At 69.5% G+C, this 42,219-nt stretch carries 49 protein-coding genes (1 of these 49 cut by a window edge); 42 read left to right on the top strand and 7 right to left on the bottom strand.

Annotation, left to right across the window (positions count from 1 at the left end):
* The first annotated feature begins 153 nt into the window (after positions 1-153).
* The 38 genes from FH610_RS08285 (at position 154) to truA (ending at position 27,853) form a co-directional block, all read left to right on the top strand.
* Positions 154-4,029: a DNA-directed RNA polymerase subunit beta' gene (locus FH610_RS08285; RefSeq protein WP_139573666.1), complete on the top strand. Its 3,876-nt coding sequence runs from the start codon at positions 154-156 to the stop codon at positions 4,027-4,029.
* A 559-nt stretch (positions 4,030-4,588) separates the two neighbouring features.
* A complete protein-coding gene (gene rpsL, locus FH610_RS08280; protein WP_030508316.1) occupies positions 4,589-4,963 on the top strand; it encodes a 30S ribosomal protein S12 in 375 nt (124 codons plus the stop codon).
* Position 4,964: 1 nt separating this feature from the next.
* On the top strand, positions 4,965-5,435 hold the full coding sequence (rpsG, locus tag FH610_RS08275; protein WP_079319871.1) for a 30S ribosomal protein S7: 471 nt from the start codon (positions 4,965-4,967) through the stop codon (positions 5,433-5,435).
* Positions 5,436-5,519: 84 nt separating this feature from the next.
* A complete protein-coding gene (gene fusA, locus FH610_RS08270) occupies positions 5,520-7,568 on the top strand; it encodes an elongation factor G (RefSeq protein WP_240808835.1) in 2,049 nt (682 codons plus the stop codon).
* Positions 7,569-7,730: 162 nt separating this feature from the next.
* A complete protein-coding gene (gene tuf / locus FH610_RS08265) occupies positions 7,731-8,924 on the top strand; it encodes an elongation factor Tu (RefSeq protein ID WP_036328531.1) in 1,194 nt (397 codons plus the stop codon).
* A 245-nt stretch (positions 8,925-9,169) separates the two neighbouring features.
* A complete protein-coding gene (gene rpsJ / locus FH610_RS08260) occupies positions 9,170-9,478 on the top strand; it encodes a 30S ribosomal protein S10 (protein ID WP_012887830.1) in 309 nt (102 codons plus the stop codon).
* Between the two features lie 13 nt (positions 9,479-9,491).
* Positions 9,492-10,148 (top strand): 50S ribosomal protein L3, encoded by a 657-nt coding sequence (gene rplC, locus FH610_RS08255; RefSeq protein WP_139573664.1) that lies wholly within the window; start codon positions 9,492-9,494, stop codon positions 10,146-10,148.
* Complete coding sequence (gene rplD, locus FH610_RS08250) at positions 10,145-10,795, top strand: 50S ribosomal protein L4 (RefSeq protein ID WP_139573663.1); 651 nt, start codon at positions 10,145-10,147, stop codon at positions 10,793-10,795. The genes rplC and rplD overlap by 4 nt, the downstream gene beginning before the upstream one ends.
* A complete protein-coding gene (gene rplW / locus FH610_RS08245) occupies positions 10,795-11,097 on the top strand; it encodes a 50S ribosomal protein L23 (protein WP_139573662.1) in 303 nt (100 codons plus the stop codon). The genes rplD and rplW overlap by 1 nt, the downstream gene beginning before the upstream one ends.
* A 132-nt stretch (positions 11,098-11,229) precedes the next feature.
* A complete protein-coding gene (gene rplB, locus FH610_RS08240; protein WP_111699908.1) occupies positions 11,230-12,066 on the top strand; it encodes a 50S ribosomal protein L2 in 837 nt (278 codons plus the stop codon).
* Between the two features lie 11 nt (positions 12,067-12,077).
* Positions 12,078-12,356: a 30S ribosomal protein S19 gene (gene rpsS / locus FH610_RS08235; RefSeq protein WP_055506384.1), complete on the top strand. Its 279-nt coding sequence runs from the start codon at positions 12,078-12,080 to the stop codon at positions 12,354-12,356.
* Between the two features lie 33 nt (positions 12,357-12,389).
* The gene (rplV, locus tag FH610_RS08230) at positions 12,390-12,743 is read left to right on the top strand and encodes a 50S ribosomal protein L22 (protein WP_030508325.1); all 354 of its coding nucleotides are present in this window, start codon (positions 12,390-12,392) and stop codon (positions 12,741-12,743) included.
* On the top strand, positions 12,743-13,591 hold the full coding sequence (gene rpsC, locus FH610_RS08225) for a 30S ribosomal protein S3 (protein WP_139573661.1): 849 nt from the start codon (positions 12,743-12,745) through the stop codon (positions 13,589-13,591). The genes rplV and rpsC overlap by 1 nt, the downstream gene beginning before the upstream one ends.
* A gap of 2 nt (positions 13,592-13,593) precedes the next feature.
* Positions 13,594-14,013: a 50S ribosomal protein L16 gene (gene rplP, locus FH610_RS08220; RefSeq protein ID WP_030508327.1), complete on the top strand. Its 420-nt coding sequence runs from the start codon at positions 13,594-13,596 to the stop codon at positions 14,011-14,013.
* A complete protein-coding gene (rpmC, locus tag FH610_RS08215; protein WP_030508328.1) occupies positions 14,013-14,249 on the top strand; it encodes a 50S ribosomal protein L29 in 237 nt (78 codons plus the stop codon). Before rplP ends, rpmC begins: the two co-directional genes overlap by 1 nt.
* A complete protein-coding gene (rpsQ, locus tag FH610_RS08210) occupies positions 14,242-14,529 on the top strand; it encodes a 30S ribosomal protein S17 (protein ID WP_079319862.1) in 288 nt (95 codons plus the stop codon). Before rpmC ends, rpsQ begins: the two co-directional genes overlap by 8 nt.
* Positions 14,530-14,717: 188 nt before the next feature.
* Positions 14,718-15,086, top strand: coding sequence for a 50S ribosomal protein L14 (gene rplN / locus FH610_RS08205; RefSeq protein WP_030508330.1), 369 nt, complete (start codon positions 14,718-14,720; stop codon positions 15,084-15,086).
* A gap of 8 nt (positions 15,087-15,094) precedes the next feature.
* Positions 15,095-15,394, top strand: coding sequence for a 50S ribosomal protein L24 (gene rplX / locus FH610_RS08200; protein WP_205825632.1), 300 nt, complete (start codon positions 15,095-15,097; stop codon positions 15,392-15,394).
* Positions 15,394-15,966, top strand: a complete 573-nt coding sequence (gene rplE, locus FH610_RS08195) for a 50S ribosomal protein L5 (protein ID WP_139573659.1) — start codon at positions 15,394-15,396, stop codon at positions 15,964-15,966. The genes rplX and rplE overlap by 1 nt, the downstream gene beginning before the upstream one ends.
* Positions 15,967-15,968: 2 nt before the next feature.
* Positions 15,969-16,154, top strand: coding sequence for a type Z 30S ribosomal protein S14 (locus tag FH610_RS08190; protein WP_030451489.1), 186 nt, complete (start codon positions 15,969-15,971; stop codon positions 16,152-16,154).
* Between the two features lie 111 nt (positions 16,155-16,265).
* Positions 16,266-16,664 (top strand): 30S ribosomal protein S8, encoded by a 399-nt coding sequence (gene rpsH, locus FH610_RS08185; RefSeq protein WP_139573658.1) that lies wholly within the window; start codon positions 16,266-16,268, stop codon positions 16,662-16,664.
* An 18-nt stretch (positions 16,665-16,682) separates the two neighbouring features.
* Complete coding sequence (gene rplF / locus FH610_RS08180) at positions 16,683-17,225, top strand: 50S ribosomal protein L6 (RefSeq protein WP_139573657.1); 543 nt, start codon at positions 16,683-16,685, stop codon at positions 17,223-17,225.
* 2 nt (positions 17,226-17,227) lie between these two features.
* Complete coding sequence (rplR, locus tag FH610_RS08175; RefSeq protein ID WP_079319860.1) at positions 17,228-17,611, top strand: 50S ribosomal protein L18; 384 nt, start codon at positions 17,228-17,230, stop codon at positions 17,609-17,611.
* A 64-nt stretch (positions 17,612-17,675) separates the two neighbouring features.
* The gene (rpsE, locus tag FH610_RS08170) at positions 17,676-18,308 is read left to right on the top strand and encodes a 30S ribosomal protein S5 (protein WP_030508336.1); all 633 of its coding nucleotides are present in this window, start codon (positions 17,676-17,678) and stop codon (positions 18,306-18,308) included.
* Between the two features lie 2 nt (positions 18,309-18,310).
* Entirely contained in the window at positions 18,311-18,493 is a 183-nt protein-coding gene (gene rpmD / locus FH610_RS08165) for a 50S ribosomal protein L30 (RefSeq protein ID WP_079319858.1), read from the top strand.
* 2 nt (positions 18,494-18,495) lie between these two features.
* Positions 18,496-18,951 (top strand): 50S ribosomal protein L15, encoded by a 456-nt coding sequence (rplO, locus tag FH610_RS08160; RefSeq protein ID WP_139573656.1) that lies wholly within the window; start codon positions 18,496-18,498, stop codon positions 18,949-18,951.
* 181 nt (positions 18,952-19,132) lie between these two features.
* Entirely contained in the window at positions 19,133-20,440 is a 1,308-nt protein-coding gene (secY, locus tag FH610_RS08155) for a preprotein translocase subunit SecY (protein ID WP_139573655.1), read from the top strand.
* Entirely contained in the window at positions 20,440-21,093 is a 654-nt protein-coding gene (locus tag FH610_RS08150; protein ID WP_139573654.1) for an adenylate kinase, read from the top strand. Before secY ends, FH610_RS08150 begins: the two co-directional genes overlap by 1 nt.
* 86 nt (positions 21,094-21,179) lie before the next feature.
* Positions 21,180-22,010, top strand: a complete 831-nt coding sequence (gene map, locus FH610_RS08145) for a type I methionyl aminopeptidase (protein ID WP_139573653.1) — start codon at positions 21,180-21,182, stop codon at positions 22,008-22,010.
* A 69-nt stretch (positions 22,011-22,079) separates the two neighbouring features.
* Positions 22,080-22,529: a DUF1707 SHOCT-like domain-containing protein gene (locus tag FH610_RS08140; protein ID WP_139573652.1), complete on the top strand. Its 450-nt coding sequence runs from the start codon at positions 22,080-22,082 to the stop codon at positions 22,527-22,529.
* Positions 22,530-22,949: 420 nt separating this feature from the next.
* Entirely contained in the window at positions 22,950-23,171 is a 222-nt protein-coding gene (gene infA / locus FH610_RS08135) for a translation initiation factor IF-1 (protein ID WP_030508344.1), read from the top strand.
* 45 nt (positions 23,172-23,216) lie between these two features.
* Positions 23,217-23,330 carry a 50S ribosomal protein L36 gene (gene rpmJ / locus FH610_RS08130; RefSeq protein ID WP_003956441.1) on the top strand — a complete coding sequence of 38 codons (114 nt, stop codon included), beginning with the start codon at positions 23,217-23,219 and terminating at the stop codon, positions 23,328-23,330.
* 224 nt (positions 23,331-23,554) lie between these two features.
* Positions 23,555-23,935 carry a 30S ribosomal protein S13 gene (gene rpsM, locus FH610_RS08125; RefSeq protein WP_139573651.1) on the top strand — a complete coding sequence of 127 codons (381 nt, stop codon included), beginning with the start codon at positions 23,555-23,557 and terminating at the stop codon, positions 23,933-23,935.
* 36 nt (positions 23,936-23,971) lie between these two features.
* Positions 23,972-24,376, top strand: coding sequence for a 30S ribosomal protein S11 (rpsK, locus tag FH610_RS08120; protein WP_020542285.1), 405 nt, complete (start codon positions 23,972-23,974; stop codon positions 24,374-24,376).
* A gap of 20 nt (positions 24,377-24,396) precedes the next feature.
* Positions 24,397-25,023: a 30S ribosomal protein S4 gene (gene rpsD, locus FH610_RS08115; protein ID WP_139573650.1), complete on the top strand. Its 627-nt coding sequence runs from the start codon at positions 24,397-24,399 to the stop codon at positions 25,021-25,023.
* Between the two features lie 155 nt (positions 25,024-25,178).
* The gene (locus FH610_RS08110) at positions 25,179-26,195 is read left to right on the top strand and encodes a DNA-directed RNA polymerase subunit alpha (RefSeq protein WP_139573649.1); all 1,017 of its coding nucleotides are present in this window, start codon (positions 25,179-25,181) and stop codon (positions 26,193-26,195) included.
* A 148-nt stretch (positions 26,196-26,343) separates the two neighbouring features.
* Positions 26,344-26,868: a 50S ribosomal protein L17 gene (gene rplQ, locus FH610_RS08105; protein WP_139573648.1), complete on the top strand. Its 525-nt coding sequence runs from the start codon at positions 26,344-26,346 to the stop codon at positions 26,866-26,868.
* Between the two features lie 94 nt (positions 26,869-26,962).
* Positions 26,963-27,853, top strand: coding sequence for a tRNA pseudouridine(38-40) synthase TruA (gene truA / locus FH610_RS08100; protein ID WP_139573647.1), 891 nt, complete (start codon positions 26,963-26,965; stop codon positions 27,851-27,853).
* A 122-nt stretch (positions 27,854-27,975) separates the two neighbouring features.
* Here the strand turns inward: truA and FH610_RS08095 are convergent, their stop codons facing one another.
* From FH610_RS08095 to FH610_RS08085, 3 genes are all read right to left on the bottom strand, one after another.
* Complete coding sequence (locus tag FH610_RS08095; RefSeq protein WP_139573646.1) at positions 27,976-31,698, bottom strand: hypothetical protein; 3,723 nt, start codon at positions 31,696-31,698, stop codon at positions 27,976-27,978.
* 106 nt (positions 31,699-31,804) lie between these two features.
* Entirely contained in the window at positions 31,805-32,986 is a 1,182-nt protein-coding gene (locus FH610_RS08090) for a hypothetical protein (protein WP_139573645.1), read from the bottom strand.
* Between the two features lie 41 nt (positions 32,987-33,027).
* A complete protein-coding gene (locus tag FH610_RS08085) occupies positions 33,028-33,753 on the bottom strand; it encodes a CAP domain-containing protein (RefSeq protein WP_161627945.1) in 726 nt (241 codons plus the stop codon).
* 337 nt (positions 33,754-34,090) lie between these two features.
* On the opposite strand from FH610_RS08085, the gene rplM reads away from it, so the two are divergent.
* The 4 genes from rplM to FH610_RS08065 all read left to right on the top strand — a co-directional run bounded on the left by rplM (position 34,091) and on the right by FH610_RS08065 (position 39,354).
* Positions 34,091-34,534: a 50S ribosomal protein L13 gene (gene rplM / locus FH610_RS08080; protein WP_139573643.1), complete on the top strand. Its 444-nt coding sequence runs from the start codon at positions 34,091-34,093 to the stop codon at positions 34,532-34,534.
* 30 nt (positions 34,535-34,564) lie between these two features.
* A complete protein-coding gene (gene rpsI, locus FH610_RS08075; RefSeq protein WP_139573642.1) occupies positions 34,565-35,086 on the top strand; it encodes a 30S ribosomal protein S9 in 522 nt (173 codons plus the stop codon).
* A complete protein-coding gene (gene glmM, locus FH610_RS08070) occupies positions 35,086-36,471 on the top strand; it encodes a phosphoglucosamine mutase (RefSeq protein WP_139573641.1) in 1,386 nt (461 codons plus the stop codon). The genes rpsI and glmM overlap by 1 nt, the downstream gene beginning before the upstream one ends.
* A 105-nt stretch (positions 36,472-36,576) precedes the next feature.
* The gene (locus FH610_RS08065; RefSeq protein ID WP_139573640.1) at positions 36,577-39,354 is read left to right on the top strand and encodes a helix-turn-helix transcriptional regulator; all 2,778 of its coding nucleotides are present in this window, start codon (positions 36,577-36,579) and stop codon (positions 39,352-39,354) included.
* 43 nt (positions 39,355-39,397) lie between these two features.
* Here the strand turns inward: FH610_RS08065 and FH610_RS08060 are convergent, their stop codons facing one another.
* The 4 genes in view from FH610_RS08060 to FH610_RS08045 are tightly spaced (each overlapping or abutting the next) and all read right to left on the bottom strand, a layout consistent with a single transcriptional unit that may run on beyond the window.
* Complete coding sequence (locus FH610_RS08060; RefSeq protein ID WP_139573639.1) at positions 39,398-40,114, bottom strand: ABC transporter permease subunit; 717 nt, start codon at positions 40,112-40,114, stop codon at positions 39,398-39,400.
* A complete protein-coding gene (locus FH610_RS08055) occupies positions 40,111-41,064 on the bottom strand; it encodes an ABC transporter ATP-binding protein (RefSeq protein WP_240808825.1) in 954 nt (317 codons plus the stop codon). The genes FH610_RS08060 and FH610_RS08055 overlap by 4 nt, the downstream gene beginning before the upstream one ends.
* Entirely contained in the window at positions 41,061-41,927 is an 867-nt protein-coding gene (locus FH610_RS08050; protein WP_139573638.1) for an ABC transporter permease, read from the bottom strand. Before FH610_RS08050 ends, FH610_RS08055 begins: the two co-directional genes overlap by 4 nt.
* Positions 41,924-42,219, bottom strand: partial view of an ABC transporter ATP-binding protein gene (locus FH610_RS08045; protein ID WP_139573637.1) — the final stretch only. The gene runs 631 nt beyond the window's last position; only the last 296 of its 927 coding nucleotides appear in the window; its start codon lies beyond the right edge, outside the window; its stop codon occupies positions 41,924-41,926. Before FH610_RS08045 ends, FH610_RS08050 begins: the two co-directional genes overlap by 4 nt.

The following is a 42,219-nucleotide window of genomic DNA, read 5'->3' as shown; positions in this document are numbered from 1 at the left end:
AGGTTCTCTCCAGCGACGGCATGTCGATCGAGATGAGGGACACCGACGAGGACGTCTTCCGCGCGGCGGAGGAGCTCGGCATCGACCTGTCCCGGCGTCCCCACGAGGGCGCGATGACCGTCGACGAGGTCTGATTCAAAAGGGGATTATCTAGTGCTCGACGTCAACTTCTTCGACGAGCTGCGCATCGGCCTCGCGACCGCCGACGACATCAGGCAGTGGTCGCACGGCGAGGTGAAGAAGCCGGAGACCATCAACTACCGGACCCTCAAGCCGGAGAAGGACGGGCTCTTCTGCGAGAAGATCTTCGGTCCGACCCGGGACTGGGAGTGCTACTGCGGCAAGTACAAGCGCGTCCGCTTCAAGGGCATCATCTGTGAGCGCTGTGGCGTCGAGGTCACGCGCGCCAAGGTGCGCCGCGAGCGGATGGGCCACATCGAGCTTGCCGCTCCGGTCACCCACATCTGGTACTTCAAGGGTGTCCCGTCGCGCCTCGGTTACCTGCTCGACCTGGCCCCGAAGGACCTGGAGAAGGTCATCTACTTCGCGGCGTACATGATCACGCATGTCGACACCGAGATGCGTGACCGCGACCTGCCGTCGCTGGAGGCGAAGATCTCCGTCGAGCGGCAGCACATCGAGCAGCGCCGCGACGCCGACATCGAGGCCCGCCAGAAGAAGCTCGAGGCCGACCTGGCCGAGCTGGAGGCCGCCGGCGCCAAGGGCGACGCCCGCCGCAAGGTGCGTGAGGGCGCCGACCGTGAGATGCGCCAGCTCCGCGACCGGGCCCAGCGCGAGCTGGACCGGCTCGAGGAGGTCTGGAGCCGCTTCAAGAACCTCAAGGTCCAGGACCTGGAGGGCGACGAGCTGCTCTACCGCGAGATGCGCGACCGGTTCGGCCGCTACTTCCGCGGCGGCATGGGCGCCCAGGCCATCCAGGAGCGGCTGACCGGCTTCGACCTGGAGGCCGAGGCGGAGAACCTGCGGGAGACCATCCGCAGCGGCAAGGGCCAGAAGAAGGCCCGCGCCCTCAAGCGGCTCAAGGTCGTCGCGGCGTTCCTCAACACCCGCAACTCGCCGAGCGGCATGGTCCTCGACTGCATTCCGGTGATCCCGCCGGACCTGCGGCCGATGGTCCAGCTCGACGGTGGCCGCTTCGCCACCTCGGACCTGAACGACCTGTACCGCCGGGTCATCAACCGGAACAACCGCCTCAAGCGTCTGCTCGACCTCGGCGCGCCCGAGATCATCGTGAACAACGAGAAGCGGATGCTCCAGGAGGCCGTCGACGCCCTGTTCGACAACGGCCGCCGCGGCCGCCCGGTCACGGGCCCCGGCAACCGTCCGCTGAAGTCCCTCAGCGACATGCTGAAGGGTAAGCAGGGTCGTTTCCGGCAGAACCTGCTCGGCAAGCGCGTCGACTACTCCGGCCGTTCGGTCATCGTCGTCGGCCCGCAGCTCAAGCTCCACCAGTGCGGCCTGCCCAAGCAGATGGCGCTGGAGCTGTTCAAGCCGTTCGTGATGAAGCGCCTGGTCGATCTCAACCACGCGCAGAACATCAAGTCCGCCAAGCGGATGGTCGAGCGGTCCAAGCCGGTCGTGTGGGACGTGCTCGAAGAGGTCATCACCGAGCACCCGGTGCTGCTCAACCGCGCGCCCACCCTGCACCGCCTGGGCATCCAGGCCTTCGAGCCGCAGCTCGTCGAGGGCAAGGCCATCCAGATCCACCCGCTCGTCTGCACCGCGTTCAACGCGGACTTCGACGGCGACCAGATGGCGGTGCACCTGCCGCTGTCGGCCGAGGCCCAGGCCGAGGCCCGGATCCTGATGCTGTCCACGAACAACATCCTCAAGCCGGCGGACGGCAAGCCGGTGACGATGCCCACCCAGGACATGGTCATCGGTCTGTACTGGCTGACCACGCAGAAGGAGGGCGGCGTCGGCGAGGGCCGGGTGTTCGCCACGGTGTCGGAGGCTCTCATGGCCTTCGACCGCCACGAGCTGGACATCCAGGCCAAGGTCCACGTGCGGCTCAAGGACGTCCCGCCGCCGCGCGGCTGGGAGGCCCCCGAGGGCTGGGAGTCCGGCGACCCGATCCGGCTGGAGACCACGCTGGGCCGGTGCCTGTTCAACCAGACGCTGCCCGCCAACTACCCCTTCGTGAACTACCAGGTCGGCAAGAAGCAGCTCTCGGCGATCGTCAACGAGCTGGCCGAGCGGTACCCGAAGGTGGAGGTGGCCAACGCGCTCGACTCGCTGAAGGACGCCGGCTTCTACTGGGCGACCCGCGCCGGTGTCACGATCTCCATCGAGGACGTCGTGGCGCCGCCGAACAAGGCCGAGATCATGGAGTCGTACGAGAGGCGGGCCGACAAGGTCCAGCGGGAGTACGACCGCGGTCTGATCACCGACGAGGAGCGCCGTCAGGAGCTCATCGAGATCTGGACCCACGCGACGGCGGACGTCGAGACCGACATGGTCAACGCGTTCCCGGCGACCAACCCGGTCTGGATGATGGTCAACTCCGGCGCCCGCGGTAACCGCATGCAGGTCCGGCAGATCGCCGGCATCCGCGGCCTGGTGTCCAACACCAAGGGTGAGACGATCCCGCGGCCGATCAAGTCCTCCTTCCGTGAGGGCCTGTCGGTGCTGGAGTACTTCATCTCGACCCACGGTCAGCGGAAGGGTCTGGCGGACACCGCCCTCCGGACCGCCGACTCCGGTTACCTGACCCGTCGTCTGGTCGACGTCGCGCAGGACGTCATCGTGCGCGAGATCGACTGCGGCACCGACCGGGCCGTCCCGCTGCACGTCGGCGAGCGCGACCCCCAGGGCAACCTGGTCAAGGCCGAGAACGCCGAGAGCAACGTGCACGGCCGCATCCTGGCCGAGGACGTCGAGGTGGACGGCAAGCTCATCGCGTCTGCGGGTGTCGACATCAACGACGACGTGGTGACGGCGCTGGTGAACGTCGGCATCGAGACGGTCAGGACCCGCAGCACGCTCGTCTGCGAGGCCAAGATCGGTGTCTGCGCGACCTGCTACGGCCGTTCGCTGGCCACCGGCAAGCTCGTGGACGTCGGCGAGGCCGTCGGCATCATCGCGGCCCAGTCGATCGGTGAGCCCGGCACCCAGCTGACCATGCGTACCTTCCACACCGGTGGTGTGGCGGGTGCGGACATCACCCACGGTCTGCCGCGTGTCCAGGAGCTGTTCGAGGCCCGCATCCCCAAGGGTGTGGCCCCGATCAGCGAGGTCGCCGGCCGGGTCCGGATCGACGAGACCGACAAGACGCGCAAGATCGTTGTCACCCCGGACGACGGCTCCGACGAGGTCGCCTACCCGGTGTCGATGCGGTCGCGGCTGCTGGTCTCCGAGGGGCAGCACGTGGACGTCGGCCAGCTCCTGATCGCCGGTGCGCGCAACCCGAACGAGGTCCTGCGCATCCTCGGCCCGCGCGCCGTCCAGCTCCACCTGGTGGACGAGGTGCAGCAGGTCTACCGCTCGCAGGGCGTGTCGATCCACGACAAGCACATCGAGGTCATCGTCCGGCAGATGCTCAAGCGCGTGAACGTGCTGGAGTCCGGTGACACCGAGCTGCTGCCCGGTGAGCTGGTCGAGCGGCCGCGCTTCGAGGCGCTCAACCGTCAGACCGTGGCGGAGGGCGGCCAGCCGGCCTCCGGCCGTCCGGTCCTGATGGGCATCACCAAGGCCTCGCTGGCCACCGAGTCGTGGCTGTCGGCGGCGTCCTTCCAGGAGACGACGCGAGTCCTCACCGACGCGGCGATCCACGCCAAGTCGGACTCGCTGCTCGGCCTCAAGGAGAACGTCATCATCGGTAAGCTCATCCCGGCCGGTACGGGCATGCCCCAGTACCGCAACATCCGGGTGGAGCCGACCGAGGAGGCCAAGGCCGCGATGTACACGGTCGGCGGCTACGACGGCTCGGCTGCGGACTACACCTTCGGCTCCGGCAGCGGCGAGGCCGTCCCGCTGGAGGAGTACGACTTCGGTCAGTACGGCCGTTGACAGGTCGCCGCGGTGAGCGATCGCCGCGGCGGGGACGTACGGAAGCGGCCCGGGGCATCCCGTCCCGGGCCGCTTTCCGTTGTCCGCGTCCGCGTACGCGGGCGGTGCCGGGCGGGGACGGCGTGGAAACCGTGAGAAGCCGCTCGTGGGGACGGTATGATGGGAGGCCGAGTCCTTCGGCGGTCCTGCTTGGGCCGTCGGCGCAGCGACACGTCGAGACAGCGGGGCACGTCCCTCCGGGGCGTCCTCCTCTGTTTTGACGTGTTGTACGGGGGCGGGTAGGCTTTACCTTCGTGCCCGTCTGTGGGCTCGCATGCGTGCGCTTGAATGCCACTTCTCGACGAGAGGGGTGTGCGGGGGCGCCGTGTGACTCCTCCAGATCGACCGGGTCCGCCCGGGTGTGATGCGACAAGAGCGCGACACGCCCGAGCGCGGGGGTCGAAGGGGATGGAAAACCAGCAGGTCATGACACCGGCAGTACCTGCAAGCCTGTGAGAGGCGGCATCGCCACCTCGATCGGGTTCTACGTATCACCGGCTAGGCACGAAACGGAGACGCGGTGCCCACCATTCAGCAGTTGGTCCGTAAGGGCCGGCAGGACAAGGTCAGCAAGACCAAGACTCCTGCCCTCAAGGGGAGCCCGCAGCGGCGCGGCGTTTGCACCCGCGTTTACACGACGACCCCCAAGAAGCCCAACTCGGCGCTGCGCAAGGTGGCCCGTGTTCGGCTCACCAACGGCATCGAGGTCACGGCTTACATCCCTGGGGTGGGCCACAACCTCCAGGAGCACTCGATGGTGCTCGTGCGTGGTGGTCGTGTGAAGGACCTGCCGGGTGTTCGCTACAAGATCATCCGTGGTTCGCTGGACACCCAGGCCGTCCGCAACCGCAAGCAGGCCCGCAGCCGTTACGGCGCTAAGAAGGAGAAGAGCTGACATGCCGCGCAAGGGTTCCCCTGGCCGCCGCCAGCTGGTCGCTGACCCGGTGCACAACTCGCCGCTGGTCACCGCGCTTATCAACAAGGTTCTCCTGGACGGCAAGCGCTCCCTCGCGCAGTCGATCGTCTACGGCGCCCTCGAGGGCTGCAAGGACAAGACCGGCAACGACCCGGTCGTCACCCTCAAGCGCGCCCTCGACAACGTCCGCCCGACGCTCGAGGTGAAGAGCCGCCGCGTCGGTGGCGCCACCTACCAGGTGCCGGTCGAGGTCAAGGCCTCGCGCAGCACCACGCTGGCGCTGCGGTGGATCGTCCAGTACTCCCGCGCGCGCCGCGAGAAGACCATGACCGAGCGGCTCATGAACGAGCTGCTCGACGCGAGCAACGGCCTCGGCGCCAGCGTCAAGCGGCGCGAGGACACGCACAAGATGGCCGAGTCCAACAAGGCCTTCGCCCACTACCGCTGGTAGTGAGCACCGACGACGAGTTAAGGACGCGAAGAAGTGGCCACCACGACCGCTCTTGACCTGGCCAGGGTCCGCAACATCGGGATCATGGCCCATATCGACGCGGGCAAGACCACGACGACTGAGCGCATCCTGTTCTACACCGGCATCAACTACAAGATCGGTGAAGTCCATGAGGGCGCTGCCACCATGGACTGGATGGAGCAGGAGCAGGAGCGCGGCATCACCATCACCTCCGCCGCGACCACCTGCAGCTGGCTTGATCACACGATCAACATCATCGACACGCCCGGACACGTGGACTTCACCATCGAGGTCGAGCGGTCGCTGCGTGTTCTCGACGGCGCGGTCGCGGTGTTCGATGGCGTCGCCGGCGTGGAGCCGCAGTCGGAGACGGTCTGGCGCCAGGCCGACCGGTACGGCGTGCCCCGCATCTGCTTCGTGAACAAGATGGACCGGGTCGGCGCGGAGTTCCACCGCTGTGTCGACATGATGATCAACCGGCTGGGCTCCACCCCGGCGGTCATCCAGCTTCCCTGGGGCGTCGAGGCCGACTTCAAGGGCGTCATCGACCTGGTGAAGATGAAGGGCCTGCTCTGGAGCGCCGAGGCGGCCAAGGGCGAGATGTACGACACCGTCGACATCCCGGCCGACCACGCCGACGCGGCCCGCGAGTGGCGCGACAAGCTGGTCGAGACGGTCGCCGAGAACGACGACGAGCTCATGGAGCTCTTCCTGGAGGGCGTCGAGCCCACCGAGGAGCAGCTCGTCGCGGCCATCCGCCGGGCGACGGTCGCCGGCGCGATCAACCCGGTCCTGTGCGGCACCGCTTTCAAGAACAAGGGCGTGCAGCCCCTGCTCGACGCGATCGTCGCCTACCTCCCCGCCCCCACCGACATCCCGGCCTTCAAGGGCCACGCGGTGGGCAAGGAGGAGGAGATCGTCGAGCGCCACGCAGACCCGAACGAGCCCTTCGCGGCGCTGGCGTTCAAGATCATGAGCGACCCGCACCTGGGCAAGCTCACCTACATCCGCGTCTACTCCGGAACGCTCGAGACCGGCACCACCGTGGTGAACTCGGTCAAGGGCAAGAAGGAGCGGATCGGCAAGATCTACCAGATGCACGCGAACAAGCGCGAGGAGCGCCCGTCCGCGATCGCTGGTCAGATCGTGGCCGTCATGGGTCTGAAGGACACCACCACCGGTGACACCCTCTCGGACCCGGTCAAGCAGGTCGTCCTCGAGTCGATGACGTTCCCGGCGCCGGTCATCAACGTGGCCATCGAGCCCAAGACCAAGGGCGACCAGGAGAAGCTGTCGACCGCGATCCAGCGGCTGGCCGAGGAGGACCCGTCCTTCCAGGTCCGCCGTGACGAGGAGACCGGCCAGACGGTCATCTGGGGCATGGGTGAGCTCCACCTGGAGATCCTCGTCGACCGGATGCGCCGCGAGTTCAAGGTCGAGGCGAACGTCGGCCGCCCGCAGGTCGCCTACCGGGAGACCATCCGCCGCAAGGTGGCGAAGGTCGAGTACACGCACAAGAAGCAGACCGGTGGTTCCGGCCAGTTCGCGCGCGTGATCATCGACCTGGAGCCGCTGGGCGAGGGCAACGACGGTTACGAGTTCGAGAACAAGGTCACCGGTGGCCGCATCCCGCGGGAGTACATCCCGTCGGTGGACGCGGGCGCGCAGGAGGCGGCCGAGTTCGGCGTGCTCGCCGGTTACCCGATGGTCGGCGTCAAGGTCACGCTTCAGGACGGTGCCTTCCACGAGGTCGACTCGTCGGAAATGGCCTTCAAGATTGCCGGCTCGATGGCCTTCAAGGAGGCCGCGCGCAAGGCAGACGCCGTACTCCTCGAGCCGATGATGGCCGTCGAGGTCACCACGCCCGAGGACTACATGGGAGACGTCATCGGCGACCTGAACGGTCGTCGCGGACAGATCCAGGCAATGGACGAACGGTCCGGCGCCCGTGTGATCAGGGCGCTCGTTCCGCTCTCCGAGATGTTCGGCTACGTGGGCGACCTGCGCAGCCGCACTCAGGGGCGGGCGAGCTACAGCATGCAGTTCGACTCCTACGCGGAGGTGCCCCCGGGCATCGCCAAGGAGATCGTCGCGAAGGCTCGGGGCGAATAGTTCCGCACCACTGTGGCGGGGCGCCGTAGAGATCGTCGCTCCGTAGCCAGAGGGGCTCGGGACGAATTGTTCCGCTCGGTGTACGGCGGGGGAGTGCCTCCGCCGTGCACAGCCTGAGGTAAAAGACGCAAGTCAAGTCAGAATCTCTAAGGAGACAGACCAGTGGCCAAGGCCAAGTTCGAGCGGAACAAGCCGCACGTGAACATCGGCACCATTGGGCACATCGACCACGGCAAGACCACTCTGACCGCGGCGATCACCAAGGTGCTTCACGACCGTTTCCCGCAGCTCAACGAGGCGACCCCGTTCGACAAGATCGACAAGGCGCCCGAGGAGAAGGCTCGCGGAATCACCATCTCCATCGCGCACGTCGAGTACCAGACCGAGAAGCGCCACTACGCCCACGTGGACTGCCCCGGTCACGCCGACTACGTGAAGAACATGATCACCGGTGCCGCCCAGATGGACGGCGCGATCCTGGTGGTCGCGGCGACCGACGGTCCGATGCCGCAGACGAAGGAGCACGTCCTCCTGGCCCGCCAGGTCGGCGTCCCCTACATCGTCGTGGCCCTCAACAAGGCCGACATGGTGGACGACGAGGAGATCCTGGAGCTCGTCGAGCTCGAGGTCCGCGAGCTGCTGTCCGCCCAGGAGTTCCCGGGTGACGACCTGCCGGTCGTGCGCGTATCGGCGCTCAAGGCGCTCGAGGGCGACGAGAAGTGGGGCGACTCCATCATCGAGCTCATGAACGCCGTGGACGAGAACGTCCCCGAGCCCGTTCGTGACACCGACAAGCCGTTCCTCATGCCGATCGAGGACGTGTTCTCGATCACCGGTCGTGGCACCGTCGTCACGGGCCGTATCGAGCGCGGTGTCGTCAAGGTCAACGAGACCGTCGACATCATCGGCATCAAGGAGAAGAGCACCACGACGACCGTCACCGGCGTCGAGATGTTCCGCAAGCTCCTCGACGAGGGCCAGGCCGGTGACAACGTCGGTCTGCTCCTGCGCGGCATCAAGCGCGAGGACGTCGAGCGCGGCCAGTGTGTCATCAAGCCGGGCACGACCACCCCGCACACCGAGTTCGAGGCGCAGGTCTACATCCTGTCCAAGGACGAGGGTGGCCGCCACACGCCGTTCTTCAACAACTACCGGCCGCAGTTCTACTTCCGTACCACGGACGTGACCGGTGTCGTGAACCTGCCGGAGGGCACCGAGATGGTCATGCCCGGTGACAACACCGAGATGACCGTCCAGCTCATCCAGCCGATCGCGATGGAGGAGGGCCTCAAGTTCGCGATCCGCGAGGGTGGCCGCACCGTCGGCGCCGGCCGTGTGACGAAGATCATCAAGTAGTAGCACCGCTGGGCGGCGGTCGGGCCCGTGAGGGCCTGACCGCCGCACCACGGAGGGGCCGGAAACGGTCCCCCACGGACGACGAGACCGTGATCTCGCAGTGCTTTCGGCCGCACCTCGACCGAAGCCACTGCCAGATCACGGAGCACCGGACGGGATCCGGAACGTCGGTCGCGTGGAAACGACCTGCGGCACCAGGCCGCGTGAAGCTTTATAGGACGACAGCGAAGGACACCGAGGCCATTATGGCGGGACAGAAGATCCGCATCCGGCTCAAGGCGTATGACCACGAGGTCATCGACAGCTCGGCCAAGAAGATCGTCGAGACGGTGACGCGGACCGGCGCCAAGGTCGCTGGCCCGGTGCCGCTGCCGACCGAGAAGAACGTGTACTGCGTCATCCGGTCGCCGCACAAGTACAAGGACAGCCGCGAGCACTTTGAGATGCGTACGCACAAGCGGCTGATTGACATCATCGACCCGACGCCGAAGACGGTCGACTCGCTCATGCGTCTCGACCTTCCCGCCGGCGTGGACATCTCGATCAAGCTCTAAGGAACGCACTGACATGGCTAAGCAGATCAAGGGCGTCCTGGGCAAGAAGCTCGGCATGACCCAGGTCTTCGATGAGGCGAACCGGGTGATCCCGGTCACCGTCGTCGAGGCCGGTCCGTGCGTGGTGACCCGGGTCCGCACTCCGGAGAAGGACGGCTACTCCGCCGTCCAGCTCGGCTACGGACAGATCGACCCGCGCAAGGTGAACAAGCCCCTGGGCGACTACCTGCGCAAGCACGACATCACCCCGCGCCGCTACTTCGCCGAGGTTCGCACCGAGGACGCCTCCGAGTACACGGTCGGCCAGGAGCTCCTCGCCGACACCTTCGAGGCCGGGCAGTACGTCGACGTCACGGGCAAGAGCAAGGGCAAGGGCTACGCCGGTGTCATGAAGCGCCACAACTTCCGTGGTCTGAGCGCTTCGCACGGTACCCAGCGCAAGCACCGCTCCCCGGGCTCCATCGGTGGCTGCGCCACCCCGGGCCGGGTCTTCAAGGGCCTGCGCATGGCCGGCCGGATGGGCAACGTCCGCACGACGGTCCAGAGCCTCAAGGTGCACGCCGTGGACGCCGAGAAGGGCCTCATCCTGATCAAGGGTGCGATCCCCGGCGCCAACGGCAGCCTGGTCCTCCTCCGCACCGCTGCCAAGAAGGGGGTTGCTGCGAAGTGACCACGACCATTGACGTCCTCGACGCCAGCGGCGCCAAGACGGGGACCGTCGACCTCCCCGAGGAGGTCTTCGGGACCAAGGTCAACGTCCCGCTGATCCACCAGGTGGTCGTCGCCCAGCTCGCCGCTCGCCGGCAGGGCACCCACGCCACCAAGACCCGCGGCAACGTCTCCGGCGGCGGCAAGAAGCCGTACCGGCAGAAGGGCACCGGCCGCGCCCGCCAGGGCTCGACCCGCGCTCCGCAGTTCGCCGGCGGTGGCGTCGTCCACGGCCCGCAGCCGCGCTCGTACGAGCAGCGCACGCCCAAGAAGATGAAGGCGGCCGCCCTCAAGGGCGCGCTGTCCGACCGCGCCGGCGGCGGCCGCGTCCACGTGGTGAGCAGCCTGGTCACGGGTGACACACCCAAGACCAAGGCCACTCTGGAGGCGCTGCGGAAGATCACGCAGGCCCGCAGCGTGCTCGTCGTGGTCGACGAGAACGACGAGCTCACCTGGCTCAGCCTGCGCAACGCGCCCGAGGTCCACCTGCTGGACGCGGGACAGCTGAACACCTACGACGTGCTGTGCCACGACGACGTGGTCTTCACCCGTGAGGCCTACGACCAGGTCGTGGCCCGGCTGGCGAACAGCGGGAAGGAAGAGGCCTGATGCAGAAGATCGCCGACCCGCGTGACATCATCCTCAAGCCGATCGTCTCTGAGAAGAGCTACGGCCTGATCGATGAGCACAACAAGTACACGTTCCTGGTGCGCAAGGGTGCCAACAAGACGCAGGTGAAGATCGCCGTCGAGCAGATCTTCGGCGTCAAGGTGACCGGCGTGAACACGATCAACCGCCAGGGCAAGCGCAAGCGGACCAAGCACGGCTACGGCCAGCGCCCGACCACCAAGCGTGCGATCGTGAGCCTGGCCGAGGGCGAGCGGATCGACATCTTCGGTCAGATCGGCTAGCACACCTGCCGCAGCGGGGAGAGGGGCCCCTCGCCACAGTGCGAGGGACCGGCCCCGAGGAAGAAAGCACCGGGGGGACCGCCGTGAGGCGGACCCCGACCGGTACGAACCGACGAAGGATGAACGAAAAAGATGGGCATCCGTAAGTACAAGCCGACGACTCCGGGTCGGCGCGGCGCGAGCGTCTCGGACTTCGCCGAGATCACGCGCAGCACGCCGGAGAAGTCGCTGCTTGCCCCACTGCACAGCAAGGGCGGCCGCAACGTCCACGGCCGGGTGACCGCCCGGCACCAGGGAGGCGGGCACAAGCGCGCCTACCGGATCATCGACTTCCGCCGCCACGACAAGGACGGGATCCCGGCCAAGGTCGCGCACATCGAGTACGACCCGAACCGCACCTCCCGCATCGCGCTGCTGCACTACGCCGACGGTGAGAAGCGCTACATCCTCGCCCCGGCCGGCCTCAAGCAGGGGGACCAGGTCGAGAACGGCCCCACGGCCGACATCAAGCCGGGCAACTGCCTGCCGCTGCGCAACATCCCGACCGGTACCTTCATCCACGCGGTGGAGCTGCGCCCCGGTGGCGGTGCCAAGCTCGGCCGCAGCGCCGGCGCGCAGATCCAGCTGCTCGCCAAGGAGGGCATGTACGCCACGCTGCGCATGCCGTCCGGAGAAATGCGCCAGGTCGACGTGCGGTGCCGGGCCTCGGTGGGCCAGGTGGGCAACGCCGAGCAGTCCAACATCAACATCGGCAAGGCCGGCCGCAACCGCTGGAAGGGCAAGCGCCCCACGGTCCGCGGTGTCGCCATGAACCCGGTCGACCACCCGCACGGTGGTGGTGAGGGCAAGACCTCCGGTGGTCGCCACCCGGTGAACCCGAAGGGCAAGCCCGAGGGCCGCACGCGCCAGCCGAACAAGCCGAGCGACCGGCTGATCATCCGTCGTCGGAGCAAGAGGAAGAAGCGGTAGGAGCAGCCGATATGCCACGTAGTCTTAAGAAGGGTCCCTTCGTGGACGACCACCTGCAGAAGAAGGTGGACGCCCAGAACGAGAAGGGCACCAAGAACGTCATCAAGACGTGGTCGCGGCGCTCCATGATCGTGCCCGACATGATCGGCCACACGATCGCCGTGCACGACGGCCGCAAGCACGTTCCGGTGTTCGTCACCGACTCGATGATCGGTCACAAGCTCGGTGAGTTCGCCCCCACGCGGACATTCCGCAGCCACGTCAAGGAAGACCGCCGCAGCCGGCGGTAAGCGCCTTCAAGCCAGCAGTTAGAGGAGAAAGCGATGGAAGCCAGGGCACAGGCGCGGTACGCGCGCCACACGCCCCGGAAGGCCCGCCGTGTGGTGGACCTCATTCGCGGGCTGCCCGCTTCGGAGGCGCAGGCCGTGCTGCAGTTCGCTCCCCAGTCGGCGAGCGAGACCGTCTACAAGGTGCTCTCGAGCGCGATCGCGAACGCTGAGCACAACTTCAAGCTCGACCGTGAGACGCTCTTCGTGAGCCGCGCGTGGGTCGACGAGGGGCCGACCCTCAAGCGTTTCCGCCCGCGCGCCCAGGGTCGTGCCTATCGGATCAACAAGCGGACCAGCCACATCACCGTGATCGTGGAGTCCCGCGAGCCGAAGGGAAGGACCCGCTAGTGGGCCAGAAGGTTAACCCGCACGGGTTCCGCCTCGGCATCACGACCGACTTCAAGAGCCGGTGGTACGCCGACAAGCTGTACAAGTCGTACGTCGCCGAGGACGTGGCGATCCGTCGCATGCTGCAGAAGGGCATGGAGCGGGCCGGCATCTCCAAGGTCGAGATCGAGCGCACGACCGACCGCGTTCAGGTCGACATCCACACCGCCCGGCCGGGCATCGTCATCGGCCGCCGCGGCGCCGAGGCCGACCGCATCCGCGGCGACCTGGAGAAGCTGACCAAGAAGCAGGTCCAGCTGAACATCCTCGAGGTGAAGAACCCCGAGATCGACGCGCAGCTCGTCGCGCAGGGCGTGGCCGAGCAGCTGTCCAGCCGCGTCTCGTTCCGCCGGGCCATGCGCAAGGCCATGCAGTCCGCCATGAAGAGCGGCGCCAAGGGCATCCGTGTCCAGTGCTCCGGTCGTCTGGGCGGCGCCGAGATGTCGCGCTCGGAGTTCTACCGCGAGGGCCGCGTGCCCCTGCACACGCTCCGTGCCGACGTGGACTTCGGCTTCTACGAGGCCCGCACCACCTTCGGCCGCATCGGCGTGAAGGTGTGGATCTACAAGGGCGAGGCCCCGACCAGCCGTTCCGAGCGGGAGGCGGCCGCGGCCGGCGCCCGCGCGGGCCAGCGTCGTGAGCGCGACGACCGTCGTGGTGGCGCGGGCGAGCGTCCGCGTCGTGGCGGCGGCGACCGTCCCCGTCGTGGCGGCGCGGGCCGCGGCGACCGTGCACCCAGGAATGAGGCGGCCGCGCAGGCCGCCCCCGAGACCGGCCCGGCGGAGCAGCCGGGTGCTGAAGGGAGCTGACCATGCTGATCCCGCGCAGGGTCAAGCACCGCAAGCAGCACCGGCCCGACCGCAGCGGCGCCGCCAAGGGCGGCACCCGGGTCGTCTTCGGCGAGTTCGGCATCCAGGCGCTTGAGCACTCCTACGTGACCAACCGCCAGATCGAGGCCGCGCGTATCGCCATGACCCGGCACATCCGCCGTGGCGGCAAGGTGTGGATCAACATCTTCCCGGACCGTCCCCTGACGAAGAAGCCGGCCGAGACCCGCATGGGTTCCGGTAAGGGCTCTCCGGAGTGGTGGATCGCCAATGTCAAGCCCGGCCGTGTCATGTTCGAGCTGTCCGGTGTCGCCGAGCCCGTGGCCCGCGAGGCCATGCGGCGCGCGATGCACAAGCTCCCCATGAAGTGCCGTTTCGTCAAGCGTGAAGTGGGTGAGGCGTGATGGCTAAGGGTCTGACCGCCGCGGAGCTGCGTGTCGAGGACCAGGAGGTGCTGGTCCAGAAGCTGAAGGAAGCCAAGGAGGAGCTGTTCAACCTCCGCTTCCAGTCGGCGACGGGTCAGCTGGAGAGCCACGGGCGGCTGCGCGCCGTCCGCCGCGAGATCGCCCGCATCTACACCGTGATGCGCGAGCGCGAGCTCGGAATCGTCACGGTCGAGAAGGAGCCGAGCGATGTCTGAAGCAACCGAGACCCCGACCACTGAGACGCAGCGGAACTACCGCAAGACCCGTGAGGGCCTGGTCGTCAGCGACAAGATGGACAAGACCGTCGTCGTCGCCGTCGAGGACCGCGTCAAGCACCCGCTGTACGGCAAGGTCATCCGCCGTACGACCAAGTACAAGGCGCACGACGAGCAGAACGCCTGCGGCGTCGGCGACCGCGTCCTCCTGATGGAGACCCGGCCGCTGTCGGCCACCAAGCGGTGGCGGGTCGTCGAGATCCTCGAGAAGGCCAAGTAACACCACAGACGCGCCTCGTGGGGGGTGGGAGACCGCCCCCCATGATGGTGTCCAAGGGGCGGGGCCGGCCATCGGTCCCGTCCGCCCGCGGCGGCGGTCGTACGGCTGTCGCCGAGGGAAAAAGACCACATCAGGTTCGGCCAGGCTCACCGCGAGGGTGAGAACCGGCACGACACACAGGAGTAGACGTGATCCAGCAGGAGTCGCGGCTCAAGGTCGCCGACAACACGGGTGCCAAGGAGATTCTTTGCATCCGCGTGCTCGGCGGCTCGGGTCGGCGCTACGCGGGAATCGGCGACATCATCGTGGGCACGGTGAAGGACGCCATTCCCGGCGGGGGCGTTAAGAAAGGCGACGTTGTCAAGGCTGTCGTGGTGCGCACCGTGAAGGAGCGCCGCCGCCCCGACGGCTCCTACATCCGCTTCGACGAGAACGCCGCGGTCATCATCAAGGACAGCGGTGACCCCCGGGGCACCCGCATCTTCGGCCCGGTGGGCCGTGAACTGCGCGACAAGAAGTTCATGCGCATCATCTCGCTCGCGCCGGAGGTGCTGTGATGTCGAAGCTGCACGTGAAGAAGGGCGACCTCGTCCAGGTCATCGCCGGCAAGGACAAGGGCGCCAAGGGCCGGATCATCGCCGCCTACCCGCGCGACGAGCGCGTGGTGGTCGAGGGCGTCAACATGATCAAGAAGCACTCCAAGGTCACCAACCAGGGCCCGCGCGGCGCCAAGGAAGGCGGCGTGCAGACCATGGAGGCTCCCATCCACGTGAGCAACGTCAAGAAGCTCAAGGATGACGAGAAGAAGCCCGAGAAGAAGGCCGCCGGCAAGGGCGACGCCGAGGCGACGGGTGAGGACAGCTGATGACCGCGACCACTGAGACCGAGCGCATCGTTCCGCGCCTCAAGCAGCGCTACCGCGAGGAGATCATCGCGAAGCTGCGCGAGGAGTTCGGCATCGAGAACATCATGCAGGTGCCCACGATCACCAAGATCAAGGTGAACATGGGTGTCGGCGAGGCCGCCCGCGACTCGAAGCTCATCGAGGGCGCCGTGCGCGACCTGACCGCCATCACGGGCCAGAAGCCGGCCGTCGCCCGCGCCCGCAAGTCCATCGCGCAGTTCAAGCTGCGTGAGGGCATGCCGATCGGCGCGCACGTGACGCTGCGCGGCGACCGCATGTGGGAGTTCCTCGACCGCCTGCTGTCCCTGGCGCTGCCGCGTATCCGTGACTTCCGCGGCCTGTCGCCGAAGCAGTTCGACGGCAACGGCAACTACACCTTCGGCCTCACCGAGCAGGTCATGTTCCACGAGGTCGACCAGGACAAGGTGGACCGGCAGCGGGGCATGGACATCACGGTCGTGACCACCGCGAAGAACGACGAGCAGGGCCGGGCGCTGCTGAAGCTCCTCGGTTTCCCCTTCAAGGAGGCCTGATCATGGCGAAGACGTCGCTGAAGGTCAAGGCAGCGCGCAAGCAGAAGTTCGAGGTCCGGGCGTACACTCGGTGCTCCCGCTGCGGCCGTCCCCGCGCTGTCTACCGCAAGTTCGGGCTGTGCCGCGTGTGCTTCCGCGAGATGGCGCACCGGGGCGAGCTGCCCGGCATCACCAAGTCGAGCTGGTAAGCCCGCCGCGGGCCAGCCGTACAGAAGTCATATCAACCGGGCGCTGACCGCAGCGCCCACGACCACACCGAAGGTCCCATCGGGAAACCGCGGTGAGGAAGGCCACCGGCCATGACGATGACCGACCCGATCGCAGACATGCTGACGCGTCTGCGTAACGCGAACTCGGCCTATCACGACACCGTGAGCATGCCTTACTCCAAGATCAAGGCGCACATCGCGGAGATCCTCCAGCAGGAGGGCTACATCCAGGGCTGGAGCGTCGAGGACGCGAAGGTTGGCAAGAACCTCGTGATGGAGCTGAAGTTCGGCCCCAGCCGCGAGCGCTCCATCGCAGGCCTGCGCCGGGTGTCGAAGCCCGGTCTGCGGGTCTATGCAAAGAAGGACAACCTGCCCCGCGTTCTGGGCGGTCTGGGCGTCGCGATCATCTCGACGTCCGGCGGTCTGATGACGGACCGGCAGGCGAGCAAGCGTGGAGTGGGCGGGGAAGTCCTCGCCTACGTCTGGTAACGAGGGGAGGCACTCAGCATGTCGCGAATCGGACGGCTGCCCATCCCCGTACCGGCGGGTGTCGACATCACGATCGACGGTCGGGAAGTCCAGGTCAAGGGGCCCAAGGGCACGCTCACTCACACGGTCGCCGAGCCCATCGAGGTCTCGCGCGGCGAGGACGGCGCCATCGCCGTCACCCGCCCGAACGACGAGAACAAGGTCCGTGCGCTGCACGGCCTGTCCCGCACGCTCATCGCCAACATGGTGGCGGGTGTCACGCAGGGCTACACGAAGACGCTCGAGATCGTCGGCGTCGGTTACCGCGTCCAGGCCAAGGGTCCGACGGAGCTGGAGTTCTCGCTGGGCTTCAGCCACCCGGTGATCATCAAGGCTCCCGAGGGCGTCAGCTTCCGTGTCGAGAGGCCGACCCTGTTCCACGTGGACGGCATCGACAAGCAGAGGGTCGGCGAGGTCGCCGCCAACATCAGGAAGCTGCGCAAGCCGGACCCGTACAAGGGCAAGGGCGTGCGCTACCAGGGCGAGGTTGTCCGCCGCAAGGTCGGAAAGGCTGGTAAGTAGGCATGGCTGGAAAGACTGCGTTCGGCAAGCACACGGCCGCCCGCACGGTCTCCCGGGCCCGCCGGCACCGCCGTGTCCGCAAGAACGTCTTCGGCACGGCCGAGCGTCCGCGCCTGGTCGTCAACCGGTCCACGCGTCACCTGTTCGTGCAGATCGTCGACGACACTCAGGGCCACACGCTGGTGAGCGCGTCCACGATGGACGTCTCGCTGCGCGGCGCCGAGGGTGACAAGACCGAGAAGGCGAAGAAGGTCGGCGAGCTTCTCGCTCAGCGGGCCAAGACCGCCGGGATCACCGCTGTCGTGTTCGACCGCGGTGGCAACCGCTACGCGGGGCGAATCGCCGCTCTCGCGGACAGCGCCCGTGAAGGCGGGCTGGAGTTCTGATGGCTCCGGTCCATGGGTCGCGACCGGCGACCCGTCCCAAGAGCAACGAGAAGAGGAACCACTGATGGCTGCAGCTCCGCGTCGCGGTGCCGGCGGCGGTGGCGAGCGGCGTGACCGTCGTGATGACCGCCGCGGCGGCGCCGCAGACAAGGGCGTCTCGTACATCGAGCGCGTCGTGAAGATCAACCGAGTGGCCAAGGTCGTCCAGGGTGGCCGGCGCTTCAGCTTCACCGCGCTGGTCATCGTCGGCGACGGCAACGGTCTCGTCGGGGTCGGCTACGGCAAGGCCAAGGAGGTGCCCGCGGCGATCGCCAAGGGCGTCGAGGAGGCCAAGAAGCACTTCTTCAAGGTTCCGCGGATCCAGGGCACCATCCCGCACCCGGTGCAGGGCGAGGACGCCGCCGGCGTCGTCCTCCTGCGTCCGGCCTCGCCCGGTACGGGCGTCATCGCGGGTGGCCCGGTTCGCGCGGTCCTGGAGTGCGCCGGGATCCACGACGTGCTGTCCAAGTCGCTCGGCTCGGACAACCCGATCAACATCGTGCATGCCACCGTGGCCGCTCTGAAGGGCCTCAGCCGGCCCGAGGAGATCGCGGCCCGCCGTGGTCTGCCGATCGAGGACGTGGCGCCCAAGGCGATGCTGAAGGCTCGCGCCGAGGGTCTGGCCGAGGCCGCGGCGGCCGCGAAGGCGGTGAGCTGACGGTGGCTCGACTGAAGATCACCCAGACCCGCTCCAAGATCGGTGGTCAGCAGAACCAGCGTGACTCGCTGCGCTCGCTGGGTCTGAAGCGAATCGGCGACGTCGTCGTCAAGGAGGACCGCCCGGAGATCCGGGGCATGGTCGCCAAGGTGTCGCACCTCGTCGAGGTTGAGGAGGTCGACTAGTCATGACCGAGAACGCTCCGCTCAAGATTCACGACCTCCGTCCGGCTCCCGGTGCCAACAAGGCCAAGACCCGCAAGGGCCGTGGCGAGGGCTCCAAGGGCAAGACGGCCGGCCGTGGCACCAAGGGCACCCGGGCCCGTACGGCAGTGATGCCGGGCTTCGAGGGTGGCCAGGTCCCGCTCCAGCGGCGGCTGCCGAAGCTGAAGGGCTTCTCCAACGCCCTGTTCAAGACGACCTACCAGGTCGTCAACCTGGACAGGCTCGGGGAGCTGTTCCCCCAGGGCGGCGACGTCACGCTCGACGACCTGGTGGCCAAGGGTGCGGTCCGCAAGAACCAGCCCGTGAAGGTGCTGGGCACCGGCGAGATCTCCGTGGCGCTGAACGTGCAGGCGCACGCCTTCTCCGCCAGCGCGAAGGAGAAGATCGCCGCGGCCGGTGGCTCGGTTTCCGAGCTGTAGGCATGACGCTGCACGAGGCGCGGAGGTTCGTTATGAGCCTCCGCGCCCGTAGTGCGTTAGAGTTCGCCTGGCACGGGGCTCAACCCGTGTCCGACCAAGCACTCTGGCAGGAAGACATGTCGATGGACGCCTTGCGGGCCATCGCCGACCGTTACCGCGTCACTGGCGCGCAGGAGGGACCGTGCTGACCGCGTTTACCCGGGCGTTCCGGACGCCTGACCTGCGCAATAAGCTGCTCTTCACACTGGGCATCATCGTGCTGTTCCGGCTTGGCTCGGTGCTTCCCACTCCGGGGGTCAACGCCAAGAACGTGGCCCTGTGTCTGGAGCAGGCCCAGGCGGGAGACGCTGCCAACATCTACGGGATGGTGCAGCTCTTCAGCGGCGGCGCCCTGTTGAAACTTTCAGTGTTCGCGCTCGGCATCATGCCGTACATCACCGCGAGCATCATCCTGCAGCTGCTGACGGTGGTGATTCCCCGGCTCGAGGCCCTGAAGAAGGAGGGCCAGGCGGGGACGGCGAAGATCACGCAGTACACCCGTTATCTGACCATCGGGCTGGCGGTGCTGCAGTCGACCGCGTTCGTCGCGCTGGCCCGCAGCGGGCAGCTCTTCCAGAACTGCAACCAGGAGATCCTGCTCAGCCAGGACGTCTTCCCGCTGGTCACCATGGTCATCACGATGACCGCCGGCACCGCCGTGATCATGTGGCTGGGCGAGCTGGTGACCGACCGCGGCGTCGGCAACGGCATGTCGATCCTGATCTTCACTCAGGTCATCGCGGTGTTCCCGTCGGAGCTCGTGAACATCTTCCGGCAGAGCCCGTTCAAGTTCGTCGTCGTGATGGTCGTCGGCGTCGTGATGATCGGTGTCGTCGTGTTCATCGAGCAGGCGCAGCGCCGCATCCCGGTGCAGTACGCCAAGCGGATGGTCGGTCGCCGTATGTACGGCGGCACCTCGACCTACATCCCGCTCAAGGTGAACCAGGCCGGCATCATCCCGGTCATCTTCGCCTCGTCGCTGCTGTACCTGCCGCAGCTTCTGGTCACGCTGTTCGGCAACAGCCAGAAGCCCAACATGGTCGTCGAGTGGCTGGCGCAGAACATGATCAGGGGCGACCACCCGGTCTACATGGCCACGTTCTTCCTGCTGATCGTCTTCTTCACGTACTTCTACGTGTCCATCACTTTCAACCCCCCTGAAGTGGCTGACAACATGAAGAAGTACGGTGGGTTCATCCCGGGCATCCGTCCGGGCCGGCCGACCGCTGAGTACCTGAGCTACGTGCTCAACAGGCTCACGGCCGCGGGCGCTCCGTATCTGGGTGTGATCTCGCTCATCCCGATCATCGCGCTGGCGGTGGCCGGAGCGAGCCAGAACTTCCCGTTCGGAGGGACCAGCATTCTGATCATGGTTGGTGTTGGTCTGGACACGGTCAAGCAGATCGAGAGCCAGCTTCAGCAGCGCAACTACGAGGGCTTCCTGAGATAGTGCGCGTCGTCCTGGTAGGGCCCCCCGGAGCGGGTAAGGGGACGCAGGCCCAGTTCATCGCTTCGCACCTGTCGATCCCGAAAATCTCGACAGGCGACATCTTCCGTGCCAACGTCTCGGGCGGCACGGAGCTCGGCAAGCTCGCCAAGGAGTACATGGACCGCGGCGACCTCGTCCCCGACGAGGTGACCGTGGCCATGGTCCGTGACCGGCTGTCGGAGGACGACGCGCAGGAGGGCTTCCTCCTGGACGGCTTCCCCCGCAACGTGCCCCAGGCCGAGGTCCTCAAGAAGATGCTGGCCGAGTTCGGCACGGGGCTCGACGTGGTCCTCAACCTGGTCGTCGAGGACGACGAGGTCGTGCGCCGCCTGGCGGGCCGCCGTACGTGCCGTTCCTGCGGCAAGGTGTGGCATGTCGTGTTCGACCCGCCCGCCGTGGAGGGCGTCTGCGACGCCTGCGGTGGGGAGCTCTTCCAGCGGGACGACGACCGCGAGGAGACCATCAGGCGTCGCCTGGAGGTCTATCAGGAGCAGACGGCGCCGCTGATCTCGTTCTACGCCGACGAGGGAATCCTGCAGGGGGTCGACGCGACCGGGCCGGTCGAGGAGATCACCCAGCGGGCGATGTCGGCGCTGCGGCGGTTCGCCGACTGATTCATTACCGCGGCCGGGAACGCCACTCCACTCCATGGGGTGGCGTTCAGGCTTATATGGGACAATTCCGGGAGGGGGTGCGTTACGTGTTCAAGAAGAATCGGCACGGAATTCAGATCAAGAGCGCCGAGCAGCTGGAGAAGATGCGTGCGGCCGGCCTGGTCGTCGCCCGGACGCTGGAGCTGCTCCGGACGTCGGTCCGGCCCGGGATGACGCCGCTCGACCTCGACGCCATCGCCGAAGAGGCCATCCGGGGCGAGGGCGCGATCCCGTCGTTCAAGGGCTACCAGGGCTTCCCCGCCACGATCTGCGCCTCCGTGAACGACGAGGTCGTCCACGGCATCCCCACCGACCGCCGCCCGCTCCGCGAAGGCGACGTCATCTCGATCGACTGCGGCGCGATCCTCGACGGGTGGCACGGCGATTCGGCGATCACGGTCGGGATCGGCGAGGTCGACCCCGCGCTGACCGAGCTCATGCGGGTGACCGAGGAGGCCATGTGGCGCGGCATCGCCGCCCTGCGGGTCGGCGGGCACCTGTCCGACATCGGCCACCAGGTCGAGCAGTACGTGCGCTCTCAGGGCCGCTACGGCATCCCCCAGGAGTACGGGGGGCACGGCATCGGCACCGAGATGCACATGGACCCCTGGGTGGCCAACCACGGCCGGCCGGGGCGCGGCCCGCGTTTCGAGGTCGGCATGTGCTTCGCGATCGAGCCGATGGTGAACCTCGGCACCGACCGCACCAAGGTGCTGGCCGACGACTGGACGGTCGTGACGCTCGACGGGCGCGCCTCCGCCCATTTCGAGCACAGCGTCGCCGTGACGGAGAACGGCCCCCTGGTTCTCACGGCGCTCGACGGCGGAGCCTCCCGTTTCCCCGGCGTCGGTGCGCAGGCGGGGGAGAGCGCCTCCTGAGCCGGCGCGCCCGTTCCGGCGGCGCGTGAACAATAATGGTCGTATCGCTCGAATGACCGGGAGATGGTGATGGCGGCAGCGCCGGAGATGCGGGCCTCCGACGGCGACCGTGACCGGGTCGCCGCGGCACTGCGCGAGCACGTGGCCGAGGGCAGGCTCACCATCGACGAGTTCAACGAGCGGCTTGAGCAGGTCTACCAGAGCCGTACGTACGGGGAACTGGCCAAGCTCACCTCCGACCTGCCCGAGATCGATCTGCACCGGCTGCCCGCCGCCAGCGAGTCCGTACGACGGCCGCACCCCGCCCGGCGTGACGAGAAGACGCGGGGCAGCCTGAAGGGCGCGTGGTCCGCCTGGGCGGCTGCCAGCGCCGTGAGCTGGATGATCTGGCTCCTCACCATGGTCACTTCGGGTCATATGATCCCTCCCTGGCCGATGTGGGTCATGGGCCCCTGGGGCGTCATCCTCCTCATCAACACGGTTTCCGGCAGGGGTGGACAGTCCCGGCGCGACACCTGAGCGTTCTTTACCGGAGGGCCGCCGTCGCGGGAGCCGCGGGCGGGTAGGTGCCCGGTGTCGCGACGTACGGCCCCGCTCGGGCCGTGCCCCCGCGGTGATCAGGCCGCACCCACCCGCCCCGGCATTTCGGCGGTGCCGGGCGGGCGGGTGCGGCGGCTTCCCCCGGAATCGGCCCGAGGAACGGCCGGCACCGAATTGGCCGGATGCCCCTGTGGGGGGTACCCTGTGATCTGGTTGTGTCGGGACCCCTGCCGTCGTTTCGCAATTCGGCCCGGGTTGTCGTACACTCCTTTGTCGGTTCACTATGACCTTTGCGCCTAGGCGGCCTCGCTGGTCGCCGCTCTCTGGAAGCGCCCCGAAGGTCGCGGCTGCTTAGTGTTCCGAAACCTCAGACGATCCGATCAGTGAAACGCGAGGGCCATGGCCAAGAAAGACGGCGCCATCGAGATTGAGGGCACTGTTATTGAGTCGCTCCCGAATGCCATGTTCCGGGTGCAACTCGACAACGGCCACAAGGTCCTGGCCCACATCAGCGGGCGGATGCGGATGCACTACATCAGGATCCTGCCCGACGACCGGGTTGTCGTGGAGTTGAGCCCCTACGACCTGAGTCGTGGGCGGATCGTCTACCGGTACAAGTAGCCCCCCCGTCAACGGGACGGGCCGTATGCGGAACGAATAAGGACTATGAAGGTCAAGCCGAGCGTCAAGAAGATCTGCGACAAGTGCAAGGTGATTCGCCGGCACGGTCGCGTCATGGTGATCTGCGACAACCTGCGCCACAAGCAGCGCCAGGGCTGAGCCCAGCTCTCAGTACGTCGCCACCGGGCCCCTGCTGAGTCCGTCCCTGCGGCGGGCTCGACCCGCGTGAGGGCCGGAACAACGAAATCGCGTGACACACCCGCGCAGGCGGCGAAAGCCGTACCACGCGGGAGACCCCCGGTCGGAGGCCGGGGCCCTCGCCCGGGCATGGGAGGGGAAGTGTCGCGCTAGACCTCCGCCACACTGAAGGAGAATGCCCGACCATGGCCCGCCTGGTTGGCGTCGACCTCCCCCGCGACAAGCGGCTGGAGATCGCTCTCACCTACGTTTTCGGAATCGGCCGCACCCGCGCCAAGGAGATCCTTGACGCGACCGGTATCAGCCCCGACCTACGCGTCCACCAGCTCACGGACGCCGAGCTCGTCCCGATGCGTGACTACATCGAGGCGAACTACAAGATCGAGGGTGACCTCCGGCGCGAGATTCAGGCCGACATCCGACGCAAGATCGAGATCGGCTGCTACCAGGGCATCCGGCACCGCAAGGGGCTGCCTGTCCACGGTCAGCGGACGCAGACGAACGCGCGCACCCGCAAGGGTAAGAAGAAGACCGTCGCCGGCAAGAAGAAGCCGGGCAAGAAGTAGTCCTTAGCAGCCACATTTCCAGGAGTTAGCGCTTCAATGCCGCCGAAGAGCCGCCAGGGCGCACCGAAGAAGGTGCGCCGCAAGGAAAAGAAGAACGTCGCTCACGGGCACGCCCACATCAAGAGCACGTTCAACAACACGATCGTTTCGATCACCGACCCGAACGGGAACGTGATCTCCTGGGCCAGCGCCGGCCACGTCGGGTTCAAGGGCTCTCGCAAGTCCACCCCGTTCGCCGCGCAGATGGCTGCCGAGAACGCCGCCCGCCGCGCCATGGAGCACGGTATGCGCAAGGTCGACGTCTTCGTCAAGGGCCCCGGCTCCGGCCGTGAGACCGCGATCCGTTCGCTGCAGGCGACCGGTCTCGAGGTCGGGTCCATCCAGGACGTGACCCCGGTCCCGCACAACGGCTGCCGTCCGCCCAAGCGCCGTCGCGTCTGAGCTCAGGAGAGTAGAAAGAAATGGCTCGTTACACGGGTCCGGACTGCAAGCTCTGCCGCCGTGAGAAGACCAAGCTCTTCCTCAAGGGCAAGAAGTGCGAGTCCGCCAAGTGCCCCATCGAGATCCGCCCGTACCCGCCGGGTGAGCACGGCCGCGGCCGTCCGAAGGAGTCGGAGTACCAGCTCCAGCTTCGTGAGAAGCAGAAGACCCGCCGCATCTACGGCGTCCTCGAGAAGCAGTTCCACAACTACTACGAGGAAGCCAACCGCAAGGCCGGCAAGACGGGTGAGAACCTGCTCCAGATCCTGGAGAGCCGTCTCGACAACGTGGTCTACCGCGCCGGCTTCGCCGAGTCGCGTGACGCGGCCCGCCAGCAGGTGCGCCACGGCCACTTCCTCGTGAACGGCAAGAAGGTCGACATCCCGTCGTACCGCGTGCGCGAGCACGACATCATCGAGGTCCGCGAGAAGTCGCGCAACCTCCTTCCGTACGAGGTGGCCCGCGCGAGCGCCGGCGACAAGACCGTCCCGGCCTGGCTGGGCGTCTCCACCGAGAACATGCGCATCCTCGTGCACCAGCTCCCGGTCCGCCAGCAGATCGACACGCTGGTCCAGGAGCAGCTGATCGTCGAGCTCTACTCCAAGTAGTAGGGCCCGAGCAGTTCATGACGCCGTGCGGCCGGTACACTCCCGGCCGTACGGCATCATGGTTGTAGGCGAGCGGCGTCAAATAGCGGGCGTCGCCGTAACCCAGGGGCTCCTCGTCCGCCGTGACGGGGTCGTCCCGGATCCAGGAGATCCTGATGCTCATCGCACAGCGCCCGAGCCTCCAGGAGGAGTCGCTCGAGGAGCACCGGTCCAGGTTCATCATCGAGCCGCTCGAGCCGGGCTTCGGTTACACCATCGGCAACTCGGTGCGGCGGACGCTGCTGTCCTCCATCCCGGGGGCGGCGGTCACCAGCATCCGCATCGAGGGCGTGCTCCACGAGTTCTCGACCGTGCCGGGGGTCAAGGAAGACGTCACCGACATCATCCTGAACCTCAAGTCGCTGGTCGTCTCCTCCGAGCACGACGAGCCCGTGGTGATGTACCTGCGCAAGCAGGGCCCGGGTGAGGTCACCGCCGCCGACATCGCGCCTCCGGCCGGTGTCGAGGTGCACAACCCCGACCTGCACATCGCCACGCTGAACGGCAAGGCGAAGCTGGAGATGGAGCTGACCGTCGAGCGCGGCCGCGGCTACGTCTCCGCCGCCCAGAACAAGCAGCCTGGCCAGGAGATCGGCCGGATTCCGATCGACTCGATCTACTCTCCGGTCCTCAAGGTCACCTACAAGGTCGAGGCCACCCGTGTCGAGCAGCGCACGGACTTCGACCGCCTGATCCTCGACGTCGAGACCAAGCCGTCCATGAAGCCCCGCGACGCGGTGGCCTCGGCCGGCAAGACCCTGGTCGAGCTGTTCGGCCTGGCCCGTGAGCTCAACGTCGAGGCCGAGGGCATCGACATCGGCCCGTCGCCGACGGACGCGGCTCTCGCGGCCGACCTGGCGCTGCCGATCGAGGAGCTCAACCTCACCGTCCGTTCGTACAACTGCCTCAAGCGCGAGGGCATCCACACCGTGGGTGAGCTCGTCGCCCGCAGCGAGCAGGACCTGCTGGACATCCGCAACTTCGGCGCCAAGTCGATCGAAGAGGTCAAGCAGAAGCTGCACGAGATGGGCCTGGCTCTCAAGGACTCCCCGCCCGGGTTCGACCCCTCCGCCGTCGCCGGCGGCGGGTACGACGACGAGGACGGCGGGTTCATCGAGACCGAGCAGTACTGATCGCCCGTCTTCCAGCAGCGGCACCACCGTCTCGTGCCGCCCGTCGAGGGCGGCATGAGGCGGCGATGACAAGTCACGACCGGTACGCCGGTCGGCCCGACCCCGGTACCTGACACGGCCGGAGCGGGTTATCCATGAGGAGCATGAAATGCCCAAGCCCACCAAGGGCGCCCGCCTCGGCGGCAGCCCGGCCCACGAGCGGCTGATCCTGGCGAACCTCGCCACCTCGCTGTTCCAGAACGGCCGGATCACCACCACCGAGGCCAAGGCCAGGCGTCTCCGCCCGCTCGCGGAGAAGCTGATCACCAAGGCGAAGAAGGGCGACATCCACAACCGTCGCCAGGTGCTGACGGTCGTCCGCGACAAGGGCGTCGTCCACCACCTCTTCACCGAGATCGCCCCGACGTACGCCGAGCGTCCCGGTGGCTACACCCGGATCACCAAGCTCGGCCCGCGCAAGGGCGACGCCGCTCCGATGGCGGTCATCGAGCTGGTCACCGAGCAGCTGAACCCGGTCAGGGTCTCCCGTACGGCTCCGGCCGCGCCCGCCGCCGAGGCCGCTCCGGCCGAGGTCGAGGAGACGCCGGCCGTGCAGGACGAGGCCGCCGAGACGGCGGAGGCTCCTGAGGCCGCCGCCGAGGTGGCTGAGGGCGACAAGAAGGACGAAGCCTGATCCCAGGCTCTGTGAGCGGGCTCAGTTTCCCTTCCGGGGATGCTGGGCCCGCTCTTCGTTTGTGCACCGTACGAGGCACCGTACGAGGGATGGCGTGGAGCGAGAACTGCGGCTGAGGCTTGACCTGGGTTACGACGGCACGGACTTCTCGGGCTGGGCGCGCCAGCCGGGGCGGCGCACCGTGCAGGGGGAGATCGAGGACGCGCTGGGCCGCGTCCTGCGCCTGGACGCCCCGCCGTCGCTCACCGTCGCGGGCCGCACCGACGCCGGTGTCCACGCGAGGGGGCAGGTGGCGCACGTCGACCTCCCGCTCGCCGCGCTGGCCGCCGCCTCGTCCGGGCGTGCCCCCGTCCCCGAGGATCCGGAACAGGCGTGGGGGGAGCGCGGCGCTGAGTGGCTCGCTGCGCTGACGAGGCGGCTGGCCGGGGTGCTGCCCCTCGACGTGCGGGTGCACGCCGTCAGCGTCGCTCCCGAGGGCTTCGACGCCCGGTTCTCCGCGCTGTCGCGCCGCTACGGCTACCGCGTCGGCGACGCCCCCGGCGGGGTGGACCCGCTGCGGCGGCGCGAGGTGCTGTGGTATGCCCGGCCGCTGGACGTGGACCTGCTGAACGCGGCGGCCGCCCGCCTGCTGGGCGAGCACGACTTCGCCGCCTTCTGCCGCAGACGCGAGGGCGCGACCACGATCCGTGAGCTTCAGCGGCTCGACTGGGTCAGGGGCGAGGACGGGATCCTCCTCGCGACCGTGGTCGCCGACGCCTTCTGTCACTCGATGGTCCGGGCGCTGGTCGGCTCGCTACTGACCGTGGGGGAGGGCAGACGGCCCGTCGAGTGGCCCGCCGAGGTGCTGGCGACAGCGGTACGGGACTCGGGTGTGCACGTCGCGCCCGCGCACGGTCTCACGCTTGAGGAGGTGCGCTACCCAGGGCCGGAGGAACTGGCGCGGCGGGCCGCCGCCACCCGCCGCGTGCGCACACTGAGTACCTGACCCCTGCGCACCTAAGCTCTGCGCGCCTGACCCCTGAGCACCTGCTCCGACGGCCCCCTGCTCCGATCGCCGGGGCCGGGGCGGCACGTGATCCCCGCATGGGAGGCCACGCGCCGGGGTCGTCAGCGTGAGGCGCGCTTTTCGATCACCTTCGCCATGTTGTCGCGGAAGGCGCCGCTGATCGGCGCGAGGTTCTTGTCGTTCGCGTCCGGCGTGTGCCCGTCGGCGTAGGTGGCGTAGCTGAACACGATGTAGCGTCCCCACACCATGCCGGCGGCGTAGCCGCCGGAGATCGACACCTTGTCCGCTCGGCTCGCCTTGTCGCCGTCGAGGCCGCGGAACCAGACGTTGGCGCCGAGATCCTTGGCCTGGTCCACGGCGAGGGCCTCGGTCTTGCCGGGCAGCACGGCGATGCCCGTGGTCACCGCGTACTGGCGCTTGCCGTCCACGTAGGTGGCCCTGAGCACCCTGCGGCACTGCTGCTCGCTGAGGGCCTGCGCGAACGCGCCCGCCGCCGCCTTCCCGCAGTCGTCGGTCACGTCGACCTTGACCCGGCGGTACGTCGTGCCCGCCAGCGTCACCTTCTCGTCCGGGAACGCCTCTCCCGGCTTCAGGGTCTTGGGGTCGGTCTGCTCCGAGTCGAGAATGACGGAGGAGACCGTGGAAGTCGGCTGCGGCTCGGCTGAGGGGGGCGCCGTGGTGGCCGCCGGCGTACGGGCGGCTCGATCACCGTCAGGCTCGCCCGAGTACGCGAAGTAGGCCGCGGTGCCGATCGCCCCCACGACGACCACCGCACCGGCGGCCATCAGGATCCGCTTGACCTTCCCGCCGGAGGGGGGAGGGCTGGTGGGGCCCAGCGTCGCAGGGAGGTTGCCCTCCGGGGAGGGGCCGCCGGGGGCGGAGGGGTTCGGCCCGAATCCGGGTGGAGGCGTCGGCTTGCCCGCCTTGGCCGGTGTCACCGGCGTGAACGCGAACGGGGTCTCACCGGTCGGCTGCGAGGGCGAACCGGTCGTGGGAGAGGTTGTCGCCATCTGTCCTGAATTGGGGTCGGGGGAGACCGCCCCGGTGACGCCGTCGCTCGTGGACGGGCCCAGGGCCGGCGTGTCGGATGACGCCGCACCCGGGGGCGCGACGGATGGCGGGACATCCGAGGGGGACGTCGCGGACGGCGACTGGAACGGGGACTGAGACGCGGTCTGACCCTGTGTCTCGTCCTGTCTCCCCAGCGGTGTCCCGGACGGTGCGCTGTCCTGCGCCTGACCAGGCGCGTTCGATGTCTGTGTGGGCGCTTGGAACGGCTCCTCGGGCTGCGGCGGGAGCAGCGGCTGCGTCGTCCTGTCGTAGGCCGGGTGCTGCGGTTCGCCGTGCGGAGTGCTCTGTGAGCTGTGCGGAGTGCTCTGTGAGCTGTGCGGGGTGCTCTGTGAGCTGTGCGGAGGGCTCTGTGAGCTGTGCGGGGTGCTCTCTTCGGAGTGCGCGAGGGCCTGGCCGGGTTCGTACGGTGCGCCGGGCACAGGGAACCCCTCGATCGGGGTCACCGAGTGGGCCATCTCGGTCCCGAAGCCCTCGGGCGGCCCGGCGTGACCCGGAGCGGCAGGGTACGACGCCGGCGTGTCCGGTGGGGGGATGCTCCCCGCGGGAGCGTCCTGCCCGGAAGCGCCCGACGCGGGCTCGCCGGCGGGTGCGCCCGTCTGTCCTGATCCTTCGGCGGGCGAACCACCGTCGGCAGGCACATCGGCGTGATGCGCCGTGTCCGCGGGTGTGCCGCTGTGGTCGGGCGCAGTGCCGTGCTCGGGCGGAGTGGTGTGGCCGGGCGTGCCGGTGGGGGTGGGCGCGTCGCCGGACGCGCCGCCTGACTCGGTCGTGCCCGCCCGGTCGCCGGACGGGCCCTCGGGCGCATGCGCCGAGCCGGGCTCGTCCTGGTAGGCGTTCGTCGGGGGCCAGGAGGTGCCCGCGGGCATCTCCCCCTGCGGGTACGGCTCGCCGGGCAGCCGTGGCGGCCACACGGGCACGTCGCCGGGCTCCCCGGGGCGGACCGCCTCCGGGGACACGGCTCCCTGTGCGTACATCTCCGGCGGGCCGGCCGGGAATTCCGGGCCGGGCTGCGGCACGTATTGGGGGCCGTACTGCGGTGGGGCGGCGGGTGGATACCCCTGGTGGGGCACCGGCGCCTGGGGCCAGGCCTCTCCGCCGGACGGCTGCCCCGCGGCGGGGGCGGGCCCCCACTCGGGGAACGTCGGCACGCCGGGCGCCGTCTCGCCGGGCTGGGCGGCCCAGGGACCACCGGCGTTCTGCTGATCCGGTCCGTACGAGGCCGGCGCCGCGGGAGGGCCGCCGGGCTGCGGCCAGGCAGGGGGCCCGGCAGGGGGCCCGGCCGGGCCCTGCCACGCCCCGCCGTGGGATCCCTCGTCGTACGGCGAGGGGGACGCGCCGAAGGCGCCGGGCGCGGCCGGTTCGCCGCCTGGCGGGGTCGGCCACGGGGCAGGGCCGGAGTCGCCCGTTCCGGCCTCAGCGGGGCCCTGCGGCCACTGCGACTCGTTGCCCGGGTGGGGCCAGGAGGTGACGCCGCCGGGCTGGGGACCTGTCTGGGCGCCGTGCTGGGGACCTGTCTGGGCGCCGTGCTGGGGGCCGGGCTGTGCGCCGGGATCGCCGACGGGGGCGGGCCACATGTGCGGGGCTCCCGCTTCCGCAGAGGGCGGCTGCTGCTGCCACGGCTGCGGGGCCGAGCCCGGGGGCGGTGGCTCCCAGGCCGGCGTTCCGGGACCATGCGGAGGCCACGGCTGCGCTCCCGGGTCGGCCGGTGGCTGCCACGCCGGGTTGGGCCCGTCCGCGGGCGGCTGCCATGCCGCCGGGTTCGCACCCTCGGCGGGCGGCTGCCAGGGGTGCGTTCCGGGGCCGTAGGCGGGCTGCTGCGAGCCGGGCGGCGGGGGAGTCTGGGGGTACGCGGGGCCGCCCGCGCTCTGTGCGGGTTGCCAGGGCGGCTGCGCGGGCTGCCAGGACGGCGCGTCCGGGCCCGGGGGGTGCTCCCAGCGCACGGCGTTCGGGTCGGCCGGAGGCTGCCACGAGTGGACTGCCTGGCCCTCGGGCTGCCACGAGGGCGCGCCCGGGCCCGGGGCGGGCGGGCGTGGATCGGGGTGCTCGGCCGGAGGCTGCCACGGAGGCGTGGCCGGAGCCGGGGGCTGCCATGCGGGCGGGCCGTATCCGGGATGTCCCTGTGCGCCGTGGCCGGGCTGCTGCTGGTCGCCGTGGCCGGTCGGCTGCCACGAGTGGATGCCCTGCTGACCCTCGGGCTGCGGCCAGGAGGGCGTGCCCGCGCCGTAGGCGGGCTGCGGAGGCACGGCGCCGTGACCGGCTCCCTGACCGGCTCCGGGGCCGACTCCGTGGCCGGCGCCGGGCTGCGGCTCACCGGGCGCGGGCAGGCCGAGGGCCTCGTCGCCGGGACGGCGCGGTGCGGGAAGCCCTCCGGCTTCCTCCGATGCTTCGGGATTCCCGGGCACGGCGGCGTTTCCCGCTACGCCGGGGGCGGCGGGCGGAGGGCCGTACGCCGGAACGGCCCTGAACCTGTTCGTGCTGTCCGGGTCGTCATCGGGCCGTTCCGGTGCCCCGAGACCGCCAGGAGGGCCGTACCTCGTCGGGTAGGGCACGGCCGGAAGCCGGTCCGCCGCACCGGCGGCGTCCGGGGCCCAGGCCGTGCCGTCGTCCGCCGGAGGCTGCCCGAACCCGGGCGGCGGGGTCTGGCCGAAGCTCGGAGGTGGCGTCGGAGGTGTCGCCGAGCCCTCGGCGTCCGCCTCGCGGCGGGCCCACGCCGTTTCGTGTTCGTGCTCGGAACCGGAATCCTTGCCACGCATAGCCGGAAGCGTAACGGCGCGGGCGCGATCGGCGTGCCCCTATGGGCGTTTCGGTCCGAGCCGCCCCGGGTCGCCCACCGGCTTTCACCTCAGTGAACGCCTGGCCTCAGCTGGGGCCACCGTTGAGCGAACGGGTGTCGAGGGCAGGGAAAACAGTCGCGTCGGTGACGTCCACCGCGGTCTGGTAGAGCCGTTTCAGCTCGTTCTTGGCTGGTTTGTGGCCGTCCTTGAACTGGAACCAGAGCAGCACCGCGTAGTGGCCGTGGGTCCAGCCGCCCGCGTACGCCTCGCCGGTGCCGAGGTGCTTGGTGGCCTCGTCCTTGCCCGGCAGCGGCTTGAGGTAGTCCTTGCGCTCGCCGCCGCCTCCGGCTGAGGCGACCTTCTTCGCCGTGGCGGAGGTTTTGAGGTTGGCGACGCCCACGGTGCCGATGACCGTGCCCTTGGAGTCCGCGAAGCTCGCCCGCAGCAGTTGCGTGCATCCGCCCGCCTTGAGCGCCTTGGTGATTTTGTCGCCGGTGACGCCGTCCGCGCACTTTTTCTCCTTACGGAACGTCGTGCGGACGTACGAACGCTTGTTCTTGACGAATTTGCCCTTGGCGAACAGCTCCCGGAGCGACAGCGGGCTTTTGTCGGTCGCCCGTGAGGCGGTGTAGCCGAACTTGCCCGGGGGCCCCTCGGAGACGAGCGGTGGTGAGGGGCGGGTGGTGGGCGTCGGGGCGGCGACCGGCGGCTTCTCGTTGCGCGCGGCGTACCACAGGCCGGTGAACAGCGCCCCGATGAGGGCCAGCAGGGCGAGGCCGAGGGCCCACGGGCGACGCCACCAGGGGCCCTTCGCGTCCGGATCCCACACGGGCTCCGGCGGCGGAGGCGCCGGCGACGCCGTCGGCTGCCGCCGCACGTCCCAGTCGCCGCCCGCCTGACCGCCGGGCGGGGACGCGTACGGGCCCGACGCGAGCTCCTCGATCCGGTGGGGGCCCTCCTGCTCGTACGGCCCGCGTCCGGCGTACGGCTGCTGCTCGGGCTGCTGCCGGTAGGGCTGCTGCGGGTAGGGCTGGTAGGGCGCCTGCTCGCGTTCGTATGGCGATTGCTCACGTTCGTATGGCGATTGCTCGCGGGCGTACGGCGACTGCTCGCGCTGGTACGGCGGCTGCCCCCCGCCGTAGGGCGGCGCGTCGCGACGGCCGGCGAGGGGAGAGTCGTCCCCGCCGGAGTACGGCGGCAGGTCCCGCCTGCGGGGATCGGGTGGATGATGCGGCGGAGGTGGTTGCTGGTCGCCGGGATAACCCATGGCGCTGAGATTAGTCGGCTATCTGGACAGATGAGGAAGCGTCAGGAATACCCGAAGTCCTCGGTCCACCACGGGCCGCCCTCGCCCGTGCTCACGCCGACCCCGGTCGCGACCAGGCGGCAGTCGAGCAGCGTGGCGCGGTCGCTCTGCCCGGCCATCCAGCCGCGTACGACCGCCTCGGCGGTCTGGTAGCCCCTGGCGATCGTCTCGGCCCCGCCGTCGGAGTAGCCCGCCGCGCCCATGCGGTCCCAGGGAGAGGCGCCCCCGGGGGAGCTGTGCCGGAACAGCCTGCTCGACGCCATCTCGTCCGAGTGCGCGCGGGCGGACTCCACGAGGCGGGGGTCCACGCGCAGAGGCCGGCAGCCGTGCCTGCGGCGTTCGGCGTTGACCAGGCGCACGACCTCGGCCTCCATCGAGGCGGACCGCATCGAGTCGGCGTCGTACGTGTCGTCGCCGCCGTCCGTCCGGGGCGTGAGAACGGTGTGCCGCGAGCCGCTGTCGGAGCCGTCGATCAGCGTGGAGGGTGGCCTTTCCTTCCGGGGCCGGCGCTGCGGCACCTGCCGGGGGACGACCGGAGCCACGGTGCGCAGCACGTGGTCGAGGGTGGGCCGGTCGCGCGGCACCGCGCCCGCCGCGCTCACGCTCGGCGACGGGGACGGCTCCGACTTGCGCAGATAGACGTCGTCGACCTCGCTCGACCGGGTGCTGATCCTGCCGATCACGACACCGGTGAGCAGGATGGCCACGGCGCATGCCAGCAGACCCATCTGAGTCCCCCGTAAGGGGCCACGGAAGGTGTGTTTTTTGTGAGGGGTCTGCCACATACCGCAGTCAAATATAGAGATCTGCGCCATGGGGAAGAAGAGGCGAATGGGTATGGATTTGATGAACGTTCAAATGAGGCGTTCCAATGCCCCGCGCCCCTCGCCGTTTTGACCAGGCCGCGTCGGGTCGGTAGTCTGCTAGTTCGTTGTGTGTGGATCGGTCTGTCCGCAGACCGGTGCACGGCGCGTCCGGCGTCTTCTCCCGTACATGTGGAGACGGAGGTTGTCGCCGTGCCTGCGCAACCTACCGAGAGTTCACATTCCGACAGAAGGCACTGCCGTGCGCACGTTCTCACCGAAGCCCAACGACGTCGAACGTCAGTGGTACGTCATCGACGCGACCGACGTCGTGCTCGGCCGGCTGGCCAGCCAGGTGGCGACCCTGCTCCGCGGGAAGCACAAGCCGATCTTCGCCCCGCATGTCGACACGGGTGACTTCGTCATCGTCATCAACGCCGAGAAGATCGCCCTGAGCGGCAACAAGCTCGAGCAGAAGAAGGCGTACCGCCACTCGGGTTACCCCGGCGGTCTGCGTGCCGTCAGCTACGGCGAGCTCATGGAGAAGCGTCCGGACCGGGCCGTGGAGAAGGCCGTCCGCGGCATGCTTCCCAAGAACGCCCTGGGCCGCAAGATGGCCAAGAAGCTCAAGGTCTACGCCGGCACCGAGCACCCGCACCAGGCCCAGCAGCCGGTGCCCTTCCAGATCACCCAGATCGCCCAGTAATCGCGAGCCAGGAAAGTTAAGAGGAGAACCGTGGCCGAGCCCACCGGTATCGAGACGCTCGTCGAGGGCGAGCCGGAAGACTACACCGCGGAGGAGTTCCCCTCCGAGTACACCACCGAGTCGGCCCCGGCCGGCGAGGGCGCCGTGCGCAAGCCCGTCACCACGGGCAACTCGTACGGCACCGGCCGCCGCAAGGAGGCCATCGCCCGTGTCCGCATCGTGCCGGGCACCGGCAAGTGGACGATCAACGGCCGCTCGCTGGACAGCTACTTCCCGAACAAGGTCCACCAGCAGCTGATCAACGAGCCGTTCGTCGTGCTCGGCGCCGAGGACGCGTTCGACGTCATCGCCCGCATCGACGGCGGCGGCGTGACCGGCCAGGCCGGCGCGCTGCGCATGGGCCTGTCCCGCGCGCTCGCCGTGCTGGACGCCGAGGTCAACCGCCCGCCGCTGAAGAAGGCCGGCTTCCTCACCCGTGACGCCCGCGCCACGGAGCGGAAGAAGTACGGCCTCAAGAAGGCCCGCAAGGCTCCTCAGTACAGCAAGCGTTAATGTCGCAGGAGCCCGTAGGCGCCTCCTCTCGGGGGCGCCTCTTCGGCACCGACGGGGTACGTGGGGTCGCCGGGCGCGACCTCACCGCGGAGCTGGCCATGGACCTGTCCGTGGCCGCCGCGCATGTGCTCGGCGACGCCGGGGCGTTCCATGGCAGTGTCGGGCGGCGCGGCCGCCCGATCGCCGTCGTAGGCCGGGACCCGCGGGCTTCAGGAGAGTTCCTGGAGGCCGCCGTGGTCGCCGGCCTCGCGTCGTCCGGCGTGGACGTCCTGCGACTCGGCGTGCTGCCCACCCCGGCGGTCGCGTACCTGACCAACGCGCTGGGGGCCGACCTCGGCGTCATGCTCTCCGCGTCGCACAACCCCGCGCCGGACAACGGCATCAAGTTCTTCACCCGCGGCGGCTACAAGCTGCCCGACGCGGTGGAGAACGAGATCGAGCAACGGCTCGGGGAGAAGTGGGACCGTCCGGTCGGCTCGTCGGTCGGCCGGGTCCGTGAGGCGTACGGCGAGGCCGATCGATACGTCTCTCACGTGCTGACCACCCTGCCCCACCGGCTCGACGGGCTGCGGGTCGTCGTCGACTGCGCGCACGGCGCGGCGCACATGGTCGCCCCGGAGGCGCTGCTGCGCGCCGGCGCGGCCGTGGAGACCATCGGCGCCGCCCCGGACGGGTTGAACATCAACGACGGCGTGGGCTCGACCCACCTGGCCGCGTTGCGTAAGGCCGTCGTCGAAGGCGGCGCCGACCTGGGCATCGCCTATGACGGCGACGCCGACCGCTGCCTCGCCGTCACCGGCGCGGGCGAGGAGGTCGACGGCGACCAGATCATGGCGATCCTGGCCCTGTCGATGCACGCCGACGGCCGCCTCGCCAAGGACACGGTCGTCGCGACGGTCATGTCCAACCTGGGGTTCAAGCTCGCCCTGCGGGAGGCCGGCCTGTCCGTGGTGGAGACCGCGGTCGGCGACCGGTACGTCCTGGAGGCGATGCAGGACGGCGGCTACACGCTCGGCGGCGAGCAGTCCGGTCACGTGATCATGCTGGATCACGCCACGACCGGCGACGGCCTGCTCACCTCGCTCCACCTGATGGCCGAGGTGGCCCGCCAGGGCCGCTCCCTCGCCGACCTCGCATCGGTGATGACGAAGCTGCCGCAGGTGCTCGTCAACGTCCGGGACGTGGCGAAGGCGAAGGCGTCCGCCCCCGAACTGCGGGCGGCCGTCGCCGAGGCGGAGGCCGAGCTCGGGGAGACCGGCCGCGTGCTGATCCGCCCGAGCGGCACCGAGCCCATGATCCGGGTCATGGTCGAGGCCGAGTCGCACGACCAGGCCAAGGCCGTGGCGGACCGCCTCGCGGAGGTCGTCCGCACGGTCTGCGGCTGACGCCTCACGCGTCACCACTCCCGAGAACCCCGCCGGGTGCCTGCCCGGCGGGGTTCCCAATTGGAAGCCCTTCTCAATTGCGTAATATGCGCGTAACACTGATGCATGTCTTATTTGACCGGTGTTCGGTCGGGGGCGTTAAGGGGTCGTGACAAGGAGTCGGGCGCGCTGCGCGCGCTCGTGGACCAGGCCCGGGCCGGTGCGGGCGGATGCCTGCTCCTCCTCGGTGGACCGGGTGCGGGCAAGACCGCGCTGCTCGACCTCGCCGCCGCGCACGCGGCCGCCGGAACCCCGGGCGAGCAGGGGTTCCTCGTGCTCCGCGCCCAGGGTGTCAGAGGCGAGACCCACCTGCCGTACGCCGGGCTGCACGCCCTGCTCCGCCCCATAGCGGACCGGCTGGACGCGGCCGATCCGGCGTCGGCGGCCGCCCCGACGATGCTCGTCGAGGCGCTGCGGACCGGCACCGGCACGGGCGGCCTGGCGCTGCCCGCCGCGCTGCTGCGGCTCCTGCAGACCGCCGGGCGCCCGGTGCTGGTGTGCGCCGACGACCTCCAGTGGCTCGACGGCCCCAGCCGGGAGGCGATCTGTTTCGTGGCCCGCCGAGCCGTCGCGGCCCCCGTCGCCGTGCTGCTCACCTCCGCGGAGCCCGGGACGGCCCCCGGCGACCTGCCGTCGCTGCCGCTCGACCCGCTCGACGAGCGGGCGTCCCGGCAGGTGCTCGACGACCTGGTCCCCGAAGGTGCTCCTGGGGACCTGCGCGCGGCGCTGGTCCGGGCGGCCCGGGGCAACCCGCTCGCGCTGGCCGAACTCGCCGGCTCACTGACCGACGCGCACCGCAAGGGCTCGGCGCCGCCGCCCGAGACGCCGCCGCGCGGCGGGCGGTTGTGGCGGGCGCACGCCGACCGGCTCCGCGGCCTGCCCGCCGACACCGCCGACCTCGTCCTGCTGGTCGCGGCCGATCCCGGCATCGACGCGGTCACGCTGGTGCGCGCGGCGGAGTCGCGGTCGGGGCTGGCGGCCCTGGAGGCGGCGGAGACCGCGGGCGTCGTCGTCGAGTCGCCGGACGGCGGTTTCGACCTCGCCGACCCGATCCTGCGGCACGTGGCGTACGCCGAGGCGTCCCTCGTCCGGCGGAGGGCCGCCCACCGCCTGCTGGCGAGCCTTCTCGATGGGGAGCACCAGCGGCTGCGGCGGGCCTGGCACCGCGCCGCCGCCCTCGACGGTCCCCCCGACAGGCTCGCCGAGGACCTCGTACGCGCGCTCGCGGCGGCGCCGAAGGCGGCGGCCTTCCCCGAACCGTTCCGCGCCCTCGAACGGGCGGCCGAGCTCACCGGGCAGGGCGAGGCCAAGGCCGCACGGCTGGCCGCCGCCGCCCGGCACGCCTGGCAGGCGGGACAGCCGCAGCGGGCGAGGTCGCTGCTGTCCAGGATCGACACGCTCGCGGCCGGCGCCGAGGTGCGCGGCCGCGCCGAACTGGTCAGGGGCAGCCTGGAGCTGCGCGCGGGCAAGACCGACAGCGCCTGCGACACGCTGCTCGCCGCCGCGGAGCGGCTGCTGCACACCGACCGGGAGCAGGCCGTACGCGCGCTGGTCCGGGCGGGCGAGGCGAGCTACCTGGCGGGGGACAACCGCCGGTTCCTGGCGATCGCGCGGCGGGCCGAGACCCTGCGGCGGCCCGACGACGACCACGTCACACGTCTCGCGCTGGAGTATCTCGCCGGCATGGCCGCGACGTTCCGGGGCCGGCACCGCGAGGCGACCGCCTCACTGCGCCGCGTCGCCACCGAGGTGATGGTGCCGCCCTCGGCCGGCAGCCCCTCGGTGCTCGTGTGGGGCGGCGTCGCGAACCTCCTGCTCGGCAACGGGGCCGACGCGCTCACACTGGCGTCCCGGGCGGTCGAGGTGGCGCGCGCCCACGGCGCGGTCGCCAGCATGCCGCAGATGCTGGAGATCCTGATCCAGGCCCAGCTGTGGAGCGGCCGTTACGACGCGGTCGCGGCCAACGCCTCGGACGGCCTGCGCCTGGCGCAGGAGACGGGCCGGGCCACCAGCGGCGCCCAGCATCTCGCCTGGCTCGCGTTCACCGCCGCCGTCGCGGGCGACGAGGAGACCTGCGCCCTGCGGGCGGCGCGGGCCGTCGAGCTGGCCGCCGCCCACGGCGTCAGCGTGGCCGAGGCGCTCGGCACGCTGGCCCTGGCTCATCTGGACGTCGCGGCGAACCGCCACGCCGACGCGGTGAACCGCCTGCGTACGGTGGCCCGCACCGGCGACCCCCTCGTCGTACGGGTGATGGCGACGCCGCTGCTCGTCGAGAGCGCCGTACGCACCGGGGACATCGGTCAGGCAGGGGACGCGCTGGTCATGCTGGAGCGCTGGGCCGACAGCACCCGCGACCCCGACCGGCTGGCGCTGGCGGCCCGGTGCCACGCGCTGCTCGCGCCCCCGGCCGAGGCCGCGGAGCGCTTCACACAGGCGCTGGAACTGCACCGCCAGGGGGCGTGCGCGTTCGAGACCGCGCGCACGCGGCTGCTGTACGGCGGCATGCTCCGGCGGTCGCGCCGCCCCAGTGCGGCTCGCGAGCACCTGCACGGCGCCCTGGAGACGTTCGAGCGGTACGGCGCCCGCCTGTGGAGCGAGCACGCCCGCGCGGAGTTGCGCGCGGCCGGGGAGTCGGTGCGGCCCTCGGGTTCCCGCTCCGAGGCCGGCCGGCTGCTCACGGCGCAGCAGTTCCAGATCGCCACCCTCGTGGCGGAGGGCGCGACGAACCGCGAGGTGGCCGCCCGGCTGTTCATCAGCCCGCGCACGGTGGAGCACCACCTGAGGAACATCTTCGCCAGGCTCGGCGTGCGCTCCCGGGTCGAACTGACCCGCCTTCTGTCGTGAGCGGTCACCACGCCGGCGCGGCGTGAGGCGCTGAACGGCGGAGCTAGTCGTCGCCGGTCAGGGAGAGGGAGCGCAGGCGCTGGCCGGTCCAGACGACGGCGCCGATCGTGACGATGACCATCGCCGGTACGGCGAAGCCGAGCGTCACCTCGGTGGAGAAGAAGGGCGAGGAGGAGACCTGGTCGGCGAGCGACTGGGCCCACTGCTGGATGGAGAACTTCCGCGCGCCGGGCACGTAGCCGCCGACCACGCCCTCCCACACGAGGGCGTAGATCACGCCGACCGCGACCGCGTGGCGGGTGAGCACGCCCAGCAGCAGGAACACCGCGGCGTACGCGATGCCGCCGAACAGCGCCCCGAGGGTGAAGCCGGTCGCGACGCCCGACTCCGAGCCGGCCAGGAGGTAGGCGGCGGCGTAGGTCGAGACGGCGGCGAGCACCGCGACGAGGGAGGCCGCGACCACGAACTTCGTCACCGCGATCACCGGTCGCGAGATCGGCTTGGCCAGCAGGTGGATGATCGTGCCGTCCTCGATCTCCGGCGCGATCACGCCCGTTCCGGCGATCAGCCCGAGCAGCGGCAGCATCGTGCCGATCGCGAAGCTCTTCATCAGAAGGACGGCCGTCTGCTCGTCCTGGCCGTTGACCAGCCTGAGCAGCGCGGCGAGCGCGACCAGCGCCACCGGCAGCAGAATCAGCAGCCAGATCCGCTTGCGCCCGAGCATGGCCCGGTAGGTGATGTCCGCCACCACCGTGTTCATCGAGAACTCCCGGAAATGAGGTAGGAGAAGACGCTTTCCAGGTCCTCGTCGGTGGGGGAGACCTGCCACAGGTGTACGGCGAGGTCGCGCGCCATCCGCGGCAGCAGCGCGGTGAAGCGCGCGTAGTCGGTCACCTGGACCTCGACGCCCTGCTCGGTCAGCGAGACCGCGCTGGAGGAGGGGTCGCCGATGAGCGCGGCGGCCAGACGCCGGTCGTCGCTCGACCTGACCCGGAACAGATGCGGCCGGTCGGCCATGCGGCGCCGGATCTCGCGGTAGTCGCCCGACGCGGCGTGCCGCCCCGCGACCAGGACCTCGATGTGGTGGGCCACCCGCTCGACCTCTTCGAGGATGTGCGAGCTGAACAGGATCGTCCGGCCCTCCTCGCCCATGCGGCGCACGAGGTCCATGAGGTGGAGCCGCTGCCGGGGGTCCATGCCGTTGAACGGCTCGTCCAGGAGCAGCACCTGGGGGTCGTGGACGAGGGCCGCCGCGACCTTGACCCGCTGCCGCATGCCCTTGGAGTACGTCTCGATGCGGCGGCCGGAGGCGTCCGTCATCTCCACCAGGTCGAGGGCCCGCCGGGCCGCGTCGGCGGGTGAGGGCAGGCCGTGCAGCCGGGCCGACGACAGCACGAACTGCCATCCGGTGAGGAAGCCGTACACGGCCTCCTTCTCGGGGACCAGGCCGATCTGCCGGTAGATCTCGTGGTTGTGCCAGATGCGCCGGCCGTCGAGGGTCGCCGTGCCGTTGGACGGCGCGAGGAACCCGGCCATCATGTGCAGCAGCGTCGACTTGCCCGCGCCGTTCGGCCCGAGTAGGCCGGTGACGCCGGGCCCGATCGTCATCGTGACGTCGTTGACCGCCACGACGTTGCCGTACCAGCGGGACACCTGGGCGAGTTCGAGCACGCCCTGACGGGTGGTCACGGGAGAGCTTGTGGTGGTCACGACGCCGCCTTCCGGTAGCGCAGGAGGACGCCCGTCACGGCCAGGACGACCACGGCCAGCAGGATCAGGCAGGATGCGATGCCGGGCGGAGCCATCTCAGTGTTGACGGGCTCGGTGCCGAACAGGGCCGACTGGACGTAGTCGACGAGGAAGAACGGGTTGAGGAGCAGGGCCCACCCGGCGACGTCGTCGCGTCCCGACGAGATCAGCACGCCGGCGAAGATCCCGGAGACGGCGGCGGTGAACATGTAGAACGCGATCACCGACGCGACGCCGAGACCGCGGCGCGGGGTGAACGACGCGAGGGCGATGCCCACGGAGGACAGCAGCACCGCGTGGAGGACCGCGCCGCCCAGAGCGCCGAGGTAGTCGGCGGTGTGCGGGGGCCCGGGCAGGTCCACCAGGAGTTCGCCGACGAACTCGATCGTCAGCGGCACGGCCAGCAGCCCGAACACCGCTACCGCGAGCGCGGTCAGCTTCGCCAGGACGTAGTCGGTCACGGTCAGCGGGCGGGACAGATACAGCGGCAGCACACGGAAGCGCAGGTCCGGCGCGACCAGGTACGGCGACTGGGCGGCCAGGAAGACCGCGATCACCGCCTGCATGAAGACCGCGTAGTTCGGATAGGGCATGACGAACTGCTTGGCGAGCGCCATCACGCCGATCGACACGACCGTCGGCATCAGCATGATCGCGGCCAGCAGCAACGGCATGATCTTGGCGCGGACCGTGCGGCCGAGCCCGAACACGCCGCGCAGGCTCTGCACGCCGAGGGCGAGCGTCCCCCGGCCGCGCCCCAGCTGTACGCCGTCGTAGTGGCGGTATCCGATGTCGTGGATGACCGCGGTCGGCTCTGTCGTCATGCCACCGGCTCCTTGAAGACGTCCTCGATGCGGCCTCGGCGCTGCTCCAGCCGCAGGAGGCTGAGGCCGAGGTCGCAGACGGCGTCGCGTACGGCGTCGTAGGTGCGGCCGGGGTCGTCGGCGGACACCTGGACCGTCAGCAGCCTGCCCTGCGCGGCGACCGTCTCGCCGCCCGCGGTCAGACGCTCGGCGAGCCGCTGCTGCCCTTCCTCGACCTCCACCGCGATGGTCTGCTCGGCCCGGGTGAACTCCCGGATCGCCGAGGAGCGCAGCAGCCGCCCGCCGTCGATGA

This window comes from Microbispora catharanthi, from assembly GCF_006334915.2.
GTDB classification, from domain to species: domain Bacteria; phylum Actinomycetota; class Actinomycetes; order Streptosporangiales; family Streptosporangiaceae; genus Microbispora; species Microbispora catharanthi.
Note: the sequence above shows the minus strand (reverse complement) of the source record. Positions and strands in the feature narration are given on the sequence as shown.

Coding starts and splice junctions, on each gene's coding strand:
- rpsG (WP_079319871.1), top strand. CDS start 4,965: ATGCCGCGCAAGGGTTCCCCTGGCCGCCGCCAGCTGGTCGCTGACCCG.
- fusA (WP_240808835.1), top strand. CDS start 5,520: ATGGCCCATATCGACGCGGGCAAGACCACGACGACTGAGCGCATCCTG.
- rpsJ (WP_012887830.1), top strand. CDS start 9,170: ATGGCGGGACAGAAGATCCGCATCCGGCTCAAGGCGTATGACCACGAG.
- rplC (WP_139573664.1), top strand. CDS start 9,492: ATGGCTAAGCAGATCAAGGGCGTCCTGGGCAAGAAGCTCGGCATGACC.
- rplW (WP_139573662.1), top strand. CDS start 10,795: ATGCAGAAGATCGCCGACCCGCGTGACATCATCCTCAAGCCGATCGTC.
- rplB (WP_111699908.1), top strand. CDS start 11,230: ATGGGCATCCGTAAGTACAAGCCGACGACTCCGGGTCGGCGCGGCGCG.
- rpsS (WP_055506384.1), top strand. CDS start 12,078: ATGCCACGTAGTCTTAAGAAGGGTCCCTTCGTGGACGACCACCTGCAG.
- rplV (WP_030508325.1), top strand. CDS start 12,390: ATGGAAGCCAGGGCACAGGCGCGGTACGCGCGCCACACGCCCCGGAAG.
- rplP (WP_030508327.1), top strand. CDS start 13,594: ATGCTGATCCCGCGCAGGGTCAAGCACCGCAAGCAGCACCGGCCCGAC.
- rpmC (WP_030508328.1), top strand. CDS start 14,013: ATGGCTAAGGGTCTGACCGCCGCGGAGCTGCGTGTCGAGGACCAGGAG.
- rpsQ (WP_079319862.1), top strand. CDS start 14,242: ATGTCTGAAGCAACCGAGACCCCGACCACTGAGACGCAGCGGAACTAC.
- rplE (WP_139573659.1), top strand. CDS start 15,394: ATGACCGCGACCACTGAGACCGAGCGCATCGTTCCGCGCCTCAAGCAG.
- FH610_RS08190 (WP_030451489.1), top strand. CDS start 15,969: ATGGCGAAGACGTCGCTGAAGGTCAAGGCAGCGCGCAAGCAGAAGTTC.
- rpsH (WP_139573658.1), top strand. CDS start 16,266: ATGACGATGACCGACCCGATCGCAGACATGCTGACGCGTCTGCGTAAC.
- rplF (WP_139573657.1), top strand. CDS start 16,683: ATGTCGCGAATCGGACGGCTGCCCATCCCCGTACCGGCGGGTGTCGAC.
- rplR (WP_079319860.1), top strand. CDS start 17,228: ATGGCTGGAAAGACTGCGTTCGGCAAGCACACGGCCGCCCGCACGGTC.
- rpsE (WP_030508336.1), top strand. CDS start 17,676: ATGGCTGCAGCTCCGCGTCGCGGTGCCGGCGGCGGTGGCGAGCGGCGT.
- rplO (WP_139573656.1), top strand. CDS start 18,496: ATGACCGAGAACGCTCCGCTCAAGATTCACGACCTCCGTCCGGCTCCC.
- FH610_RS08140 (WP_139573652.1), top strand. CDS start 22,080: ATGGCGGCAGCGCCGGAGATGCGGGCCTCCGACGGCGACCGTGACCGG.
- infA (WP_030508344.1), top strand. CDS start 22,950: ATGGCCAAGAAAGACGGCGCCATCGAGATTGAGGGCACTGTTATTGAG.
- rpmJ (WP_003956441.1), top strand. CDS start 23,217: ATGAAGGTCAAGCCGAGCGTCAAGAAGATCTGCGACAAGTGCAAGGTG.
- rpsM (WP_139573651.1), top strand. CDS start 23,555: ATGGCCCGCCTGGTTGGCGTCGACCTCCCCCGCGACAAGCGGCTGGAG.
- rpsK (WP_020542285.1), top strand. CDS start 23,972: ATGCCGCCGAAGAGCCGCCAGGGCGCACCGAAGAAGGTGCGCCGCAAG.
- rpsD (WP_139573650.1), top strand. CDS start 24,397: ATGGCTCGTTACACGGGTCCGGACTGCAAGCTCTGCCGCCGTGAGAAG.
- FH610_RS08110 (WP_139573649.1), top strand. CDS start 25,179: ATGCTCATCGCACAGCGCCCGAGCCTCCAGGAGGAGTCGCTCGAGGAG.
- rplQ (WP_139573648.1), top strand. CDS start 26,344: ATGCCCAAGCCCACCAAGGGCGCCCGCCTCGGCGGCAGCCCGGCCCAC.
- FH610_RS08095 (WP_139573646.1), bottom strand. CDS start 31,698: ATGCGTGGCAAGGATTCCGGTTCCGAGCACGAACACGAAACGGCGTGG.
- FH610_RS08090 (WP_139573645.1), bottom strand. CDS start 32,986: ATGGGTTATCCCGGCGACCAGCAACCACCTCCGCCGCATCATCCACCC.
- FH610_RS08085 (WP_161627945.1), bottom strand. CDS start 33,753: ATGGGTCTGCTGGCATGCGCCGTGGCCATCCTGCTCACCGGTGTCGTG.
- glmM (WP_139573641.1), top strand. CDS start 35,086: ATGTCGCAGGAGCCCGTAGGCGCCTCCTCTCGGGGGCGCCTCTTCGGC.
- FH610_RS08065 (WP_139573640.1), top strand. CDS start 36,577: ATGTCTTATTTGACCGGTGTTCGGTCGGGGGCGTTAAGGGGTCGTGAC.
- FH610_RS08060 (WP_139573639.1), bottom strand. CDS start 40,114: ATGAACACGGTGGTGGCGGACATCACCTACCGGGCCATGCTCGGGCGC.
- FH610_RS08050 (WP_139573638.1), bottom strand. CDS start 41,927: ATGACGACAGAGCCGACCGCGGTCATCCACGACATCGGATACCGCCAC.